Origin of the sequence: Nocardia sp. NPDC052112, assembly GCF_040680135.1 — a bacterium.
GTDB lineage: Bacteria > Actinomycetota > Actinomycetes > Mycobacteriales > Mycobacteriaceae > Nocardia.
The window spans coordinates 1-46007 of record NZ_JBFAWD010000046.1; the positions used below are offsets into that span (position 1 = coordinate 1).

Here is a 46007-nt window from a genome sequence, read left to right on the forward strand (position 1 = left end):
TTGACCTCGATACCAAGGATGGGCTTAAAGGCATTGCGCGCATGGACTGGGAGGCCTTCGGTAAAGGAGAAACGACAGCGCCGCCCGAGGTGGGGGCTGTGCCGGAGGCTACTACTCCGGGCACCGGATCATCCCAGCTGTACGACGGCTATCTGCAAGCCCTGAACCGTCTGGCTGATGTGGGCAATCAGTTGCAAGACACGACTATCCAAGCCGTGAAGAAAGCCAAGGATTCCGACGACCTCCGGAAGGTATATCAGAATAAGGTCGGAGACTGGATCCGCAATCTCGGTGACCGAGCCGGGCAGCCGCCCAAAGACGGGAAAACCGAAGACGAGAACATCATGGATTACGTCAAAGAAGAGTTGGCGGCGGGCGAGAAACTGATGACAGATGCTCATCTGAGTCAGAAGGATAAAGCCAGCGAGATCGACGACCTGACTGCCAGGGCCGAGAAAGCCGAGGCCGCGGCCAAGAAGTGGGAGGACCTCTACAACAAAGAAAAGGAAAAGGGAGGGAGCGGCGGCGACGATTCGGCCGATCCGGATAATGTCGACCCAGGCGATGCCGATAATGCGGATCCCGGCAATAACGACGACTACACGCCGGACCCCATCGACACGGGTGACGGCACTGGCGACGGGACGAGCGATACCGGCACCGGCACCGGCAGCACCGACCCGCAGGATGTGGGGAATTCGGGCAGTGGGTCGGGGTCGACGGACACACCGAGCACGCCAAGTTACGATTCCGGATCCGATTCCGGATCCGATTCCGGCAACTTTGGGGATTCGATGCTGCCCTACATGTTGGCGAATTCCTTGGGGCGCAACCAGGCTGATCCCGATATGAACGATCGTCGCGACGAAGTCGATCCGAACCGGTACAACCAGTACCCGGGTGCGGCTGTCCCGGCCAACGCCTCCCAAGCGCCTGCGCAAGCCGCGACCGCCGCTCCGGCGACCCCTGCGAGCGCACCGCCGTCGAACGCGACCTCCGCGCAACCAGCCGTGGCACCGGGGCGCACTCCGGATGCCGATGGCAGCGTGCTCTATACATTCCCCAACGGAAAGACGCAGAAGGTGTCCGTCATCTGCGCCCAAGGTCTCGACGCCGCGTTCGGCAATGCCAGCAGCACCGACGCACAGAAGGCATACGAGAAGACCACCGCCAAGTGGACCGATAAGAAACAGATCGGAGCCAAGGTCGATCCGTATCAGCTGATGACCGGCGATGTGGCCATCTGGGAAAACCGGACCGCGATCGTCGTCGTTTTCCCAGAGGACGGCGGCACGCTGGAGGCGATTGTCGACGGACAACTCGTGCCGTGTACGGCGGAGATGTCCGACGGCGCGGGAGATTTCGGAAAGTTCTCCGGATTCTCGCACCCGAACGGTATCGAGCTCGCCTCCGGCGACAAGAACGCGGCACCCGCGGTTCCCGGCACGGGCGATCCGTCCGCGGCTGCGGTTCCGGTGGTCGCGGCCCCGGCCTGATCGGGGAGCCACCTGGTCGGGAATCGAAGGGTGAGAGGAGACAGTCGTGGTGCTGAATGTCGACCTGGGGGAGCTCGTCGCGACGGCGGCGGGGCTCGCCGAGATGGCGCGCGGCACCGGGGCCGCGCTGCCGAAGGGGTGGGTGGTACCGGCGGGCACCGATCCCATCTCCGCGCAGGCGGTGCCCCAGCTCAACGCACACGCGGCGAATCTGTTCAACGGAACGCTCGGGGTGCTCAACGAAGTACAGACGACCGCGCACCATATCGGTGCCGCGGCCGTCGATTACAGCACGGCCGATGACGAAGGCGGGCGGGCGATCAACGGTTCGGGCCGGGACTTGGCCACCAATCCGGTGGGCGAGGTGCAACCGTTCAGCCCACGGAAGTTGCCCGAATTCTCCGTGCCGACCGCGGGCGGATCGGTCGATCCGTTGGACTTCGCATATCAGCTGCGCACCGGGCCGGGGCCGGGGCCGGCCGCTGGATTCGCGAATTCGGTCCGCAAGTTCTTGACCGATTCTCATATCCAGGCCACCGGCGGTCTCGATAGCGCCGCGCAGACGATGCAGAACTGGACACCGGTCGGCAGTGCCGCGGCGACCAAACTCGCCCAGCATCGCGGCTGGCTCGACCAGCTCGGCACCAGCCTCGGCCAACTGGCCGACGGCATCGACACCTACCACAACGCGTTCTCGGAGGCGAAGGCCAAGCACCCGACGCCGGAGGAGATCATTGCCGCGCGCAAGGAGCTCATCCAGGCCATGCGATCCAAGAACCAGCTCGCGATAACCAAGGCGCTGGCCAAGTTTCAGGAACAGAATGCGCGTTCGCTGGAGGCCATCACCGGCTATACGACGGCCGTCAATTCGAAGACCGGCACGGGTTCGGGCTCGGGCGATGACTCCGGCTCCGATTCCGGTTCGGGCTCGGGTTCGGGATCTGGTGGCAGCGGTGATTCCAGTGAGCTGATGCAGATGTTGCCGGCACTGATGAGTGCGATGGCCTCGGGCGCCAGCGGATTGTCATCGGCGAACTCCGACTCGGGCGAGGACCTCGGGGTCGACCCCGAGATGCTCGAGGACGTCGGCGGTTACGGCTATCCGGGTGGTGGCGGCGTCGGTGGCGGCGGCGCTTCGGGCGTGCCGATCAGTATGGCCGAGACCAGCGCCTCTAGCCCGTCGGTCCAGGTGGGAGCGATGCCGATCGTCGCAACGGCGGGCACGGCGGCCAGCTCGTTGCCCCGGACATCGGTGATCGAACCGCTGCAGACTTCCGCGGCCGCGGCGCGCGGCGCTACATCCGCCGGTGGTTCGCCGTATATGCCGTATATGCCGATGTCGCCCGGCGCGGGTGGCGGCGCGGGTGCCGGTGGTGACCGCAATCGCGTGGTGGCCTGGCATCCTGATCGCCTGATGTATGTCGACGACACTCCCCACACCGAGGCGGTGATCGGCGAGCGGCCCACGATCGCACCGACCGCGACATCGCCGACGCCGAGCCAGCACCAGGCGCCAACCAATTCCGGAGGTACCGCATGAGTGATATCCACCCCGACGTGCAGGCGGCCCTCGATGCCGCCCGCGATCTGCGGCACCGCATCGCTGATCTGCGCGAGAAGATCGACGGGATCCGCGCGCGGCGGCCATCGCCGAGCGGTGCGGTCGTGCCCGAGGTCGACGCGATGGGGAAGTTGACGAATCTCTATCTGGCTCCAGGGACCGTCGACCGGTTGGAGTGCGCGGATCTGGTCACCGAGATCATGGCCGCCATCAGGGAGAGCACCGCGGATGCGGCGCGGCAGTACGAGAACATCATGGGTTCCGATTCCTGGCCGGATTCGGCGGAGACCGACTCGGCTGAGTCGGCGGAGCAGAAGGTATGACCGAGACCGGCGAGGTCACCATCGCCGCCACCATCCGGTGGCTGCACGATGAGGGCCTTGTGCGTCTGGCCGGTGTCGGTGGGCGTGTTCCCAACCCGATCGCGGCCTATACCATCGACGTCGCCACCGGCAGTGTCGGCGCGCATCCCGCGACCGGGGTCGGCGTCGGGTCGGATGTGATCACGCTCGCCGCCGACGACCTGCCATATCCGTCCGGTACCCCCAAGCGGTTGGTGGTAGTCGGCGTCACCAGTGCCGAATCGGTGCTCGTCGTCGATCTCGCGATCACCCATGCCATCGCGATCAATGCCGACCGTCCCGAAACCGCGGCCCGCGCCTGGGCGACGCAGCTGCTGCTGAATCCGGAGATCAGCATCAGCACCAACAGTTCCGATATCGCGATCGCGACCAGCACGCGCTGTCGGCACCAGTTCATTCCGGGTGGCAGTGCGACGGTGCTGAATATCGACGACCAGCACCCGCCGATCACCACTGTCACCCTCAACCCGACGGTGGAGGGGCCCGATCATCTCGATATCGCGCCGGACGGTACGGGGGAGATGTACCTGGGCGCCCGGTTCTGGCAATTGCGCCAGGTATTGAGCATCGAAGATGCCGTGTGGACCGCACTTTCGGCGCGGCTGGAGGACCCCGATGACTAGGACGGATATGCACTCGACGGACCTGGACGATTTCGACGACGACGACGGCCGCGACGCGGCGCCGGACTGGCGCAAATTGCTCTATGAGGTGTTCAACCCCGACCACACCGTGGGAGTAGCCTGCGATCGGTCCGGTGAGATCGTCGGCTTGCACATCACCGATGATGCCCGCGACAACGGCGATACCTGGCTGGCGGCCGAGATCGTTCGCGTGGCACGGCTGGCACACCTGAAATCGCGGGTCGGGCTGCGGGCCGAGATGGAGCACAACGGCACTCGCCCCTACACGATCGATTCGTTCGATCTGCCCACCGAGGCCTCCTATCGAGCTATCGAAGAAACCGAGTTCGGCCGGACTCACTGACCGCACTGCCGCAAGAACAGGACTCGATATGGAAAACCTGGACATTGATGCGCCGCATGAGGTGGTTGCGCGGGCGGGCCATTTCACCGCGACCGCATCCGACCTCGGCACACAGGTGGTGCAGGCGACGTCTGGTCTACAGCCGCACCATCGTCCGGAGTCCTCGCTCGATCACGCACTGGTCGCCAAGACGCGGTGGATCGAGACCACATTCGACAATGCGGTGACGGCGAGCGCGCGCCGAGCCGATGCGACCCTGCGTCACACGACGCACGTCGCGCAAGCGCTCGGCCACGGGGATGTGTCCGGGGGGACTGAGATCGACCGCTACCGATCGATCTGATCACCGGATGGAACCGGAGCGCCAAAGTCCGTATTGGCATGAGATCGTCCAGAAGAACTGGCCCGCGATCCCGCCAGGAGACTGGAGCGCGCTGGAAACACGGGCTCGCGACGGGGCCGCGGCGCTCGATCTCGACAGCCTCGACCGAGCGCGGCGCGGATTCGAGGACAGCGCCCGTTCGAGTGTCGGCATGCAGTCCATCAAGGACGATATGCGAGCCCAGCAGTGGCATCCCCGGGCCTTTGCCGATGCGCTGACCGCTGCCGCCGATGTCTTCGGTGGATTCGCGGAGCGGGTGCGCCGGACCCGCAACCATATCCTCGATATCGTCGATAGGGCCGACCGCCGGATCGCGGCGGTGCCCAAGGCCGTGGCCTCGGACGACGAAGATCTCGCTGCCGCCGAAGCGCGCCGGCAGCGGCGCATTTCCGACATCGTCGCCGAGGCCAGGAAAGAGGTCGAGGACGTCGTGCGCACAGTGCTGCAGACGCTCAACCCGACCGAATTGGCCTCGCTGGCCAAGATCGCCGATGAGCTGGGGCAGCCGGGTCCGTGGGAGGTCGGACCGTCCGGTGATCGGGATACGCCGTCGCGACATGGACCCGACGCCCATCATCCGCACGGGCGGCATCCCGATTCCCGCCATCCCGGTGACGCACGGCACCCGGGAGTGCAGCGTCCTGATGAGCCGCTGCCGGGGCTGCCGCCGCCACTCGACGACGAGTTGGATCCCGGCCGCACGGCACCGTATCCGGCGGGGTCGAATCCGCTCGGAAACGAACCTGAGCAGATGCCCGATGGTCGGCCGGTTTCGGAACCGAACGTGCAGACCCCGACGAATTCGGGGTATGGACCGGCCTCCGTCGGATCGCCGGATGACGTTGCGGCGGTGAACTATTCACCGTCGACGGCACCAGGTGCCGGGCCCGGGACATCGACGGCGGGAAGTTCGCACCCCATGTCCCCGGCCGCCGCGTCGGGCGATGCGGTCGGCGACGGTTCCGCGAGCGATGCGAGTGCGCACGCGGCGGGTGATCCAGCCGCGGCGGGCATCCGGTCGACGCAATCCGGTGCGGACCAAGCGGCTCCGGATGCGCAGACCTCCTTCACACCGCCACTGCTCGCGGGCGGCGCCATGCCGCCGCCGGTCGCAGCGTCGGGTTCGACCGTAACGGGATCGGCTCCGACCGGTTCGACGGTGTCCGCACCCGCGTCCCAGACTCGCCAACCCGTGTCGATGTCCGACTCGCGGGGTGCGGTGGCGGACGCCAGGGGGGCGGTGGTGGATGCGCGGAGCCCGGCATCGGACCAGCGCAGCGCCGCGGCGGGGCCGCCGAAAGTGGCGGTGCCATCCGGAAATTCGACAGGTGTCGGGGCACCGCCGACCAAACAGCCACTGCCGCAACGTAATACCGAGCACGAGGCGGCGCGCCCGGCCTCCGGCCGCGCTGACTCCGAGGGCAGCGACGAGCTGATTCGCGATGCCGTGGGAGCGGCGATGTTGTCTGCCGCCGCACCGACGTTCGTGCTCGGTGAGCGAGTCGACGGCGACCTGGTGCTGGCGCGCACCATCCTGGGCGGGGTGCTCACGGCGGTCGGTTCGTCGGCGGTGGGATTGTCCTGGGCGGTATCGGTGCTGCGGCATACCGGTGGGGTGAGCGCCTTCGTGACGTCGAACGAGGGGCGCGGCTGGATTCCGGCCGGACTGTTCCTGCCACGCGAGATATCGACGCCGTGGCTGTGGTCGGAATCCGATGGCACCGCATGGGAAGGCCTCGCCGATCCGGGCCGGGTGCTGGTGGAGTTCGGCCTGGCCTGGGGACGTAAATCGGGCGCCCGGCTGTCGGCGCTGGCCTCCTCACAGCAGGTCGACCCCGAAATGCGCAGGCAGTTGGGGGATGTGCCGATGGCAGGTGAAGTGACGGCATCGACCGGGATGAATCTCGGATCACCGGGAGCTGGTCTGGTGGATCGGTTGGGGCTGGTCGCGGCGCCGCAACTGGTGGAGCGGGTATCCGGGTTGCCTGCCGCGCAGATCGGGCCGCGCTGTGTCGAGTTGGCCGCGGATGCCCATGTGCGCCTCGGCAAAACGCAGGTGGGCGCGGCCGCATCGCTGGGTGCGCCGCAGCTGCGCGAGCGGATCCTGATGGCGATCCGGCGTGGTACGGAGGTGGCGGCGCAGTGGTGGGACGAGCTGCGCGACGTCGATGATCTGCTCGCGGCATCCATGCTGGCGTTGCGCACCGATGTCTCACGCGTTGCGCTGGGGGAGTTGCGATCCGAACACGTCGACGGCCGCTCCGCTACCGATGCGGCCACCCTGCGCTCGATGGTTTTCCAACGGCGCTGCAACGAGCTGGTCTTATTGCTCGCCGAGGAGTCGACACGCCAGTGCCTGCGCGATGCGGTGTACGCACATGGTCAGCTGGTGGAGCACCCGCATTTTGTGCAAACCCCTACCGGCGCGGCGGGGCCGGATCCGGCGCGGCGGCCGACCATCTCCGCGGGGCCACCCGCGCTCTAGGAGGCAAGCCGCATGGAACGATCGCACCAAGAGGACCTGCATTCGGCCGGCTACGGACTGCGCAACCAGGTAGACCATCTCCTCGACGCCTACGAACAACAGCAGACCCGGCTGGACGAAGTGCAGCGGCAGCTGGAAACCCTACGCGTGCCGGTGAGTTCGCCGGACCGGATGGTGGAGGTGGTTGTGGACGCGCAGGGGGTGCTCGCCGATGTCGCACTCACCGCGGCGGCGTTGCGCCGCCCGCTCGACGAGCTCGGGCGATCGATTACCGAAACCGCCCAGGCGGCGGCGCAGTCGGCGCGACAACAGGTCCAGACGCTGCTTGCCACCGTCACATCCGAATTCGATGGCGCGACTGCCCTGTCCGACATCGTCGAGCACGCGACCGACGTGGGCGATATCCGTACCCGCACCGAGGCGGGCGACTCGGCCGATGACGGGTCCGTCGACACCTAGAGCGCGTTCAGGAAGTTCCCAATCGTGGGAAGGATCGACAATGGGGAAGTCGGTGGAGGGAAGGACTGATCACGGCATGCCCCAGATGGAAATCGACCCTGACGATCTACGTAATCGGGGCTATCAGCACATCAAGGTCGGCGACGACACCACCGAATGGTCGAAGCAGCCAGTTGACTGGCTGGGCCAGTTTCCATCGACGTACGGCTCGATCGCGGCTCCGGTCTATGAGGCCCTGGTGAAGTACTACGCGGCCCGGGAGAAGGCCGCTCTTGCATTGGCAGACGAGCATTATCGGACCGCCCAGTCCTTGTTCGACGCCGCGGACGCATACGAACGCGCCGACCACGAGATGGCATCGAACCTCCTCAACCATGGTCGCGACGTCGGCGACCTGTCCTCCCCGTCACCCGATGGTCCGTCCGGTGGCCCGACCGGACCGACCCCGTCGGGACCCGTCACGCCGCCCGCCGGCCCGAGTGGCCCCGGTGGCGGACCTCCCTCCGACGACACCCCGTCGGCACCGGTCGGGCCGAATGGCACTGCGCCCGTAACAGGTACTCCCGGTGCACAAGGTGGCCCAGGTTCGGTACCGCCCACTTCGTCCGAGGGGTCGCCCACGCAGATCGGCGCCGGTACCGCCGCCGCATCCTCGCCAACGGCGCCGGTCGGCAACGGCGTGCTGCCGCCCGCCTCGGTCACCCCGGGTCCGGTCATGCCGGGCGTGGGCGCGGGTTCGGTGTACAGCGGGTCGGCGGACGGTCAGTCCGGACCCCCGCCCGCGGGACCGACCTCGGACGGAATGCCCGTGCCGATGCTCAGTCCGTTCGCGGCGGCCGTCGCGGCGAACAAGGAGAAGGAGGCCGAACCCGCCTACGTGGTGGGCGATGCGGTGAACGACGATCTGGTGCTCGCCAAGACCCTGCTGAGCAGCGTCCTGGCGGCCGCCGAGTCGGCGATCGGCACCGCGTGGGCGGTTGCCGTGATGCGCGGTCCGGCAGGAATCGGTGTATTCATCACCTCGAACGAGGGTCGTGGGTGGTTGCCCGCCGGGGTGTTCTTGCCGCGTGAGGTTTCCACGCCGTGGCTGTGGGATGAGATGCTCGGCGCCGATGGTGCGGGCTCGTCGTGGGAGGGCGTTTCCGATCCGGCCCGGGTGCTGGTCGAGTTCGGGTTGGCTTGGGGACCGAAGGCCAATGCGAAGCTCGCGGCGTTGGCATCGTCGGGGCCGATCGACCCGGGTCTGCAGTCGCGGCTACCCGATATCGCGATGGCGGGTCTCGTCGGTCCGGCCTACGACGTCGATCTGCGCGAGCCGACTCAGGGCATGACCGACCGGCTCGGCCTGACCGGCTCCATCCCTGCACTGGAACATGTTGCGCAGGTGGCGGATTCGCAGGTTCGGGCGCGCTGCATCGAGCTGGCGGCGGACGCACACGCCCAGGTGGGACGATCGGTGAGCGCGCCGAGCGCAGTCACCGCATCCGCGCTGCGGCAACGAATTCTGGCGATGGTGCAGGCCGGGCAGCCGGTATCGCGCGAACTGTGGGACGAACTGCGCGACGCCGACGACCTGCTGGCCGCGGAGATGCTCTCCCGGCGCGTCGATGTGGGTCGGGTCGGGCTGGGTGAGCTGCGCCTCGACAGCGAGGTATCGGATCTGCGCGCAATCGTTTTCGAGCGTCGGTGCAATGAATTGGTCCTGCTTCTCGCGGGCGAGCCGACCAGGCAGTCGCTGCGCGACGCCGTCTACGCGCACGAACAGATCGTGGAACATCCACTGTTCGTGGCGGTCCCGGCCGCGGTGTCCGCCGCGGAAGTCGATCGGCCCGTCCCCTCGGTTGTCCCCGGTGCGGTCTCGGCGCCGGTCGTCACCGCCGGCCCGCCGAACGGCGCGGTGGTCGCGCCGCCGACCGTCGCGCCGCCGACCGTCGTGCCCGATGTCACCTCGGAACGGTCCTGAACGATGATCGGTGGACGACGGTTCGCTGAGAGAGGAGCGCGAACCCGCGAAGGGCCTCGATACCTGGCACTGCTGGTCAGCGGGTCTGTGAGCTGGGATATCGCGGGTGCGGAAAGGATTGTCTGACCTTGGATATGGACCCCGATTCACTGCGTCGACTGGCCGTCGCGCAGGAAGATGCCGCAGCACGGGTCCTGCGTTGGGCTCACCGGCCTGATGACTGGCTGAAAAGCTTTCTCCACAACTATGGCTCGATCGCTCTTCCGGTGTACAAGGCAATGGATACCTATTACGACAACCGGGAACGCGCCGGCAAGAACATGGCCGCCCAACACCTCCGCGCGGCGCGGAACTTGCGCGAGGCCGCCGACCAGTTCGAACGAGGCGACGACCATGGGGCCAGGGACATCGGCCAGGTGGGAATCGGGCCGGGGCCCGACCATCCGTCGGGACCCGGCCCGGCTAGCCCTGGACCGGTGGACCCCCGGCCGGTAGAACCCGGCCCCACCGGGCCCGGCCCTGCCGAGTCCCGCTCGACGGAACCCCTTCCGCCGCAATCACCTTCGGCAGAACCCGGCCCGACGGGCCAGCCATCCACAGGTGCCCCGTTCGTGCCCATCGGCCCGTCCGGCCCCGGCGTCTCGGTTCCGCCGGTGTCGGGACCGGCCGGGACTGCTGCCGGAGCCGGCCAGGCCCCCGCCGGAGCGGGCTCGGCCCACGGCGTCCCGCCCGGTCCGGCCGTGAGTGCGCCGGCAGCCCCGCGGCCGCCCGCTGTCTCGGCCGGCCCACCCACTGGCTCTGGCGTCAGGATGTCGGCACCCACATCGTCCGGCGCTGGCGGTGCAACCGCACCTGGCGCCGTAACGCCGTCGCCGAGAACGCTGCCGGCAGCGGTCGCTGCGGCCCGGAAACGTACGGCCGGTCCGGCGCACGTGGTTGGTGCGCCGGTGAACGACGATCTGGTGGTCGCGCGCACCTTCCTGGCCGCTGTGCTGGCCGCGACGGAATCGACGGTGGTCGGCGTGTCGTGGGCAGTGGCGGTACTGCGCGGTTCGTACGGTGCGGGGCTGTTCATCACCACCAATGAGGGCCGCGGTTGGCTGCCGGCTGGCCTGTTCCTACCGCATGAGGTCTCCACCCCCTGGCTATGGGACGAAATACTCGGCGACGGTGCCGGTAGCCCGTCTGCGGTATGGGAAGGGCTCGCGGATCCGGCCCGGGTATTGGTGGAGTTCGGCCGGGTATGGGGGCCGAAGGCCGGTGCCGCACTCACCGCGCTGGCGTCATCCGATCCGATCGATCCCAAGCTGCGCGCCGAGGTCGGCGTCGGCGCGACCGAGGGCATGATCCGGCCCACCGACGACGTCGACCTGCGGGTGCCCACTATGGGCACCGTTGATCGGCTCGGGCTGGCCCGGTCGGCCGATACCATCGACCACCCAGACGTCGCGCCCGATGCACAGGTGCAGGACCGCTGTGTGGAACTGGCCGCTGAAGCGCACACGCGCCTCGCGCGTACCGGGCCCGCTCCGGTGGAGGCGGACGAGATGGCTCGGTTGCGGGACCGGATCATCGCGACTCTGCAAGCCGGGCAGGAGGTGCCACGGCAGTGGTGGGACGAGCTGCGTGCCGCCGACGAGCTGCTCGCGGCAAGTCTGCTGACCCGCCGTGTCCACGCCGCCCAAATCGGAATCGGCGGCCTGCGCGTCGGGGACAACGTGGATGCTTTGCGCACCCTCGTCTTCCACCGCCGTTGCACCGAACTGGTGCTCTTGCTCGACGGCGAAACCAGCTGGCAGCGGTTGCGGGACCAGGTGTACGCATACGAGCAGGTTGTAAAACATCCGGCGTTCGCGGATGTTCCGACGGCTGTGGCGGGGCCGGAAAGCGGCCGGTATCAATGGCCGGTCCATGTGCCGCGGGTTACCGCGGGATCGAATGAACGTGTTGTGTCGGCGACTACCGCTGCGGGTACCCCGCGAGCTGAGGGGGATGCATGACTGATTACTGGCAGTATGATCCCGGAAAAGCAGAACCCAGGCAACTGGACTCTCCTCCTAAGTCGGGCTATTACTATGCAACCGAGTCGTCCTGGGGCTCTGTCGAAAAAGTTACCCTGTATGCCCCTGATGGAAAGCCCGTCGAATCAAAAGGCGGTCTCGATGAGCTCAAATATATTGCCGACAGTAATGGGAAGAAATATGAAGTAAAAGTAGACGATGGAATTCTCTGGGGTTTAGGAAGCGATCGCTATAATCTTAATCCGGATAAGCCGCTCAACGAGAAGCCGCTCGGATGGAAAGACGATGGGAGCACCGACACACTTCCGGCGACCAAGGACCGCCGTGAAGACCGAGTGCTGCCGGGGGAAAAGCTGGCTCCGGAGGGATCCAAATCTGTCACCGAAGGCACGGCGCGTGATTCGATCTCCAATGGTGACTATACGGTCAAGCTGAACTCGGACAATGAGCTTATTCTCACCGACAAAGACGGGAATCAGCTGTGGGGATACTCTGGAGCCGACGCCGCTGACCTGTTCTCGTCGAACTACGAAATCAAGGTCGATCCGGACGGCAGCATCAAGCTCATCGACCCCAAAACTCATGAGGTGGTGCGGACCCTCCGGGAAGCAGGGGACCCCAAGCATGCGAATCTGGTATTGCTGTACCATCCGCCGGCCGAGTCCGTGAAATTGCGCATCGCGATCGATGAAGCGCAGAGCGCGTTGCAACTGCAGGTGGACTGCTTCGCGAAAGGAAAGGCCGCACTGGCCGAGGATGTCGGAGACTGGCTGCACAACCAGGGATTGACCGACAAGGACAATAAATCCTCGCTCACCACTTCCTATAACGAGGATTATCTCAATTACGACACGCACGTCAAGAATCACTTCAAAGATTTGGACCAGAAGATCCGTTCGATCGCACTCGATACGAATAAGGTCAATGACGAGGCACTCGGAAAGATAATGGACCAGGTCAACGTACTCGACGATCGGCTACGCGATGTCACCGAGAAAGATACCGAGGAAGTGCCTACGAAGGGACAACAAACCTACAAGCGCATCTTGCCCGATGTAGAGATGCCGCTCTTCGGTCTTATTGACAAGGCCGTGGAGGCTGTCGACGGTATCATCGACAATGCGAAACAGACAAATGATGACAACGGAAAGAAGACGGGTGAGGAATCGCCCGAATACAAGGCGGGCAAGGACGACGGGTATAAAGCCGGATATAATGCCGGTCTGGCTGCCGGCGGAAAGGACGGCGGTGGTGACGATAGCGACACCACCCCCACCGACACCACTACGGTCCCCACCGATTGGACGGACAGTTATGATGACCTGCTGACCTCCGGCAAGGAGGGGAGCACCGATGGTGCGTCCGACTCCACCACCGAGGATACGACAACGGGAACCAGCGGCGATAATTCCTCGATACTGGCTACGATCAAGTCCGAGATCGATAAGATCAAGAACGGGAGCACGAAGTCGTCCGGCAATGGGTCGAACAACGGGTCGTCGGCCAACAATGGCGCCGGTAATTCGAGCAACAACAATTCTGGCAACAACGCGATGCAGCAGTACATGATGATGCAGGCGCTGTCGAGCATGTTCAATAAGGACAAGCAACCACAGGAAAGCGATCGGGACCGTGCGGAGAAAGAGGCCGCCGAGCGTCGCGCCGCCGAATCGCAGCAGACGGCACAGGCGTCGGCCACCAATCCGGCGACGATGACGGATTCCGGCGTGGTCTCCGCGACGCCCGGTACGCCGCCGCAGCTGTCCACCAACGGCAATGCCCAGGTGGATATGCGCCTGCCCGATGGTTCGACCCAGAAGGTGGCCTCGTCGGTGGCGCAGGCGGTCAACAAGGAGCTGAACAACCCGAACGGCAGCGATGCGCGGGCCGCCTACTCGGGTACCGGAGCCGACATGTCACGGGCTACTCCGGTCGCCACTTCGGATCTGCATACGGGTGATGTCGCGCAGTGGACGGACCGTAACGGCAATGTAGTCGCCACCGGTTTGGTGGTCGTCGACGGCGCGGGTCTGCACTTGATCTCGAGTGGCCATTTGGTAGCGATCGATTCCGCTAACCCGCTGTACGGCGGGCATGACGACTACAAGTTCAGTGGATTCGTCCGTCCAGCCGACGGCAGTGCCGCGGTGGCGGCCAGCCAGGCCACCCCGGCCGCACCAGGTGCGGTGACGGCCCCGCCGAGTGCGCCCGCGGCACCGCCCACGGTGAGCGCGCCGGCCGCGACGATCTGAGTCCGCGAAGTCCCGGCCGCGCAGGATCGCGACTGTGCCGGAATCCGGCTGTGTCGGAATCCGACACAGCCGGGCTCGATTCGACGACTAGGACTGCACGACAGGGGAATCGGTTTCGTCCACCTCGCCCTCGGCGTCCACGGCCGCTGCCGTCTCCGCTTCGTTCGAGGTGGCTGCGGGTGGCCGGGTCGTCGAGCGCCGGACGCTCGCACGGGCCGGCACCATAGGTGAATTCGCCGCGGGTGCGGCTGATCCCGGTGCCGTCGATCCTGGTGCGTTCGGATCCGCCGGCGCGGTGGCCGCCGGTGCCGGGGTCGGGCTGCCCGGTGCTGGAGCCGCGCCGGGCGCGGCTGCCTGCGCTTGTCCGTCCTGAGGTTGGGTCCCGTCCGCGGGTGCGTCCTTGTCCTTGTTCGGATCCTCGTGGCTCTTCAACAACTCTTGTGCGATCGGTGCCGCCGCCATCGCCGCCATCGGGATCATCGACATGAGCCCCTGCACCAGCGAGCCCAATCCACCGCTGCCGGAATCACCGCTGCTGCTGCTGCCATCGGAGCTGTCATTGCCGGAATCCGAGTCGCTGGAGTCACCCGCCATTTCCGCATTGGAATCGGCGACGGCGGTGACCTTCTCGTAGACATCCTCGACCGCGGCGGCAATGGCCTTCATGAGCGCCACTTCCTGAGCGGACTTCAACTTGCCCGACCCGACCGCCTCGAGTTTGAGGTTGAGGTCCTTGACCACGGTCTGGATCGAACGCAGGGTCCGATCGTTCTCGGCCGAGACCACGATGGCGGTTTTCATTACCTTTTCGTCCATCGTGATCAGTGCGGTCTGTTTGGTCTCGACCTTGGTGAGCGCCGCCTCGTACTGTTCGGCGGTCATACTATGGCCGAGGCTTTCGTAGATCACCGGCTTCATCAGATCGTCCACATTCGGTGGCGGGTCTGTCAGGCCTCGGCCCAAGAGATCGACCGCGGTTTGGATTTCGGCCTCGGCCAACGCGATGAAGGACTTCAGGCCGGCCCGCGCACCCGGCGGACGGACCAGTTGGACGGTCCAGTAATGACCGGTCTTGGTGGTGGTGCTGGATGTCGTTGTGGCGCTCGACGTGCTGGAATCGCCCCCCTGGAGTGCTGTCAGCAGCGCGTCCAGGTCTCCGGTCGTGGCAGTTTCCGTCGCATCTGCTGCCATATCGTCGACACCGCCTCCCTTGAAGTTCTTCATATTGTCTCGGCTTCCCGCCGCTGGGAATGGGAATCTCGTCGGCTTGCCGCATAGTCGTAGGAATCCCAGAACTGGGAAGGAATGGAATGGCGCCCACACTGACCGACGATCTCCACGGCGTGCTGCAATCGCTGCTCGGGCTCTACGGCGACGGCCAACCCGATCCAGGACGCGCGACGACCGTCGTCGAGGCGATCGCGCACCAGTTCAACGCGCACTCCGGCGCCGGCGCGGTCGGATATACCGATGCTCGCAGCTTGCAGGCGGCGACGGCCGAATCCCATGCGGGCCGAGACGGCGTGGTGTACAAGGCGGTCGCGGAATCGAGTGACGGCACGGTCAACGGCCGCAATCGGCTCAACGACCAGATCGCCGAATTCCGAACCCGCGCGATGGCGATCGCGTCGGTCGGTGACACCCGATTCAGCGGGCCGGCACTGCTCGACGCGGCGCGGACGACTATCGCCAATGCCACCCGGCAGGTCGATGCCGATGTCGTGGCCGTGCGCCAGCGTGCGGCACAGATCGTGCCGACCACCACGCCGCAGGTTACCCGGCGCAAGAGCACCACAACGCGTCGTCGGCGTCGGGCTCGTTCGCGCTCTGCGGTGCTCTCGCGCGGCGGTCGGGTACGGGTGCCATCGGACGGGACGGCGGGCAGCAAGGCTGTCGGAGCGGCCAGCGAATGGCTCGGTACGCCTTATATCTGGGGTGGCGGCGGCGCGCACGGACCGAGCGGTGGTGGCTTCGACTGTTCCGGGCTGACGCAGTACGCGATCGCTCAGGCCTCTGACGGTCAAGTGGTGTTGCCCCGAACCACCTATGAGCAGATCTACAGCGGGGTGCGAGTGTCCCCGCACGATGTGCGGCCGGGCGACTTGGTATTTCCCGCGAGTTCATTCAGCGCGCGCGGACCGGAGCACGTCCAGCTCGCGGCCGGCAACGGCATGGTTATCGAGGCTCCGTACTCGGGTTCGACGGTGAAGTGGTCGCGCATGTCCGAAAACGCCGTCGTCGTCCGGGTGCTTTGATGGTCGAGCCGCTGGCGCCGGAGGTCGCGCACTTCCTGGACTGCTGCGGCGTTCGGTATCCCGATATCAATGACGGCGAGGTCCGCGTACTCGCCGTCAAGGTGCGCGCCTTCGCCGCGGATGTCCTTGGCGGCCCCGCGACGACCGACGGCGAGGGTGCGACCGATACCTATCGGCGGCTCGTCGCGACGTGGACGAGTACGAGCGACGACCATACGGCGCAGTTCGAGCGGGTGTGCGCCCTGGTGGCGAAGGCATTGGACGCGATCGCCTATGTGATCACCGTGACCAAGGCCGTGGTGCTGACCGAACTCGCCGCGCTGGCAACGACTTACGCGAGCATCATGGCCACGCCCGCGGCGGCGGCGGTCGGTCCCTCGGTCGTGGCGGCGGCGCGTCGATTGTGTGCGCGGCTGGAAGATGCGCTGGTCGGCTACGTCGTCACCGAGGTGATCGGCAAATCCCTCGAACCGCTGGGGCGCAGCATCGACGAAATGCTCACCGGTGTCGGCGCGGATGCGAAGGCTCCCGAGGGTCATGCCGACGAATTGGTCCGTAAGACAGTGACGTTCGCCGATGCGGTGGCCGAAACCAGTCGTGCTTTGGTCCGTGAGGTCGAGGCCGGTCCGGTACGGCAACAGCCGGTCACGCCGACACGCACGCGGGGATTCGTAACACCGTGGGCGCGTGCGATCAGGGCATCGGTGGCCCGCGCGGCCACCACTCCTACGACGGTGCCACCGAGGGCTTTCCGATCGGTGGACAGTCGTGCCACGACGGCGCGCAAGCCGCGCGAGACGCCGTGGTCGAAGCTGCGCCGTCAACAAGAGGCGGGAGCGGGAGCGCTCGGGTCGACGATGTCGGTGCCGACCGTCCGGCGCCGCGATCGAGGTTGAACTCACCCGATACGGGATGGCTGCCGCCAAGTGGTGTGGGATGCGGCGGCCGGGCGGTGTGTGGGGGATTCCGCCCAGCCGCCGCACAGGCGGACCGCTGGGGTAAGAGGGTTGACGATCCGCCGTTCGCCATGCGGTGGCTGGCTACCGGGTCTCGGTAGCCAGCCACCGCTGGATGGGTTGGGTCTTCGGGATGAGGTACCGTCGACCCGAATTCATCATACCGCTAAATAGTGGTACATTCAATAACGGTTCGTTAATTAATGTGAACAAACTGGGCCGCGGACGTCGATCTTTGCTGATAGAGGGGTTTCCTCGGCTGCCCGCCTTCCCAATCCTGGGGATAGGTCGATGCCGCGACGTGACCTGAAATAGCTATCTTCGGTCCACGAGATCGTCGGAAGGGAAGTCCGAGTTGTCTGCGGCCGAGGACGCGTTCTATACAGGTGTTCAGAGTCTGGCGCTGGTCGCCGGGGGTGTGCGTAACGAGCAACATGCGGTGGCCGCTTTCCGTGCGGCCACCGATCTGGACCCGGACATGTGCGATGCCTGGCTGGGCCGGGCTATGGCCGGTGAGGTCACCTCCGAGGTGATCTACGGCGCCTACCGCTCTGTGCACAATCTCTACCGGGATCAGCAGCGGGCCGGTCTGGTCGATCGCGCACTCTGGTGTCAGGTGGAGATCGGCGTCTACGGGCTGCGCGTGGCCATGGCGGATCGGGATCAGATCGCCATCGCCCAGGCCTGCTCCTATGCCGACGGTGGTGAATGGCAGGAAGCCGCAGCCATTCTCAACGAAGTGCCCCGCGATGACGTCGCCGACTTCGTGCGGATGTCATTGTTCTTCCGCACCAAACAGTGGATCGACGTGCTCACCGCCCGCAATGCGAAGCCTTCGCTCGATGACGGGCTGCTCGATATCGCCGCCGAACTGATGACCGCGCAGTCGCTCGCGCATCTCGGCCGGCTCGGTGAGGCGCTGCCGCGCGCGCAGCGCATCGTGGAGGACAGCCAGTCCGGCAATCTGTCCTACATCTGGGCGGATGCGCACTACCTGCTCGGCATGCTGCTGCGCCACGACGGGGATCACGAGGCAGCCGACAAGATCCTCAAGGGGCTGCAGGGCTCGGCGTTGTGGCCGGATCGTCCGGACTGGCAACGCGCGGTGCGGGACAAGTCATTTCGGATCGAAATCACCACCGCCGAGGTTATCGCATCGCGGAGTAACCAGTGGGATCCGAAGTCCGGCGACGATCCGGCCGAAGTCGCCGCATCGGCTGCGAGGATGCAACGGGAATCGCTGCTGGAGGAGGCATCGGACCTGTTGCGCACGCAGATCGGCATGGACTCGGTCAAGGAGCAGGTCGACCGCCTCAAGTCGGGTGTACTGATGGATCAGGTGCGGGTCAAGCGCGGGCTCGCCGTCGATTCGCGCTCCCAGCACTTGATCTTCTCCGGCCCGCCCGGCACCGGCAAGACCACCATCGCTCGGGTGATCGCCAAAATCTTCGCGGGCCTGGGAGTGGTCGAGAACGCCGAAGTGATCGAGGTGTCTCGCAACGATATGGTCGGCACCCACCTCGGCCATACCGCGCCGAAGACGAACGCGTTGATCGACTCGGCGTTGGGCGGCGTGCTGTTCATCGATGAGGCGTACACGCTGGTCCAGGAGGGGCTGTCCGGCGGCGATGCCTTCGGTAAGGAAGCCGTCGACACCCTGCTGGCCCGCATGGAGAACGACCGCGACAAGCTGATTGTGATCATTGCCGGCTACGAAGATCAGATCGACCGTTTCCTGGCCTCCAACGACGGTCTCGCCGGGCGCTTCACCAAACGCATCCGCTTTTCCAGCTACGACGCCGATGAACTGGTGCGCATCGCCGATCACATTGCGCGCAAGAAGGATTCGATACTGTCCGAACAGGCCAAGGAAGTGCTGCGGGATCGCTGCGAAACGCTGGCCGGACAGACCAGGAACGGCAGGCCGCTGATCGACCTGGCGGGCAACGGTCGTTTCGTGCGCAATGTGGTCGAAGCCGCCGAGGCCGAGCGGGACTATCGCTTCACCAGGGAAAACGCGGACATCCTTTCGATGACCAACGAAGAGTTGATGACCATCGACGCCTTCGATATCGCCGCGGCGTTGACGGGCCTGGCGCCGGCCGCGACGGGCTGACCTGGTGGCACGCTTCCGGGTGGTGACCAAGCACCAGATTTCGGGGTGGCGGTTTCTGCTGCGCCGCATCGAGCACGCACTGGTCCGCCGGGATGCCTCGATGATCGATGATCCGCAGCGCGGCCGGTCGACCGCATTGACGATCGGCATCGCACTGGCGTGTGTATTGATCGCCGGTTCGGCCGTGCTCGCGTTCTTCAAGCCCGCCAAGAAGGTGGGGGATTCGAAGATCGTGTCGGAGAAGGACACCGGCGCGCTGTTCGTGCGGGTCGGTGGTCGGCTGTATCCGGCGCTCAATCTGACCTCGGCGCGGCTGATTCTCGGTTCGGCGGACAACCCGGTACCGGTTTCGCGTGATGAACTGGCCAAATATCCCCGTGGACCGTGGGTGGGCATTCCGGGCGCACCCGGAACGATCGCCGACACCAGCGACCGGAATTCGTCGTGGACGGTCTGCGACACCGCGAAGATCGGCGCGGCTGCCCCGGTCAATCCGGCGACCGGACTCCCGACTGTCGCGTTGTCTCCGGTGCAGACCACCGCGATCGGTGGTCCATTGACCGTCGACGGTGATGCGATCCGCGGGCTGGCACCCGATGAGGCCCGGTTGCTGCGTGACGACACCACCACCTGGCTGGTGTACTCCGATCCCGAGGAGGGAATCGTCCGCGCCGCCATCGATTTGCGCGATTCGGCCGTGATCCTGGCGCTCGGCATCGATCCGACCTCGACAGTGGTCGCGGCCTCCAAGGGCTTCATCGCCGCCATACCGGAAGCGCCGCCGTTGCGGGTGCCGGTGGTGCCGGGGTCGGGCAATACCGTCACCTTTAGCTCCGGGCTGAGCGTTCCGGTCGGCTCGGTGCTCACGGTATCCACTCCCGACCGTGGCGCGTCCTACTATCTTGTATCGGAATCCGGTGTCGTACAGGTCAATTCGGTGCTGGCGGCGATGATCCGCAATGCCGATTCACACGGCTTGGTCGGTACCAGGACCGTCGGGCCGGATGTGATCGCGGCGAATCTGCGACCTGGTGCGTGGCCGGGTACGGCGGCTTTTCCGAGCCGTCCGGTGCATGTGGTCGATCCGAATCGACTCGGGGTGAGCTGCTACCACTGGTCGCGTTCGGGCACCGATCCGAATGCCGCCATGGAGTTGCTGGTGGGACGGCAGTTGCCGTTGACGGTGGAGGAACAGGGCCGGGCGGTCTTTCTGGTAACTGCGACCGGCTCCCGCGGGACTACCGCCGACGCCGCGTACATGCCGCGGACCACGGGCAGGTTTGTTCAGGTGACCGGCGAGGATCCGGGATCACCCCGGCGCGAGTCGCTGTTCTGGATCTCCGACAGTGGCGTGCGCTACGGCATCGACGTCGGTGAGCACGGTGGGGCCGAGCGGACACTGGGCGCGTTGGGCCTGAAGAATCCGGTCCCCGCGCCGTGGAGTGTCATATCGCTGTTCGCGGTCGGCCCGACCCTGTCTCAGGCCGACGCCCGACTCCAGCACGACGGAATTCCTACGAACAAGGCCGTCGCCGGACTTCCGGGTACCTCGTGACCCAGGGGAGCGAGGAAACCATGAACACAGCACCCCTGGTCGCGGTGGAGCCGAGCGTCAGCGAGGTGCGGCCGTGACCGCGACCCGCCGATTCGTGCGGCCCGCCCGGATGGTGCGCGGCCCCAAGGCACCCGCCGTGACCGAGCTGCGCCTGCAGCCGCCGACCGAACTGCCGAAACCGGTGCCGCCGTCGCGACTCAAGATGATCATGCCGGTCGTCATGGTGTCGGCCATGGCCGGCATGATGGTGATGATGTTCCGCGGCGGCGGGCAGGTGAACCCGATGATGCTGATGTTCCCGATCATGATGCTGGTCTCCATGGGCGGCATGATGGGCGGAGCGCTCAGCGGCAACAGCAGCGGCGGCGCCGCGAGCCTCAACGAGGAGCGCAAGGACTACCTGCGCAGCATCACCGATAACCGCAAGACGGTGCACGCGGCCGAGGCCGAGTTGCACACCTTCCTGCGTTATACCCATCCGGGGCCCACCGAGATCGCCGGATTGATCGGTGGCAAGCGCATGTGGGAGGTCCAGGTCGCCAGTCCGCAATTCCTGCGGGTCCGGGTGGGGCGGGGCCGGATCGCCAACCAGGTGCGCGTCATCGTGCCCGAGGCCGCGCCTACTTCGGATCTGGATCCGGTCGGCGTCGTCGAGGTGACGAGATTCGCGAAGGCGTATTCCACGGTCGGCGGCATGCCGGTCGCGATCAACCTGCTCTCGGCACCGCAGGTGGGCGTCGACGGTGACACCGACGCGGTGGCCGCACTGATCCGGTCGATGATCGCCGAGGTCGTTGTGCTGCACGGTCCCGACCAGATCGCGGTCGCGGCGGTGCTGTCGAATCCCGATGCGCCGGAATGGTCTTGGCTGAAGTGGTTGCCGCATACCCAGCATCCGAGCGATACCGACGCGATCGGGTCGAGCCGGATGGTGTACCGCAGCGTCGCCGAGTTGCGGACGAAGGCGCTGGCCGCGCTCAATCGCGGTCCGTTCTCCGCGAATTCCGAACCCACGCTGGATCGCAAGCATTATCTGTTGATCGTCGATGTCGGCGGTTCCGCCACCGACCGCGATATCTCCGGTATCGATGGCTGTACCTGGCTGCGCCTTGGCCCGGCGGAACAGACCCTGCCGCGGGCGCTGAAGTTCATGGTGCACTCCGACCGGTCGCTGCACGAGGTCACGGTGCGTGGGCTACGGCGGGTCGGTGTCGCCGACTCGATGTCGGTCGCCACGGCAACGGCGTTGGCCCGCAACATTTCTCCCTACCGACTTTCGACGGTGGTCGAGGCGGTGGTCGCCGACCAGGCCAGCGGCGGCACCTCATGGGAGGAGATGGTCGGCATCGTGGATCCGGGCGCGATCCGGGTCGAGCAGCAGTGGCCGCGCCGCCGCGACGCGGACCGGTCCCGGCTGAATATTCCGTTCGGTCACGACCCCGTCGGCGGCCTGGTCCATCTCGACATCAAGGAATCGGCCGAGGAGGGCATGGGCCCGCACGGCATGTGCATCGGCGCCACCGGCTCGGGTAAGTCGGAATTCCTTCGCACACTGGTGCTTTCGGCGGTCGCGACCCATTCACCCGATGTGCTCAACCTATTGCTGGTCGACTTCAAGGGTGGTGCTACCTTCCTCGGCTTCGACCGGCTGCACCACGTCACCGCCGTGGTCACCAATATGGAGGAAGAGGCCGATCTCGTCACTCGTATGGAAGACGTGATCAACGGCGAAATGGGTCGTCGGCAACGGATTCTGCGCGATGCGGGCAACTTCGCCAGCGTCGCCGACTATGAGCGGGCCCGCGAGCAGGGCGCTCAGTTGGCACCGCTGCCCACCCTGCTGATCATCCTCGACGAATTCGCCGAACTACTCGAGCAGCATCCGAACTTCTCGAAACTGTTCGTCGCCATCGGCCGATTGGGCCGATCGCTGCGTATCCATCTGCTGCTGGCCTCGCAGAAGGTGCCGGCGAACCGGATGGGTGAGCTCGAAGCCCACCTCTCCTATCGAATCGCGTTGCGCACCAACCAGACCAGCGATTCCCGTGATGCCATCGGTACCGCGGACGCCTACCACCTGCCGAAGAAGCCGGGCTCGGGTTATCTGCGAGTCGGGTCGGGCGATCTGCAGCGATTCCAGGCCGCCTATGTCGGTGCACCGTACACCGCCCCCGCCCAGACTTCGACGGCCGGCGCACAGCGGGCCCGGCGGCTCGGCGGGAGCTATCGGCCGCCGCAGCCGTTCACCGCGGCGCATATCGTGGAGGTCCGGCCCGCGCAGGTCGAGCCCGAACCCGTTGTGCAACAACCGGAGACGCCGGAGGGCGAGCCGGTGACGGTGATGGAGACCGCGCTGCAGCAACTGGGCGGGTTCGGCACGCCGGCGCACAAGATGTGGCTGCCGCCGCTCACCGTGCCGCCCACTCTGGACAAGCTGCTGTCCGCGGTGACGCCCGGTGCGTTGCAACTGCCGCTGGCCGTGGTGGACAAGCCGCGCCAGCAACGCCAGGACGTGTGGTCGGTCGACCTGTCCGCCGCCGGTGGCCATGTCGCCGTCGTCGGCGGCCCGCAGTCCGGTAAGTCGACGGTGCTGCAGACATTGATCATGGCCGCCGCGCTGACCCACACCCCGGAGCAGGTGCAGTTCTACTGCCTCGACTTCTCCGGCGGCCTTTCGAGTATGCGCAATGTGCCGCACGTCGGCTCGGTCGCGTCGGGACGCGACGGTGACCGGATCCGGCGGACCTTCGCACTGGTCACCAATCTCATCGCGAGCCGGCAGGCACTGTTCGCCGAACTCGGCATCGACTCCATGCGCGAATTCCGACGCCGTCGGAGCTCACCCCGAGAATCGGCAGAACTGATCGCGCGCGGCGATGAGCACGGTGATGTCTTCGTGGTCGTCGATGGCTGGGATGTCGGATTCGCCGTCACCGGACCGTATTTCGACGAATATCTGCCGGTGATGGAGTCGATCGCGCTGACGGGTCTGAACTACGGGATCCATTTGGTCGTCAGCAGCTCGCGGTGGGCGGCGATCCGTCCGGCCATCAAGGATCTGCTGCAGACCAGGCTGGAGATGCGCCTGGGCGACCTGACCGACACTGTGTTCATGGGGCATCGCAGTGTTGTCTCCGCGATCCCACCGGATCGACCCGGTCGCTGTATCTCCAATGACGCGTTGCACATGTTGTCCGCACTGCCCCGCGTCGATGGCATCGGGGAGGCCGAGTCGGTGGGCGCGGGCTTGACGGCCGCGATCGAGCAGCTGCACCGGACCTACCAGGGGCGCCGGGCGCCGGAGGTGAAGCTGCTGCCGGCCCAGATCACCTTGGACGAGATCCTCGCGGGTCGACCGGAACCGGTCAACCTCGCCCAGCGACTGGTGGTGCCGTTCGGTATCCGCGAATCCGATTTGCATCCCGCCGCAGTCGATTTCAGCGTTTCGACACACCTGATCGTGCTGGGATCATCCGGCTCGGGCAAGTCGACGGTGCTATCCGCGCTGCTGCAGTCGATCCGACGGCAGTTCACCAAAGACCAGGCCCGGGTACTGCTGATCGACTACCGCCGCCAACATATGGACACCATCCCTGATGAACAGTTGATCGGCTTCCTGACCAGCGAGCGCGATCTGCTCGACGGGCTGCCACCTTTCGCGGAGAAGATGCGTAGCCGCCGCCCTCCGGACGGCGTCACCTCACAGCAGCTCAAGGAGCGCTCATGGTGGACCGGACCGGAGATCTTCGTAGTGGTCGACGACTATCACATGGTCGCCCAGCGTGGCCTGCGCAATCCACTGGAACCGTTGAAGGACATCATCATCGACGGCCGCGATACCGGATTGCATGTCATCGTGGCGCGCAATATCGCCCAGGCCGATACCGCGATGTACGACAACGTGCTCGGTCAGATCAAGAACCTCAACTCCTCCGGTGTGATCATGGACGGCTCGAGACTGGACGGCATTCTCATCGGCGATGTGAAGCCGATGAAACAGCCGGTGGGCCGTGGCATCTTCGTCGAGCCGCTGCACTCGCGCAAGGATCTCGTGCAATCCGCTTGGACCCCGCCGGAAGAGTAGGACCGGGATGGTTAGCCGAGATCAGCAGTGGGTAAGGTTCTTCCGGGATCCGACCGACTGCTATTCCCGTGGCTGGGAATGACTTAGCGTTCTCATTGACGGAACGTTCTTGATGTGCCGCTCGCCGATAACTGGCACCAGTCGTTAGGAGACTTCCATGTACCTCGATCTCATCTCGGCGGAGCTCCCGGCCATTGCTTCTCGCCTCGGCATCAGCGCGGCGGACCTCATGGCGATGCTTGATTCGGCTGCCATCGGTTCTGTACCGCTGCCGCCGGGCTTCGACGACGTCAGCGCGTGCATCCCCACTGCCTTCGGCGCACATGCGGTGTCATTCTTCCCTGTTACGGCAACTGGGGTTATGCAAGGTATCGACGGCGCGGTCACCTTGCCCGAGGTCGGTATTGCCTACACCAGTTGCGATGCACAGGGTGAGGGGCAAGTCATCAGCGAGGGAGTATTCGGCAAATAGTCGCGGATAGCCCGAGCTGAGGCTGATGACATGCTCGATGTCGTATTCGGCGCGTTGGCGCCGGAAGCAATAATCATCCCGCTACTCGCCGGTGATGGAGCCACGTCGACGTCGCTGGTGGCAGGAGCTTACGAGGCATTGTCCGCGCAATTGGATGCCGCCGCGGCCAATACCGACGGCTCGATGCTTCAAATGGGCGGCGGGGTTTGGGGCGGATTGTCGGCCGACCAGGCACAGGTGGCGTTCCGTAACCACTCGAATTGGCTGCGTGAGCAGGCTTTGGTGGCTAAGCAGACCGCTCGGGTGGCGGACGCGGTGGTGGCGATTTACAACCAGGCCCGTAGCGAGATGGCGGGGGTGGCCGCTTGGTGCGCCGAAGTCAGGGCGCGCGAGACCGGCTTGCTCCTCAGCACTGCGCTCGGCGCGCCGACCGGGCTGGGGCTGATCGAGACCGAGGCCGAGTTGCTTGCGGTCAGAGGGGCAGCCCTCGGTGTGATGGCGGGCTATGCCGCTGAGCTACTGCCCACCCTGGCGACGCTACCGCCACCGATCGAGGCGCCACCGATCGTGACCGGAGGTGGCGATTCTGGTGTGGGGTCGAATTATTCGCCATTCGACACGGCGTCCAATGGGACTACCGACAACACCGGTACCGGACACACCCAAACCACTTCGACGACAAACAACACCGGGTCGGATAGCGGTGGTGACAGTACGTCGAAGGGCGGCGGCGACAACGGGTCCACCGATCCCGCCAAGCCCACCGATCCCACTCAGCCTACTGATCCGACGAACTCGACCCCGGCCGATCCGCAGCAGTTGGCACCCGAGGTGGATCCCAGTTCGCTGTCCGGAGATTCCGGCGCTCAGGGCGCGTCGGATCAGCAGTGGCTATACGGCGCATCGCAGAACTCGACGACGCTGGCGGGTTTGAACGGCGGGGTGGGCAGTCTGGTCGCGATCAACATGATGCGGGGCGGGCTCGGCTCGATGCCGGGCGCGTCGACCGGATTCCGGATGCCGGCCAGCTGGTTGCGCGCCCCCGGCGCGAGCTTCGGCCCCACCTCGAATCCGGTGTCGACCGGCCCCGCTAGCCGTGGTGGACCACCGCGTCGGGTGGTCTCGGCCGATGCCCGCAGGCGCCGTCGTCGCCGTGACGAGGAACGCAAGCCGGGCAAGGTTTTCGTACCGGGCGAACAGTTCGAGGTCCCGGTGCTGGAGAAGCCGCCGGTCATCGGTGTCATCGAATACACCGATCGACCGGAGGAATCGGTCGCCGACCAGGAAATCCTGGTCGGTGTCATCGGACGAGTCGACGACGATGCGGACTCGAATGCCCCAGTTCTTCCGCGGTAAATCGCCGAGGTCGAATTCCAGTTGATGGAGAGGAACAACAATGGCTACTTTCACTCATGTCGACCCCGAGAAATTGAAGACGGGCGCCGCCAATTCGTCCGCCTGCCTCGGTGAACTCGAGGGTTGCCTGAACGGTATGTGGAGTGCTCAAGACGAGCTGGCGGCAGCGGTACCGCCCACGAGTCAGACCGGTCGGGCGGCCCAGACGGCGCTGTCCAACGCGTACAACGCGGGCAAATCTCTGGGTGGCACGCTGCAGGAGATCATCGACGCGTTGAACGATGCCGGTGTCAAGATCGACGCCCACGACTTGGACGCGGCATCCCAGGTCACCCACAGTGGCGGAGACGCGGGCTCATATGTCAGTGCCGGTGGTGACCACACCTTCCTGGGTTCGCAGGGTCAGGCGGCTTATAACGCCGGATCAACGAAGACCGATTTCAACACGTGGCACTGAGTAAATAACCGAGGCTCGAGAAAGGCAATTACGATGACCGGAGCCATTCACTTCAATTACGGCGCCGCAGAGGCGGCCACAGGTAACATCGGATCCCTTGTTGCCCAGATGCAGAACAACTCGGACAACCTGCGCAAGCTCTATAACCTGCTCATGCAGGAGTTCAACGGCTCGGCAGCCGAAGGATACCAGGGGATCATGAGCGTCTTCGACGGCAAGATCACCGCCTACGACGGCCAGGTCAAGGCACTGAATGCCAAAATGTCCGAGCACATGAACAGTGGCGGAACGATGAACCAGATCGATATCGTCCAGGGAAACCGGTTCGGCTCGATCAGGGCATAACGGTAGGCAGTGGAGACCGATCCGATCGCGGTCGACCTGAATGTCGATGCCGCGCTGCTGTTGCAAGACATGGCGGGCATCGACTCCTATCCCCAGGTATTGGCACTGCTGCCGAACGTCTACAAACTCGACGATCTGGCTCGGGTGCGCGCCGTTGTCGCGCGTGATCTCGCGGAAGCGGGCGTCATCGACGGCGATCGAGTGCACCCGGTGGTCGAGGATTGGCTGCAGTGCCTCTACCGACCGGATGTGGAACTGGCTGTGCGAGTGCTGGATTTCGGGCCGGACGGTGCGCCGCAGGGCATGCTGCGGCTAGCGCTGGTCCGGCGCGGCGACTCCCATGTCTTGGCGGTTCGCCATGACGACGAGGTTGTCATCCAGTCGGTTTTTCAGGAAGGACGACAGCTCGACACGATATCCGCCACCGTGCTCGCCGCGCTCGGGCCTTGTCCGGCAGTGCGTTTCGAGCCGGTGACCGCACCGCAGGTGGAGTTCGCCGAGCTGCCCGCGGATCAGGACGAATGTCGGCGGGCATTACTGGAGACGGGTGCGCAACCGCATACCGCGAGTGTGCTCAGCCGCATCCGCGACGAGGTCGAGCGGCGCGCGGAGGTGGTGGTTATCGAACACCGGGACGGTAGCGAGCAGCGGCCGAAAGCCTATGTGAATGTACTCGATACACTGTCGGGACGGGTCGTCGTGACTCCGAGTGTAGCGATGGACGGGGAAGTCCGATCGACCTACGCTCCGGGTGACGATGCCGCCCTGCATGCCGGGATCGGAGCACTGGTCGAACTGCTGCCGGGCCGAAGCTGGTTCGATACCAGTCGAGTTGGTTGACCGTCGCGCTGGAGTTGTTGTAGCGCGACGGTTGCCGACGGCACAGGGGTTTTTCGAGAGGACGACAGATATGAGCCGAGCGCCGAGTACGAATGGTCATCAGGCCGAGTCCGTCCGGAACAAGGGCGGCTACGACGCCTTTTTCATGCAAGCCCCGCCCGAGGAGTCGAGCGACCCGGCGACCGGCGGCGTGGCGGCGCGTCCTCATCAAAGCTCGAGCGACCCGGTGATCGGGGCGCCCGACCATGCGCGGCCGTCGGCGTCGTCGGGCCAGGACAGCCCGGCCGAGTCGGCGGGCAGGAGTGCGTCCGAGGCCGTCGACGCGCATGCGCATCCCCCGGGACCGTCAGCCATGTCGAATGTGGCTGCGTCGAATATGGCTGCGTCGAGTCAAGATTCCGGCTCCGTACTGCCGCAGGCGGCGCAGTCGTGGGCAGCCCGTGCGGACTCGGAACCTGCGACCGCACGGATCACCACATCCGGGCCGAGTGCCACTGTCGGCCCTGGCGTCGCTACCGGATCCGCCACGACGGTGGGATCCGGTACCGGTGTCGGCTCCGGCGCCGCGGCCGCTCAGTACACCGACAACACCGCCTCGCCGTGGCAACCGGCCACCGCCCACCAGCCGTCCACCGTGGCCGCGAACTGGGTGCCCGATCGGATCGACCACGCCGCGGCCGAATCGGCGCCGCGGGTCGAGGTGCTGCCCGCCGCGTTGACCTCGATGGACCTGTTGGCCGATATCGCGGCAGCCAACAAGGCTCGGCTGCAATCCAGCACCGGTGTCCGCGGCGCACTGAACAAGGTGGGGTTCCGGCTCGGTCTGTCGCCCGCCGAACAGCGCACCGAGGACCGCCGCGCCCGAATTCGCCGACAGCTCAATACCGCCTATCAGATCGCGGTGATCAGCGTGAAGGGCGGCGTCGGCCGCACCACCACCGCCGCGACCCTCGGCTCGACCTTCGCGGCGCTGCGCCCGGACCGAGTCGTCGCCGTCGACGCGAACCCGGATTTCGGTGATCTTCCCACTCGCACCGCACCGCACCCGTATGGTCTGACCTTGCGTGATCTCGCGCAGGCGTCGAATCTGGAGGCCTTCTCGACGGTGCAGTCGTTCATGTCCATCAACACGGCCGATCTGGCCGTCATCGCCTCGCCGTGGACCATCGAGGCCACCGAGGCGCTCTCGGGCCGCGAATACGCAACGGCTGTAGAGGTTTTGCGCCGCCATTTCAACCTGTTGCTCGTCGATTGCGGCACTGGTGTGCTGGATTCGGTGACGCTGAGTGTGCTGCAGAGCAGCGATGCCGTGGTGGTGGTCACCCCGGCCACCGTCGGAGGAGTGAAAGGCGCGGTGGCGACACTGAATTGGCTCAGTTCGCACGGTATGCAGCATCTGATCGCGAAATCGGTGGTTTCGATCGTGCATCAACAGCCGTCCAAGCCGATCGTCGATGTCTCGGCCATCGAGAAGCTGTTCGCGACTGGGCAGCGTCCGACCTGCATCCTGCCCTACGACGGCCATCTGGCCGAGGGCGGCGAAATCGATCTGCGCTTGCTGGAGAAGGAAACCCTGCTCGCCTTCGAGGAACTCGCGGCCGGGCTCGCGGATGGATTTCCGAATTATCTTGGCGGCACCGGTGGTAACCGGTCCGCCGGAGGGTGGCGATGAGTACTGCCGTTGCTTCGCCGCCGGGGGCCGCTCCCGCGGCCCCCGCCGAGGTGGCCCGTGCCCGGATGGCGATCCTGGTGTCCAGCTACCAGGTCGATGTGGTGGTGCCGACCAAGTTCACCATCGAGACCTTCATCGATGATCTGTTGGTCGTACTGGCCAAGGCCATCGATGACGAAACCGTCGATTTCACTCCCCCGTCCGGTCAGTGGAGTCTGGCCCGGCCGGGTGAGGCGCCGATGCCGCGCTGGCGCAGCCTCGCCGATCACGACGTGGTCGACGGCACGGTGCTGATATTGGCCGCAGTCGAATCGGGCGAGATCTTCACACCGGTCGTCGAGGACATCACCGATGCGCTTGCCCTGATCAACGAGCGCGAATTCGCCGAATTCGACGCCGACACCGCGGTAGTGGTCGGTTCGGCCACACTCGGGTTCGGCGCACTCGCGGTCGCGGGGATGTTGTCGTGGGCGTGGACCGAAACGGGTTCGGTCTGGGGGTATGCGTTGCCGGCACTGCTGCTCGGTGCGGTGTGCTGGGGTGCGGCGGTGCAAGCACGGCGGCGTGGTTCGACAGCGCGGATCTGCCTCGGTTTGGCGCTGTCGGCGATTCCGCTGTTGTTCGCGGGCGGTGCGATGCTGGTCCCGCCGGCCTACGGTGAGCCGGGGCCGTTCGAGGCGGCGAACCTGGCCGCGGGCTCGGTCGTCGTCGCGGTGGCGGCCGCGGCCATGATGCGCTCGATCGGGCTGGGCATCGCCACTCTGATGGGGGTGACGGTACTTGGCGCAACCGTGGCCGCGGCCGCGATTCCGCTTACTTACCTCGACCTTGCGGTGCGGCAGGTGGCCGGCGGCGCCGCGTTGGTCGGACTGATACTGCTCACCGCGGCACCGCGACTCGCCGTGGTTATCGCCCGGATCCGGCCGCCGGATCTGCCGGATCCCGGCAATGAGGTCGCACCGGCCACACTGACCGATATCTTCGACGCCGAATCCGCGCGCGACGACGCCGATCTCGATTCCGCCGAGACCGAGCGACACCGGGAGCAGGCCGGGGCCGGGATCGAGGGGCGTGCCAGATTGGCGGTGACCAGTCTGCGCGGTCTGATCGCGGCGACTTCCGTGCTGTTGTCGGTGGCCGCTGTTGTCTCGACCGCGGTCAGTCCCGGCGGGATCCGAGAGATCGTGCTTGCCGCGGCCGTGGCCGGTCTGCTGGCGATGCGCGCGCGCTGGTTCCCGGACCGCGTCCAGGCGATCGCCCTGATCACCGCGGCGGCCGTCGTCGTGGTCGGCGTCGGTTTCGTGCTGATCGGCACCTACGACAACGCGCCAGCACACCTGGTCGTGGTCATCGTGGTCGGGGCGGCCGCGGTCGCGGCATGCGTTGCGGCAGTGAAGTTGCCGGGCCGACGGCTCTCGCCGGTGACTCGGCGGATCATCGATCTGATCGAGTACGCCCTCATTCTCGTGATTCCGATCGTCTCCTGCTGGATCATGGGCATCTACACCGCGATGCGGGCGATCTGATGCGAATCAGCGCAACCGCGCTCGCGGTGGTGCTCGGCATCGCGCTGATCGCCTGCGGCGCACCGGTATCGGCGGTGGAGCCGCCGCAGGTGGTGGTCGGCGCGGCGCCACCGGATGGACCACCCGGTCCTGAGCTCCCGACGAAACAGGACAAGGGATGCCTGGCGGCCGGTGTACTGAAGGACAGCGATATGTCTCGGGTCCCGCCGCCGGAGCTCATGTTGGACCTCCCGCGAGCGCGCGCGCTGAGCCGCGGCGCTGGGGTCACCGTCGCGGTCATCGACACCGGGGTAACGCCCAGTTCTCGGCTACCCGGTCTGGCCGGTGGTGGCGACTATGTGGCGGCGGGTGGCGACGGCCTGTCCGATTGTGATGCCCATGGCACGCTGGTGGCCGGAATCATCGGCGCCGCAACCGATCCCGCCGACGCGTTTTCCGGTGTCGCCCCCGACGCCAGGATCATCTCCATCCGCTACCGCTCAGGTGCGTTCATCCTCGACAACCCAGGCAAAGACTCGCCAGATCAGACCGTTCTCGACCTCAGGGCGCTGTCGCGGGCGATCGTGCACGCGGCGAACTCGGGTGCCGGGGTGATCACGGTGTCGTTGCCGATCTGTGTGAAGGTGGGCGCACCCATCGATCAGTCGATCTTGTCGGCGGCCATCGGATATGCCGTCCACGTTCGGGGCGCGCTGATCGTGGCCGGTGCCGGAAACACCACCGCCATGGGGTGCGAGCAGAATCCGGATATCGACGTGACCCGCCCCGGGGACCCGCGCAACTGGCGTGACGTCAAGACCGTATCGGCACCGGGCTGGTTCGGCTCGGATGTGCTGACCGTCGGCTATACCACCGCGACCGGCGCGGTGATGGCGGATTCGCTGACCGGCCCGTGGGTTTCGGTGGCCGCCCCCGGTACTGCGATCGAATCGCTCGGCCCCGGCAGCGACAGTCTGATCAACGGTGTCGGTGAGCCGGGCAAATTGGTGCCGGTCGGCGGCACCTCGTTCGCCGCGGCCTACGTCAGCGGTGTGGCGGCACTGCTGCGGTCCCGGTTCCCGAACGAAACTCCGGCCGAGGTCATGGCCCGGCTGACGGCCAGCGCCCACGCTCCGGCCCGCGGTCTCGACAATAGCGTCGGTGCGGGCATGATCGATCCGCTTGCCGCGCTGAGCTATCGCACGCCGCCGCAGCCGCCCGCCGGTCTCTACCGGTCATCGGTGCTGCCCATGCCGGCACCGCCACGCGCCAAGGACATCCGACCGATGATCACGGCGACTGCGGTCATCCTCGCCGCCGTCCTGCTCGGCCTCGGTGCGAGCCGTGTGAACTCCGCGGGCCGGAGGCGGAGGTGAGCCTTCCGAGCATTCGGGTGGGCGGTGTCGAACGTGGTCCGTTCGCCGTCGCCGTGATCGGCGGCAGCCTGGTGGTGACCGGGCTGTGGGTGCACACGCCGATCTGGGTCAGCGCCACGGTGGTGACGGTGCTGTTGGTGACTGTCGCGGTGCAGGTGGACGGGCGCACGACCAGCCGGTGGTTACTCGACTGGGCCGAATATCGTTTCGGCCGGGCCGCGCGGGCCGAGGCGCTCGCCAACCCGACTCAGGTGCGGGATGTCGAGGTTGCCGCCGGGGTATGCGGAATCCGCGCCGAAGACACCGTGCTCACCGCGATGATCCAGCTCGCCCCGAATCTGGATCTGCCGACGGTCATCGCGGAGAAGTCGATCTATACCGAGGACACGGTGCCGATCGACGCGCTGGTGGGGCTGCTCGAGCAGTTCGGCGTCGAGGTCGATATCGATATCGTGACGACCGGTCAGCGGGTTCGCTCGACCGGTAACTACAGCATGCTCTACGACCAGCTGATCGGATCCCATCCGGTGGTCGGTCATCGCCTCACCTGGCTGGTCGTCCGCCTGGATATGGCACGGAATCTGGAGCTGCTACAGCGGCGCGGTCCCGTCGCGATGGTGGCGCCCAAGGCGTTGGCCACCGCGGCGCACCGCATCGCGGGTCGGTTGCGCGAACGCAATATCGCCGCGCACGCGCTGCCCGCGGCGGCGCTCGTCGAGGCGACCAGGCTGCTACACGCCGGCGTCGAACTCTCCGATTTGCGCGAGACCTGGACCTGCATGGAGACTTCGGTACCCGGCCGCTGCGTGACCAGCTTCCTGATCGACTGGACCCGGCTCGACGGTGTCGGCCTGGACGATTGCTGGGCCTGGAACCGCGGCCGCACGACCCTGGTTGTCAGCCTCACCGATGCGGAGACCGGGCCGCGCGCGCTCGCGCGATATGTGGGCCCACCCGTTACCAACGCGCCGCCGGAATATCTGCGTCCACTGTCCGGTCGGCAGGCGACCGCATTGCTGGCCTCGCTGCCGACCGGCACGTCTATCCGGGCGGTGCCCGCCGATGAGTCGGGCAGCGATATCGCCCCTGAGGAGCTGCTTGCCGATCTCACGATCGCAATCGGACCCAATGGCCAGATTCTCGGTTCCATCAGCGGTCAGCCGCGGCATACCTTGGCGCTGCCGCTCTTCGATCCGGCTCGCTACAACCCGCGTCGGCGCACCATCGATGTGCACGCCGACCTGCCGGTGGCACAGCAGATCGTGTTGCGCGCCATGGTGGTCGGCGCGGATGTCGAGGTCCATTCGGGGCGCCCGCACCGTTGGTGGCAGCTGGTCGCGGCGGTGGGTGATCCGGAATCGCTGCGGCTGGCTCCGGAGACCAATGCCGCCGCGGGGCAGGCCGGTTCGGGGCCGCCGCCGTCCTCGGCGACGATCACGGTCTTCGACAATCTGCCGCCGCAGGTATCGACCGCGCACACCACCGTGACCATCAGCGAGCCCGGTGGGCCACGGCGGCGGTCGGTCGATCTGGCGATAAACCAGGTCAGCGCGACCGCGGTGGATGTCAGCATTCCGATGCGGACCGTACGCGTCGATTTGATCGAGCCGCGCGGTGAAACCCGCTATTTCGATTCCGCTGCCGAACAACCCGCGATCACCGCGGGTGCCAATGGCGCCACGCCAGGGCCCGACGTTCGGCGCATGAGCTGATGGGAGACAGGTAGTGTCTATCAGCGTGGTTGTGGACTCCCAGCCGAATGACGGCGAATTTGTACAGGAGGATAGCGGGGAGGCACTGACACCGAGACAGGCCGCGGTAGCGATCTTCTCGAGTCGGCTGTCGGAATTGATCGCGGAATCGGTGGTATCGACCGAGGACGGGTCGACGCGGTCGCTGACGCTCTATTCGCTTGCTCAGCACTTGGAGCAGGCCTACCCGGATGTCCCGGTCTCGCAGTCGGGTCTGTACCGGCTTATCCATGGGGACGCGGTGCCCCGGCTCGATTTGATCATCGCCTTGGCGCGGGTATTCGACGTGCCGCCGGAGCATTTCGTCACCGAGCAGAAGAAGCGCTGACTGCGGCGTCGGCCAGGTGTTCCCTCCAGCGGGAATAGCACCGCGCCGCGCCGCGAGCCGGTCTGGATACGATCCGAAACATGCCTGCCGAGGACCAGGGAGATGTCATTCTCCGCCATCGAGGCGCGGTCCTGGATGCGCTGCTATCGGATCCGTCGTTCGGCGAGACCGATCCGGACACCGGAGCGGTGCTGAGCGGCCCGCTCGTCGGTGGTCCCGAGTTCGATGACTTCGATGACCCGCTGTCGGATGCCGCGGTGGCCGCTGCTTCGACCACCGGGATCGGGCCCGCGGGACCGTCGCGTCGGTCCTCCGATGGACCGAAGGCCAGTGAGCGGATCATCGCGCTGCTGAACGGACAGCCACCGGATCCCGCACCGGCAATGGACTTCTCGGCGGACTACTCTGATGTCTCGGCGAAGCAACCGCCGCCCGAGGAACCGGTACGGTCCGCGTCCGGGCCGTCGAAGACGCGCGGGCCCGAAGCCGCGGAGCGGGTCGCCGATGCGGCGAAGAAGCTCAAGAATCCCAAGGTCGCACTGGCGGTCTGCGCGGTGTTGGCCGTTCTGCTCATCCTCGCGCTGATTACCACCGGCGGGAAGGATGAGACGCACCAGGTGGATCGGATCGCGGTCATCACCCCGTCGGCGACCGCGGCGGCACCGACCTCGAAACCGGAAGCGTCGACAGCTCCTTCGGGAACGATCACCCCGAAATCTGCGACCGCCCACTGCCCGCCGGGCAGTACGCCGGGCATGGACGCCTTCGGCGACCAGCAGGGCAAGGCCTGGTCGTGCGTGCGCGCGTACAAGTTCGACGGGCAAGTGCTCAATATCGATCTCGGAAAGACCTATCAGATCGATTCGATCGGCATCATCCCCGGCTGGGACAGTGTCGGCACCGACGGTGTGGACCAGTGGTCGAAATACCGAACCGCCAGCCGGGTTTCGTATCTGTTCGACGATCCGAACAAGACGACCTATACCCAGCAGACCCTGGATCAGCGCACATTGGTCGTCACCAAGTTCGAGGTTCCCGTGCAGGCGTCCAAGATCGTATTGACGATTCAGGAATCGAAGGGCGATCCAACGATCAATACGACCGCGATCTCCTCCATCGTGATCACCGGACACTGAGGCCGCTGTCATGTCGGTAGCCGAGTTGGTCTGCGAGTACTGCTCACACCGCAATATCGGAAATCCGGCACAGTGTGGGCATTGCGGTGCCCCGCTGTCCGCGGTCCATCGATTATCGGGCCTGACCGGACACGCGGAGCAGGCGGTCGCAGGTGCCGCGGTGGCGACCGAGCGTGTCGCAGCCGGCGCGGAGCACGCGGTGGTCGGCGCGGGAAAGGTGGCTGCCGAACACCATCCGCGCTGGCAGTGGGTTTCCGCGATCGGGGCCGTCGTGGCGACGGTTCTCGGCCTCAGCTTCGCGGTGGTCCGTTCATGTTCGACGCCGCTGGCCGCGATGCCCGACATGGGTGTCGATCAGGCGCTGCCCGCGCAATTGCGTGCGGCCACCTCCTGTCAGCAGGTCGATTCCACGACCGAGAACTGCGTCATCAAGGCGGCCGATCCGCTGCTCGCGGGCGGAATCGCCGGTGGCAAGGATTTGACCCTCACGGTGGCATTGGATCCGCCGGCACGCCGTGCCGATACCGTGCGCAACTGGCGGACCGCCGGCGGAACCGTGGTGGCCGACGGAGCCGTCTTCGTCGCGATCACTCCGACGGCAACCCTGCGGTACGCGAATACCCTTGTCGGGCTTCGGGTCGAGACGGGTGCCTTCAGCGGGCGTGCGGCGGCGCAGACCTTCATGGCGCGATCCGGTCTAACGCCGTAGCCGACTGGCTTCCGGCCGGTTGGCGTGCTTGACCAGTGCTGATCTCTTTCAAGAATTTGTTACGCAATTAACGTGCCGCTATACAACGGCACATCAAAGCATGTAATGTATGGGAACCGTACGGTTACGGGCTCAGATCTCGGGAAGGCACGAGTCGATGGTGGCAACCACCCAGCAGACGATTTCATTCAAACGGTTCCGCGACGATCCGACCGATTTGGAGGCGGCCTACTTCCGATGGATCCAGCCGGGCGCCACGGCGCCGACGATCACCGATCGGGCCGAACAGATCTTCCGACACCACTTGGAACTGGCCGCGATCCGGCTGCCGGGTGCGGCGATCACCCGGGTATACCGCCCCGATGACGGCAGCGGGCTCGGCGCGGCCATCCAGATCGTCAATGACGATATGCCGCTGCTGGTCGATTCGGTGACCACCGCGCTGCGCCGCCTCGGCGCCGCGGTGACCGAGGTCGTCCATCCGGTCTTCGATATCGCGCGGGACCGGCGCGGTCGGCTGCGGGCCATCGCTCCAAAGGAGCCCGATACCGTACCGGCGAACGGGAGCCAGACCGTCACCGAATCGTGGATCCATGTGCAGCTGGCTCCGAGCGTCGGTGCCGCACTGCTGGACCGGATCGATCGGGAGCTGCCCGCGCTGCTGCGCGTGCTGCGCAAGGTCGTCGACGATACGCCGGGCATGGCGAACGCGATGGTCGCGCTGGCGGGTCGGCTCGACCATATCGCGCAGCGCTCCGACGATCCGGAGGTGCCCGAATGCGCGAAGTTGTTGCGCTGGTTGGCCGACGGGCATTTCACGGTGCTCGGCTACGGGTACTACCGCAGCGGCCGGACCGATGCCGGTAACGAACCACAACAGGTGCCGGGCACCGGCCTCGGCGTGCTCTGGAACGGCTCGAACGTCGATCTCGATGTCCCCGTACTCGGCAACACCCGACCGGTGCTGCGGCTGTCCAACGGATCGGTGGATTCGCTGATCCCGGGATCGGGTGAGCTCTACTTCGTCAGCGTCGCCGATTACGGTAGTGGCGGTGCCGGTGTCGGCCCGGTGCAGGGCGAGCACGTCTTCGTCGGCACCTTCACGGTGACCGGTCTGCACGAGAACATTCTCGATATCCCGGTCATCACCCGCCGTGTGCATCAGGTCATCGAATGGGCGGGCTTCGAACTGAATTCGTTCTCCGGGCAGGCGATGCTGGAGATGATGCAGTCCTTCCCGCGGGTGGAGCTGTTCTCCACCGATGCGCGGCGACTGTTCGAAACCGTCTCCGCGGTCATGAATTTGGGGCTGCGCAGGCAGGTTCGACTGTTCATCCGGCGCGACGGGCGCAGCGGTGCGGTCTACTGCCTGGTCTACCTGCCCCGCGATCGGTACTCGACCGAGGTCCGGTTGCGCATGGAGGAGATCCTGCGCGCGGAATTCGACGGCGAGCAGGTCGCGTACTCGGCGCGGGCGAGCGAATCCGAGTTGGCCGTGGTGTATTTCACGGTGCATCGCGGTCCGGACGCGGAGCCGGCCGACATCTCCGAATCCAATCGCGAGCGCATCCAGGAGCTGCTCTTCGCGAGCACGCGGAGTTGGGCCGACCGCTTGGTCGCGGCCGCGACCGGTGTGCCCGCAGTCTCGTCGAAGGTCGCCAATGCCTACGCGAGCGCTTTTCCGGTCGGCTACCAGCAGGAGTACGAGCCGGAGCGGGCCCTGGTCGATCTGCAGCGGCTGGACCGTCTCGCCGACAGTGCCATCGATACAAATCTGTATCGGAATGCTGAATCGCCGTCGGGGGAGTGGCGTTTCACGCTTTATGTCGCGGGCGAGGGCGTCTCGCTGAGCCGGGTGCTTCCGGTGCTGCAAAGTCTCGGGGTAGAGGTGGTCGACGAACGGCCGCACCGGATCACCCTGCCCGACGATACCCACAAGTGGATCTACGATTTCGGGCTGCGCGTCCCGGCGGCGCTGCTGCGGACCGCGGTCGATGCCGATCTCGAAGCCGATCTCGCCCGGACGGCCGACGAGCCGTCGGCCGAAGGCGGTGTGCGGCACAATTTTCCGGAAGCCTTCGCGGCCATGTGGAACGGCAGCGCCGAAGTCGACGCGCTGAACGAACTGGTGTTGCGCGCCGGACTGCAGTGGCGGCAGATCTCGATACTGCGGGCCTACGGAAAGTATCTGCAACAGGCCGGATTCGCCTACACGCTGGGCAATATCGCCCGCGTGCTGCTGGCACAGCCGACCATGGCCCGGTTGTTCACCGAATTGTTCGACGCGTACTTCGATCCCGAGGGTGTCGGCGCGGTGGCATCGGCGCGGGCCGTGGGCATCGCCGAACGGCTGCAGGCCGAGATCGACGCGGTCGTGAGCCTCGACGCCGACCGCATCCTGCGCGCCGTACTCGGCCTGATCACCGCGACGCTGCGCACCAACTACTATCGCCGCGACGGTGACGGCAACGGGCCGGAGTACCTTTCGTTCAAATTCGATCCGCATGCCATCGCCGAATTGCCCCGACCGAGGCCGCAATTCGAGATCTTCGTGTATTCGCCGCGGGTCGAGGGTGTGCATCTGCGCTTCGGTCCGGTGGCACGTGGCGGGTTGCGCTGGTCGGACCGTTTGGAGGACTTCCGCACCGAGATCCTGGGCTTGGTGAAGGCGCAGGCGGTCAAGAACGCGGTCATCGTGCCGGTCGGCGCCAAGGGCGGATTCGTGGTGAAGCAGCCGCCGACGGCGACCGGCGATCCGACGGCGGATCGGCAGGCGCAGTTGACCGAGGGCATCGCTTGCTACCGCACCTTCATCTCCGGACTGCTGGATGTGACCGATAACGTCGACCACGCCTCCGGCGAGGTGCTGCCACCGGAGCGGGTGGTACGTCGCGACAGCGACGACACCTACCTGGTGGTCGCCGCCGACAAGGGCACCGCGACCTTCTCCGATATCGCCAACGATGTTGCGCGCCAGTATGGTTTCTGGCTCGGTGACGCCTTCGCCTCGGGTGGTTCGGTGGGCTACGACCACAAGGCGATGGGCATTACCGCCAAGGGTGCCTGGGAGAGCGTCAAACGGCATTTCGCCGAGATGGATATCGACACGCAGACAACCGATTTCGCTGTCGCCGGGGTCGGCGATATGAGCGGTGACGTCTTCGGCAACGGCATGTTGCTGTCCGAGCACATCCGATTGGTCGCGGCCTTCGATCACCGGCACATCTTCCTGGATCCGAATCCCGATGCGGCGACTTCGTTCCGGGAGCGGCAGCGGATGTTCGCACTGCCGCGCTCGTCTTGGGCGGACTACGACAAGTCGCTGATCAGCGCGGGCGGCGGTGTCTACGATCGGTCCGCCAAGGCCGTTCCGGTCAGCCCGGAAGTGCGCGCGGCACTGGACTTGGATCCGAGCGTGACCACTATTTCCCCGCCGGAGATGATCAGGGCGATTCTGCTCGCACCGGTCGACCTGTTCTGGAACGGCGGTATCGGCACCTACATCAAGGCATCCACCGAGACCAATGCCGATGCCGGTGACAAGTCCAACGATGCGGTGCGTGTCGATGCGAACCAGCTGCGCGCCAAGGTGATCGGCGAGGGCGGCAACCTCGGTGCCACCGCGCTCGGCCGTGTCGAATACTGCGCCAACGGCGGCCGGATGAATACCGACGCCTTGGACAATTCGGCGGGTGTCGACTGCTCGGACCACGAGGTCAATATCAAGGTGCTGCTGGACGCGGTCATCTCCGGCGGCGAGCTCGCCGCTGCCGACCGCACCCAGCTGCTCGCCGCGATGACCGACGAGGTCTCCGAACTCGTGTTGCGCGACAATATTTCGCAGAACTTCCGGATGGGACTCTCGCGCGCGCAGGCGGTGCCGATGTCGGGTGTCCATCGCCGTTTGATCGCCGACCTCGAGCTCCGGCGCGGGGTCGATCGGCGGCTCGAGGCACTGCCCTCGGATGCCGAGCTGACCAGGCGAGCCGCGGCCGGGCGCGGGCTCACCTCGCCGGAACTGGCGAATCTGCTTGCCCACGTGAAGCTTTCGCTCAAGGACGACCTGCTGTCCGGGGATCTGCCGGACAATCCGGCGTTCGAGTCGGTGCTGTTGTCGTACTTCCCCGGGCCGCTGCGCGAACGGTTCGGCGACGCGATCAAGAAGCATCCGTTGCGCCGCCAGATCGTGGCCACCATGGTGGTCAACGATGTGGTGGACCATGGTGGCATCACTTACGCGTTCCGCCTGGCAGAGGAGGCGGGCGCGAGTACCGACGACGCGGTGCGCGCCTTCACCGTCGCGACGGAGATCTTCGATCTGCACACGCTCTGGCAGCGCATTCGGACCACGCCGATGCCGACGGCGGCGCGTGACGAACTCGAGCGGGAGACCAGGCGCACCCTCGATCGGGTATCCCGCTGGTTGCTGACCAGTCGCCCGCAACCGATCGCCATCGGCGCCGATATCGCCCGCTACCGAGACGGCGTGCGCAAACTCGCCGGACATATGCAGCCTGCCCGGCTCCCCGCGGCCCACGCCGAGGATCTGGCCGCGCATGCGCGGTCGGTCGTCGAGCGGGGTGCACCGGCGGACTTGGCGCAGGAGGTGTTCCGCCTGATCCACATGTTCCCGTTGCTGGACATTGTCGATGTGGCCGATATCGCCGAGCGGGATGCGCTGGAGGTCGCGGAGCTCTATTACGCGCTCGACGATCACTTCCAGATCGAGCGGCTGCTGACCGCGGTGAGCAACCTCGAGCGCGACGACCGGTGGCGCACGCTGGCTCGGCTCGCGGTCCGCGACGATCTCTACGATTCGCTGCGTTCGCTGACCCTGGACGTGCTGACCGCATCCGAACCGGATGAGAGCACCGCGGACAAGATCGCCGAATGGGAGTCGGTCAACCGCCCCCGCCTGGCGCGTGCGGGCGCGTCACTCGGTGAGATCTTCGCCGCGGGCACCCATGACCTCGCAACGCTTTCGGTGGCCGCCCGCCAGGTCCGCAGCATGGTCAGTAGCGGGGAATCCGCTGCGGCAGCCCCTGTTTCGAGCTAGCCGATATCGGCCCCGCGGTCTCGGTAGACATCCGAGATCGCGGTGCCATCGGCGAACAACGCCCCGTCGTTCCAGCGAACATCGGGATCCACACCTCCGCAGTGGATCCCGATGTTCGCAGGGACGACGGGGATTTCTTTGTTGCGTGAGCGCCGAGTCACTGTGGCACCATCGACCATGCCGGACTGGGGCGGCGCGCCGCTGCATGAACGTTCGCCGAGCGGCTCTGATCGGAGACCGTCCGCCAGTGGGTTGTCGACCAGTTGTCTCGGTGGCCTTCGAGCTGGCCCCACTTTGCCGGTGGCGTGCCTGACGTGTGGGATAGCTCGTGATGGGGTTCACAGGCGCGACAGGCGTCGACTGTCCGGCATCGCGGAGCAGCCGGGAGGCCATTGCGAGCTGTGGTGCGGCGTCCACTCTGAGGCAAATTCGATTGCGGCCGAAGAACTTTCGTGTAAGAGCCCTTGGCAAGATCCGAGGTCGTGCCTAGGCTGACTGCACGCATATACAACATTGGAGGGGCAGCCTGTGCTCAGTTTGGATCTGCATCCGATCTTTCGCAACAACCGCGATATCGATCTCGCCATGCGACAGTTCCTCATCAGGGCGGCGCGGTCCGGAACGCCCGTCGCCGCGATCATCCCCGGTAAGGGCTCGGGGCAGCTCCAAAGCCGTGTCCTCGCTTTCCTCGATCAGAAGCACATCAAGAAGCTGTACGTGCGAAGGGAGTCCGATCCGGACAACACCGGGCGCGTCCTTGTGTACTTCGCGTGAGAGCGGGCTGGCGTAACCCGCACTGCCTGATCGCCACCGGTTCGATGCCGGCACCGCCACTTAGGCCGATCCGAATGCGGTCGAATCCCTCGAATACGGCGGCGTCCCGCTTCTCTTGTCGCGAATCCACGTGCGTCCGGGACAAATCGCAGGACTAGAACTTGCAACGTCATGTGGCTGTGTTTTCGCGCTGCCAGGTGGCGCCGTTGACGAGGGCGCTGCGGTCGCCGGGTGGCAGCTTTGGGTGTGGGGGATGGCTTCGGCTATCGAAGTCATGGCCGAGGGCGACACCGCGCGATCGATGGCAATCGCACTGGGCGGCAGCCACTCCGGCAACTCATCAACCCAGCAGGCATAGGTTGGCGACCACAACCGCTGCGGGCGCGGATCTATCGCTGTGACAAAGAGCCCGGCCCGCATTGCGCGACGTGCCAGCGCGCGACCCGTCGGGCCAAGTCCAACCACACAAAGATCTATCTCCAAGCCCACCAGGAAGTGTGCACAGATCGATGCGGTATCTCACTGCTGGAAACTGCCCATCGCTGGGAGGCGTGCCACCCCAAGCCCGTCGACCCGACCGGCACCACCCAGCCGTCAGCATTCACCAACAACACGCCTTGTGCTATGCGGCATCCTCCGCTTGGCCGATACCTGACCTCGCACGCCGATACCACCTGTCACGTAACCGTCGTCGTTTGCTCGGTCCGTGTTTCACCGGAGCCGGAACTTCCGCCGTTGGCGGGGACTGGGCGTGAAGTAGGGGCAGTCGCTGACTGACCACGGCCGCGGCTGGTCGCGCTGGCGTGGTTCGGTCCTTGTCGACCACGGGGCAGGCTCGACGGCAGTGCCGAGGTAATCGGTTGGCGCGGGTCCGGTTCGGATGTGGTCGAAGGATCGAACGACACGCCCGCCCGCATCGTTGGCCCGCTCGGCGCGGGGCTCGCTGACGGTTGCTGTCGCCGATAGCGCACTTTCGAACAGCACGTTGGATTGGGCATAGTCGCGGAGGATGACGGGCGCGAGGCTGCGGTGGTGAAGCATGGCATCGCCGCCACAACGGGGTGCTGCGCGAATCAGGCAGCGCTCGTGAAGCGGGCCTCTTCGTTGCGCCGTTAAGGCTTTCGGTGGCTGGGACCGCCCTGGGTGCGCTGGCTTCAATAATCATGGATGGGTGAGCTGGGTGGTCGCCACCGGTGATGTCCATCTTTCTGCTTCGCCGTCGAAGACGCCGAACGGGATCACCTCGGCGGTCTCGGACTTCGCTTTGTGTTGCGGCGCAGCCTGTTCCCCTTCTGCTCTGGGCGGCGGCCAGAACGGTTCACTCCACGATATGGGGGAGTCGCATTCTCAATGCTGGGAGCGATCGACTCGGTGTCCATTCACCACGCCGATACCGTGGCTGAGTGAACGGGGTGCGTAGTGCGATCGAGGCGAATGTTCAGCTCGTTGTAGAACGGTTCGAGCCTGGCAGCGGTTTCGGGCTGAACCGGGCCTCTCTCCAATTGTTAGAGGACTCACTCGAACAATTGCGTGCGATTCCTGGCTATGACCCCACCCCTGCCGAGTTCGAGCAGTTGGTAGCGCTCGTTGGTTCGTTTCTGGGAGCCTGCATCCTCGCCGAGGCTGAGGGAGACTGGGTCGTCCATGACGGCCAGCCTGGCGTGCTGCTACCGGACGGCAAGCTGGTGTTCCCGTTCAACAAGGCACGCAAAGCAGTCAGTGACGGTGTCGACGGCGGTGAATCGATCGTCGGCTTTCACCGGGTAGTGGTCGAGGTGTTGGCCGCCGGCAAGGATCAGCCGGATTCCAGCATTTCTCACCTTCCGCGCCACGACTACCCGGCAGATAATGTGGCTGAGGGGTTGGCCGTGCTCGAGAAGTCCGTCAGTGGGGTCCTCGCTGAATTGGGGGAGCCGAACGACACCACTCGGGCCACAGCTCTCAGCACGACCCTGGCCTTGGCGCACAAGCGGTGCGCCGTGGACCCGGAGGCGGTGAAGTTCGAGACGTGGGAAGCGTGGGTCACGGCGATGCAGACTGGTTTCGCACTGTTCGCCGCGGCCACCGCCGCCGAGGGCCGCAGCGTCACGGTGCGGATCGGAGAGCAGGCAGTAGCCTTACCGGCAATCGGGCCAGAATTCTGTGCAAACGCGGGAGATTGGGTTGCCTCGTTCTATCTCGCGTTGATCTGCCGGGAGCGCGAGCGGCTAGAGATGTTGGCCCGGGTGCCTATTTCCCTGCTGCGTGACTCGGTCCGTGGGTCGGATGCGGTGGTTCTCGAGTGCGCCTATTCCTGGGTGGCGGCCCTGCAGAGTTTCTGGCTCGGTCAGCCGGACGTGGACGACAAGCTGGCCGCCGCGCTCGTCGACACCGACCCACAGACAGCGCGGATCGACGGCCCCGACCAGGGCGCAGCTCAGTTCATCGACAAAGACCTGCTGTTGAAGATCCTGTATCCGCCGCTCAATCTTCTGTATCTCTATCTGCATCAGGACCACCAGGAATTCAACACGGCGCTGGCCGAAGCGCTGCAGTGGCACAGGGAGTACTGGACTGCGACTGAGGACCGGGCCATGAACGTTTCGGGTCTGGTCGCCCTCGGCCCGCTCGCCATCGCCTGCCTCGCCCACGACGCCGGCTTCCCCATCGACATCGAATCCGAGTACCTGCCCACCGCGCTCCTGAAGTACGTGTGGGCCGGTGAGATCGATACCTGAACATCGGCGAACACGTAGACCACCACAGTTCGACCTCTTGATAAAGACGGAACTTCGACCGCGAGATGGCACATCAAGGGGCGGAGGTTCCACGCGTCGATCGGCGAACGCCCCGGCGTGAGTCCCAGCGCCGCGGCGAGTGCGGCCAGGAACGCTGCCGGCGCCGGCTCCACGGTTCGGACATCCACTCGAACGGCGGCCGCCTCGGCCGCCTCGGCGATCTCGGCCCATACCCGCAACAGCGCCGTCTTTCCGACACCGCCCCGCTCCGTGGACGAAAAGGACTGAGAACAACGGACTTTCGGTGGTCAGTGCGGCCCGGAAGAGCGCTGTCTCGGCGGTCCGGCCGACGAACCGCTGCCTGCGAGCCTCCTGTAGCCGGTGGGCGATTCTGGGCATCTTTCCCAGGCTACCGAGGTGTTCACACTGAGCAGGAAGTGATCTGGTGACGGCGCTCGCCGAAGTTCCCCACCTGTGCTCGCCGAAATTCCCCACCCGTGAGCGGTGTCGATTATAGGGGTTCGCGGTTTCCGGTGGTGGCTCGGCGGAGGTTGTCGGCGGTGGCTTGGTGGTCGCGGA

At 65.8% G+C, this 46007-nt stretch carries 31 protein-coding genes and 3 pseudogenes; 32 read left to right on the forward strand and 2 right to left on the reverse strand.

Going from position 1 to position 46007, the window contains the following annotated elements:
• The 12 genes and pseudogenes from AB0L58_RS41710 to AB0L58_RS41765 all read left to right on the forward strand — a co-directional run.
• Window positions 1–1496: pseudogene (locus AB0L58_RS41710) on the forward strand (hypothetical protein); the annotation flags it as partial.
• Window positions 1497–1542: 46 nt separating this feature from the next.
• Window positions 1543–3036, forward strand: a complete 1494-nt coding sequence (locus tag AB0L58_RS41715) for a PPE domain-containing protein (RefSeq protein WP_364396833.1) — start codon at window positions 1543–1545, stop codon at window positions 3034–3036.
• Window positions 3033–3380, forward strand: coding sequence for a hypothetical protein (locus AB0L58_RS41720; RefSeq protein ID WP_364396836.1), 348 nt, complete (start codon window positions 3033–3035; stop codon window positions 3378–3380). The genes AB0L58_RS41715 and AB0L58_RS41720 overlap by 4 nt, the downstream gene beginning before the upstream one ends.
• The gene (locus tag AB0L58_RS41725) at window positions 3377–4042 is read left to right on the forward strand and encodes a hypothetical protein (protein ID WP_364396839.1); all 666 of its coding nucleotides are present in this window, start codon (window positions 3377–3379) and stop codon (window positions 4040–4042) included. The genes AB0L58_RS41720 and AB0L58_RS41725 overlap by 4 nt, the downstream gene beginning before the upstream one ends.
• Window positions 4035–4406: a hypothetical protein gene (locus tag AB0L58_RS41730; RefSeq protein WP_364396842.1), complete on the forward strand. Its 372-nt coding sequence runs from the start codon at window positions 4035–4037 to the stop codon at window positions 4404–4406. The genes AB0L58_RS41725 and AB0L58_RS41730 overlap by 8 nt, the downstream gene beginning before the upstream one ends.
• A gap of 28 nt (window positions 4407–4434) precedes the next feature.
• A complete protein-coding gene (locus AB0L58_RS41735; protein ID WP_364396845.1) occupies window positions 4435–4749 on the forward strand; it encodes a hypothetical protein in 315 nt (104 codons plus the stop codon).
• Window positions 4750–4756: 7 nt separating this feature from the next.
• Window positions 4757–7273, forward strand: a complete 2517-nt coding sequence (locus tag AB0L58_RS41740) for a hypothetical protein (protein ID WP_364396848.1) — start codon at window positions 4757–4759, stop codon at window positions 7271–7273.
• Between the two features lie 12 nt (window positions 7274–7285).
• Complete coding sequence (locus tag AB0L58_RS41745; RefSeq protein ID WP_364396851.1) at window positions 7286–7732, forward strand: YbaB/EbfC family nucleoid-associated protein; 447 nt, start codon at window positions 7286–7288, stop codon at window positions 7730–7732.
• Between the two features lie 76 nt (window positions 7733–7808).
• Window positions 7809–9695, forward strand: a complete 1887-nt coding sequence (locus AB0L58_RS41750) for a type VII secretion target (protein ID WP_364396854.1) — start codon at window positions 7809–7811, stop codon at window positions 9693–9695.
• A 134-nt stretch (window positions 9696–9829) separates the two neighbouring features.
• A pseudogene (locus tag AB0L58_RS41755) lies at window positions 9830–10096 on the forward strand (type VII secretion target); the annotation flags it as partial.
• A 546-nt stretch (window positions 10097–10642) separates the two neighbouring features.
• The gene (locus tag AB0L58_RS41760) at window positions 10643–11695 is read left to right on the forward strand and encodes a hypothetical protein (RefSeq protein WP_364396922.1); all 1053 of its coding nucleotides are present in this window, start codon (window positions 10643–10645) and stop codon (window positions 11693–11695) included.
• A complete protein-coding gene (locus AB0L58_RS41765) occupies window positions 11692–13968 on the forward strand; it encodes a hypothetical protein (RefSeq protein WP_364396857.1) in 2277 nt (758 codons plus the stop codon). Before AB0L58_RS41760 ends, AB0L58_RS41765 begins: the two co-directional genes overlap by 4 nt.
• An 87-nt stretch (window positions 13969–14055) precedes the next feature.
• Here AB0L58_RS41765 and AB0L58_RS41770 read toward each other — a convergent pair whose 3' ends face one another.
• A complete protein-coding gene (locus AB0L58_RS41770; protein WP_364396860.1) occupies window positions 14056–15192 on the reverse strand; it encodes a hypothetical protein in 1137 nt (378 codons plus the stop codon).
• Between the two features lie 86 nt (window positions 15193–15278).
• Between AB0L58_RS41770 and AB0L58_RS41775 the strand changes: the two genes are divergently transcribed.
• From AB0L58_RS41775 to AB0L58_RS41865, 19 genes are all read left to right on the forward strand, one after another.
• Window positions 15279–16223 (forward strand): C40 family peptidase, encoded by a 945-nt coding sequence (locus tag AB0L58_RS41775; RefSeq protein WP_364396863.1) that lies wholly within the window; start codon window positions 15279–15281, stop codon window positions 16221–16223.
• Window positions 16223–17119 (forward strand): hypothetical protein, encoded by an 897-nt coding sequence (locus AB0L58_RS41780; RefSeq protein WP_364396866.1) that lies wholly within the window; start codon window positions 16223–16225, stop codon window positions 17117–17119. Before AB0L58_RS41775 ends, AB0L58_RS41780 begins: the two co-directional genes overlap by 1 nt.
• Window positions 17120–17534: 415 nt before the next feature.
• On the forward strand, window positions 17535–19295 hold the full coding sequence (gene eccA, locus AB0L58_RS41785) for a type VII secretion AAA-ATPase EccA (protein ID WP_364396869.1): 1761 nt from the start codon (window positions 17535–17537) through the stop codon (window positions 19293–19295).
• Between the two features lie 22 nt (window positions 19296–19317).
• Window positions 19318–20850: a type VII secretion protein EccB gene (gene eccB / locus AB0L58_RS41790; protein WP_364396872.1), complete on the forward strand. Its 1533-nt coding sequence runs from the start codon at window positions 19318–19320 to the stop codon at window positions 20848–20850.
• A 73-nt stretch (window positions 20851–20923) separates the two neighbouring features.
• Entirely contained in the window at window positions 20924–24934 is a 4011-nt protein-coding gene (gene eccCa / locus AB0L58_RS41795; RefSeq protein WP_364396875.1) for a type VII secretion protein EccCa, read from the forward strand.
• 157 nt (window positions 24935–25091) lie between these two features.
• Window positions 25092–25406: a PE family protein gene (locus AB0L58_RS41800; RefSeq protein WP_364396878.1), complete on the forward strand. Its 315-nt coding sequence runs from the start codon at window positions 25092–25094 to the stop codon at window positions 25404–25406.
• Between the two features lie 30 nt (window positions 25407–25436).
• A complete protein-coding gene (locus tag AB0L58_RS41805) occupies window positions 25437–26762 on the forward strand; it encodes a PPE domain-containing protein (RefSeq protein ID WP_364396881.1) in 1326 nt (441 codons plus the stop codon).
• A 40-nt stretch (window positions 26763–26802) separates the two neighbouring features.
• Complete coding sequence (locus AB0L58_RS41810) at window positions 26803–27219, forward strand: hypothetical protein (protein ID WP_364396884.1); 417 nt, start codon at window positions 26803–26805, stop codon at window positions 27217–27219.
• 33 nt (window positions 27220–27252) lie between these two features.
• A complete protein-coding gene (locus AB0L58_RS41815; protein ID WP_364396887.1) occupies window positions 27253–27564 on the forward strand; it encodes a hypothetical protein in 312 nt (103 codons plus the stop codon).
• Window positions 27565–27573: 9 nt separating this feature from the next.
• A complete protein-coding gene (locus AB0L58_RS41820) occupies window positions 27574–28404 on the forward strand; it encodes an ESX secretion-associated protein EspG (RefSeq protein WP_364396890.1) in 831 nt (276 codons plus the stop codon).
• A 70-nt stretch (window positions 28405–28474) separates the two neighbouring features.
• A complete protein-coding gene (locus AB0L58_RS41825; RefSeq protein ID WP_364396893.1) occupies window positions 28475–30076 on the forward strand; it encodes an AAA family ATPase in 1602 nt (533 codons plus the stop codon).
• Complete coding sequence (gene eccD / locus AB0L58_RS41830) at window positions 30073–31602, forward strand: type VII secretion integral membrane protein EccD (protein WP_364396896.1); 1530 nt, start codon at window positions 30073–30075, stop codon at window positions 31600–31602. Before AB0L58_RS41825 ends, eccD begins: the two co-directional genes overlap by 4 nt.
• Window positions 31602–32957, forward strand: coding sequence for a type VII secretion-associated serine protease mycosin (gene mycP, locus AB0L58_RS41835; protein ID WP_364396899.1), 1356 nt, complete (start codon window positions 31602–31604; stop codon window positions 32955–32957). Before eccD ends, mycP begins: the two co-directional genes overlap by 1 nt.
• The gene (gene eccE / locus AB0L58_RS41840; RefSeq protein WP_364396902.1) at window positions 32954–34669 is read left to right on the forward strand and encodes a type VII secretion protein EccE; all 1716 of its coding nucleotides are present in this window, start codon (window positions 32954–32956) and stop codon (window positions 34667–34669) included. Before mycP ends, eccE begins: the two co-directional genes overlap by 4 nt.
• A 13-nt stretch (window positions 34670–34682) precedes the next feature.
• The gene (locus AB0L58_RS41845) at window positions 34683–35036 is read left to right on the forward strand and encodes a helix-turn-helix transcriptional regulator (protein WP_364396905.1); all 354 of its coding nucleotides are present in this window, start codon (window positions 34683–34685) and stop codon (window positions 35034–35036) included.
• Window positions 35037–35116: 80 nt separating this feature from the next.
• Window positions 35117–36172, forward strand: a complete 1056-nt coding sequence (locus tag AB0L58_RS41850) for a hypothetical protein (protein WP_364396908.1) — start codon at window positions 35117–35119, stop codon at window positions 36170–36172.
• 10 nt (window positions 36173–36182) lie between these two features.
• On the forward strand, window positions 36183–36881 hold the full coding sequence (locus AB0L58_RS41855) for a hypothetical protein (protein WP_364396911.1): 699 nt from the start codon (window positions 36183–36185) through the stop codon (window positions 36879–36881).
• Window positions 36882–37038: 157 nt separating this feature from the next.
• Window positions 37039–41937, forward strand: a complete 4899-nt coding sequence (locus AB0L58_RS41860) for an NAD-glutamate dehydrogenase (protein WP_364396914.1) — start codon at window positions 37039–37041, stop codon at window positions 41935–41937.
• Window positions 41938–42465: 528 nt separating this feature from the next.
• Window positions 42466–42711 (forward strand): Smr/MutS family protein, encoded by a 246-nt coding sequence (locus AB0L58_RS41865; protein WP_364396917.1) that lies wholly within the window; start codon window positions 42466–42468, stop codon window positions 42709–42711.
• 303 nt (window positions 42712–43014) lie between these two features.
• Here AB0L58_RS41865 and AB0L58_RS41870 read toward each other — a convergent pair.
• A pseudogene (locus AB0L58_RS41870) lies at window positions 43015–43203 on the reverse strand (lycopene cyclase family protein); the annotation flags it as partial.
• A 911-nt stretch (window positions 43204–44114) separates the two neighbouring features.
• On the opposite strand from AB0L58_RS41870, the gene AB0L58_RS41875 reads away from it, so the two are divergent.
• Window positions 44115–45428: an immunity 49 family protein gene (locus AB0L58_RS41875; protein ID WP_364396919.1), complete on the forward strand. Its 1314-nt coding sequence runs from the start codon at window positions 44115–44117 to the stop codon at window positions 45426–45428.
• The last annotated feature ends 579 nt before the right edge of the window (window positions 45429–46007 follow it).

Bases quoted from the DNA above. Each gene is read 5' to 3' on its own strand.
- mycP (WP_364396899.1), top strand. From the start codon at position 31,602: ATGCGAATCAGCGCAACCGCGCTCGCGGTGGTGCTCGGCATCGCGCTG.
- AB0L58_RS41775 (WP_364396863.1), top strand. From the start codon at position 15,279: ATGGCGCCCACACTGACCGACGATCTCCACGGCGTGCTGCAATCGCTG.
- AB0L58_RS41765 (WP_364396857.1), top strand. From the start codon at position 11,692: ATGACTGATTACTGGCAGTATGATCCCGGAAAAGCAGAACCCAGGCAA.
- AB0L58_RS41745 (WP_364396851.1), top strand. From the start codon at position 7,286: ATGGAACGATCGCACCAAGAGGACCTGCATTCGGCCGGCTACGGACTG.
- eccD (WP_364396896.1), top strand. From the start codon at position 30,073: ATGAGTACTGCCGTTGCTTCGCCGCCGGGGGCCGCTCCCGCGGCCCCC.
- AB0L58_RS41740 (WP_364396848.1), top strand. From the start codon at position 4,757: ATGGAACCGGAGCGCCAAAGTCCGTATTGGCATGAGATCGTCCAGAAG.
- AB0L58_RS41720 (WP_364396836.1), top strand. From the start codon at position 3,033: ATGAGTGATATCCACCCCGACGTGCAGGCGGCCCTCGATGCCGCCCGC.
- AB0L58_RS41750 (WP_364396854.1), top strand. From the start codon at position 7,809: ATGCCCCAGATGGAAATCGACCCTGACGATCTACGTAATCGGGGCTAT.
- AB0L58_RS41730 (WP_364396842.1), top strand. From the start codon at position 4,035: ATGACTAGGACGGATATGCACTCGACGGACCTGGACGATTTCGACGAC.
- AB0L58_RS41850 (WP_364396908.1), top strand. From the start codon at position 35,117: ATGCCTGCCGAGGACCAGGGAGATGTCATTCTCCGCCATCGAGGCGCG.
- AB0L58_RS41800 (WP_364396878.1), top strand. From the start codon at position 25,092: ATGTACCTCGATCTCATCTCGGCGGAGCTCCCGGCCATTGCTTCTCGC.
- AB0L58_RS41780 (WP_364396866.1), top strand. From the start codon at position 16,223: ATGGTCGAGCCGCTGGCGCCGGAGGTCGCGCACTTCCTGGACTGCTGC.
- AB0L58_RS41860 (WP_364396914.1), top strand. From the start codon at position 37,039: ATGGTGGCAACCACCCAGCAGACGATTTCATTCAAACGGTTCCGCGAC.
- AB0L58_RS41805 (WP_364396881.1), top strand. From the start codon at position 25,437: ATGCTCGATGTCGTATTCGGCGCGTTGGCGCCGGAAGCAATAATCATC.
- AB0L58_RS41825 (WP_364396893.1), top strand. From the start codon at position 28,475: ATGAGCCGAGCGCCGAGTACGAATGGTCATCAGGCCGAGTCCGTCCGG.
- AB0L58_RS41855 (WP_364396911.1), top strand. From the start codon at position 36,183: ATGTCGGTAGCCGAGTTGGTCTGCGAGTACTGCTCACACCGCAATATC.
- AB0L58_RS41810 (WP_364396884.1), top strand. From the start codon at position 26,803: ATGGCTACTTTCACTCATGTCGACCCCGAGAAATTGAAGACGGGCGCC.
- AB0L58_RS41770 (WP_364396860.1), bottom strand. From the start codon at position 15,192: ATGAAGAACTTCAAGGGAGGCGGTGTCGACGATATGGCAGCAGATGCG.
- AB0L58_RS41725 (WP_364396839.1), top strand. From the start codon at position 3,377: ATGACCGAGACCGGCGAGGTCACCATCGCCGCCACCATCCGGTGGCTG.
- AB0L58_RS41815 (WP_364396887.1), top strand. From the start codon at position 27,253: ATGACCGGAGCCATTCACTTCAATTACGGCGCCGCAGAGGCGGCCACA.
- AB0L58_RS41735 (WP_364396845.1), top strand. From the start codon at position 4,435: ATGGAAAACCTGGACATTGATGCGCCGCATGAGGTGGTTGCGCGGGCG.